Source organism: Massilia sp. METH4 (assembly GCF_037094685.1).
GTDB lineage: Bacteria > Pseudomonadota > Gammaproteobacteria > Burkholderiales > Burkholderiaceae_D > Rugamonas.
In genome coordinates this window covers 566,020-623,690 of record NZ_CP146614.1, presented here as the reverse complement: position 1 = coordinate 623,690, position 57,671 = coordinate 566,020, and the positions used below count along the sequence as shown (strand labels likewise).

38 protein-coding genes (2 of these 38 only partly in view) are annotated in these 57,671 nt (G+C 66.8%); 19 read left to right on the top strand and 19 right to left on the bottom strand.

Features of this window, described 5'->3' with window-relative positions; all coding sequences use genetic code 11:
• Positions 1-665, top strand: the 3' portion of a protein-coding gene (locus tag V6Z91_RS02795; protein WP_338766420.1) for a formate/nitrite transporter family protein. 148 nt of this gene lie to the left of the window's left edge; only the last 665 of its 813 coding nucleotides appear in the window; its start codon lies beyond the left edge, outside the window; the stop codon is at positions 663-665.
• Positions 666-671: 6 nt separating this feature from the next.
• Entirely contained in the window at positions 672-2,405 is a 1,734-nt protein-coding gene (locus V6Z91_RS02790) for a bifunctional protein-serine/threonine kinase/phosphatase (protein ID WP_338766418.1), read from the top strand.
• Positions 2,406-2,424: 19 nt separating this feature from the next.
• On the opposite strand, the gene V6Z91_RS02785 is transcribed toward V6Z91_RS02790, so the two are convergent.
• Both V6Z91_RS02785 and V6Z91_RS02780 read right to left on the bottom strand, forming a co-directional pair.
• On the bottom strand, positions 2,425-2,643 hold the full coding sequence (locus tag V6Z91_RS02785) for a hypothetical protein (RefSeq protein WP_338766415.1): 219 nt from the start codon (positions 2,641-2,643) through the stop codon (positions 2,425-2,427).
• 243 nt (positions 2,644-2,886) lie between these two features.
• Positions 2,887-3,666 carry a transposase gene (locus V6Z91_RS02780; RefSeq protein ID WP_338766412.1) on the bottom strand — a complete coding sequence of 260 codons (780 nt, stop codon included), beginning with the start codon at positions 3,664-3,666 and terminating at the stop codon, positions 2,887-2,889.
• A gap of 335 nt (positions 3,667-4,001) precedes the next feature.
• Here V6Z91_RS02780 and V6Z91_RS02775 point away from each other — a divergent pair, with 335 nt between their 5' ends.
• Positions 4,002-5,015 carry an IS110 family transposase gene (locus tag V6Z91_RS02775; protein ID WP_338761801.1) on the top strand — a complete coding sequence of 338 codons (1,014 nt, stop codon included), beginning with the start codon at positions 4,002-4,004 and terminating at the stop codon, positions 5,013-5,015.
• 24 nt (positions 5,016-5,039) lie between these two features.
• Here the strand turns inward: V6Z91_RS02775 and V6Z91_RS02770 are convergent, their stop codons facing one another.
• Together V6Z91_RS02770 and V6Z91_RS02765 are read right to left on the bottom strand one after the other, a co-directional pair.
• On the bottom strand, positions 5,040-5,858 hold the full coding sequence (locus tag V6Z91_RS02770; RefSeq protein WP_338766410.1) for a TIM barrel protein: 819 nt from the start codon (positions 5,856-5,858) through the stop codon (positions 5,040-5,042).
• Positions 5,855-6,694: a phytanoyl-CoA dioxygenase family protein gene (locus V6Z91_RS02765; RefSeq protein WP_338766408.1), complete on the bottom strand. Its 840-nt coding sequence runs from the start codon at positions 6,692-6,694 to the stop codon at positions 5,855-5,857. Before V6Z91_RS02765 ends, V6Z91_RS02770 begins: the two co-directional genes overlap by 4 nt.
• Positions 6,695-6,800: 106 nt before the next feature.
• Here V6Z91_RS02765 and V6Z91_RS02760 point away from each other — a divergent pair, with 106 nt between their 5' ends.
• Positions 6,801-7,751, top strand: a complete 951-nt coding sequence (locus V6Z91_RS02760; protein ID WP_338766406.1) for a LysR family transcriptional regulator — start codon at positions 6,801-6,803, stop codon at positions 7,749-7,751.
• Here the strand turns inward: V6Z91_RS02760 and V6Z91_RS02755 are convergent.
• A complete protein-coding gene (locus V6Z91_RS02755) occupies positions 7,724-8,749 on the bottom strand; it encodes a hypothetical protein (RefSeq protein WP_338766403.1) in 1,026 nt (341 codons plus the stop codon). The genes V6Z91_RS02760 and V6Z91_RS02755 overlap by 28 nt on opposite strands.
• Positions 8,750-8,902: 153 nt before the next feature.
• Here V6Z91_RS02755 and V6Z91_RS02750 point away from each other — a divergent pair, with 153 nt between their 5' ends.
• The 7 genes from V6Z91_RS02750 to V6Z91_RS02720 all read left to right on the top strand — a co-directional run bounded on the left by V6Z91_RS02750 (position 8,903) and on the right by V6Z91_RS02720 (position 18,406).
• Entirely contained in the window at positions 8,903-9,364 is a 462-nt protein-coding gene (locus tag V6Z91_RS02750; RefSeq protein ID WP_338766400.1) for a hypothetical protein, read from the top strand.
• A 111-nt stretch (positions 9,365-9,475) separates the two neighbouring features.
• Positions 9,476-11,032 carry a hypothetical protein gene (locus V6Z91_RS02745; RefSeq protein ID WP_338766398.1) on the top strand — a complete coding sequence of 519 codons (1,557 nt, stop codon included), beginning with the start codon at positions 9,476-9,478 and terminating at the stop codon, positions 11,030-11,032.
• Positions 11,029-12,510, top strand: a complete 1,482-nt coding sequence (locus tag V6Z91_RS02740; RefSeq protein WP_338766397.1) for a hypothetical protein — start codon at positions 11,029-11,031, stop codon at positions 12,508-12,510. Before V6Z91_RS02745 ends, V6Z91_RS02740 begins: the two co-directional genes overlap by 4 nt.
• A 40-nt stretch (positions 12,511-12,550) precedes the next feature.
• Positions 12,551-13,021 carry a hypothetical protein gene (locus tag V6Z91_RS02735; RefSeq protein WP_338766395.1) on the top strand — a complete coding sequence of 157 codons (471 nt, stop codon included), beginning with the start codon at positions 12,551-12,553 and terminating at the stop codon, positions 13,019-13,021.
• A gap of 3 nt (positions 13,022-13,024) precedes the next feature.
• A complete protein-coding gene (locus tag V6Z91_RS02730) occupies positions 13,025-16,642 on the top strand; it encodes a tubulin-like doman-containing protein (RefSeq protein ID WP_338766393.1) in 3,618 nt (1,205 codons plus the stop codon).
• Between the two features lie 3 nt (positions 16,643-16,645).
• On the top strand, positions 16,646-17,971 hold the full coding sequence (locus V6Z91_RS02725; protein WP_338766391.1) for a hypothetical protein: 1,326 nt from the start codon (positions 16,646-16,648) through the stop codon (positions 17,969-17,971).
• A gap of 54 nt (positions 17,972-18,025) precedes the next feature.
• Entirely contained in the window at positions 18,026-18,406 is a 381-nt protein-coding gene (locus V6Z91_RS02720) for an apolipophorin (protein WP_338766388.1), read from the top strand.
• 16 nt (positions 18,407-18,422) lie between these two features.
• On the opposite strand, the gene V6Z91_RS02715 is transcribed toward V6Z91_RS02720, so the two are convergent.
• Complete coding sequence (locus tag V6Z91_RS02715) at positions 18,423-20,483, bottom strand: tetratricopeptide repeat-containing diguanylate cyclase (protein WP_338766386.1); 2,061 nt, start codon at positions 20,481-20,483, stop codon at positions 18,423-18,425.
• A 346-nt stretch (positions 20,484-20,829) separates the two neighbouring features.
• On the opposite strand from V6Z91_RS02715, the gene V6Z91_RS02710 reads away from it, so the two are divergent.
• Positions 20,830-21,603, top strand: a complete 774-nt coding sequence (locus V6Z91_RS02710) for a PEP-CTERM sorting domain-containing protein (RefSeq protein WP_338766384.1) — start codon at positions 20,830-20,832, stop codon at positions 21,601-21,603.
• A 114-nt stretch (positions 21,604-21,717) separates the two neighbouring features.
• On the opposite strand, the gene V6Z91_RS02705 is transcribed toward V6Z91_RS02710, so the two are convergent.
• The 3 genes from V6Z91_RS02705 to V6Z91_RS02695 all read right to left on the bottom strand — a co-directional run bounded on the left by V6Z91_RS02705 (position 21,718) and on the right by V6Z91_RS02695 (position 26,429).
• On the bottom strand, positions 21,718-23,505 hold the full coding sequence (locus V6Z91_RS02705) for an ABC transporter transmembrane domain-containing protein (RefSeq protein ID WP_338766381.1): 1,788 nt from the start codon (positions 23,503-23,505) through the stop codon (positions 21,718-21,720).
• Between the two features lie 16 nt (positions 23,506-23,521).
• Positions 23,522-25,273, bottom strand: a complete 1,752-nt coding sequence (locus V6Z91_RS02700) for an ATP-binding cassette domain-containing protein (protein WP_338766379.1) — start codon at positions 25,271-25,273, stop codon at positions 23,522-23,524.
• A 139-nt stretch (positions 25,274-25,412) separates the two neighbouring features.
• Complete coding sequence (locus tag V6Z91_RS02695; protein WP_338766377.1) at positions 25,413-26,429, bottom strand: phasin family protein; 1,017 nt, start codon at positions 26,427-26,429, stop codon at positions 25,413-25,415.
• A gap of 190 nt (positions 26,430-26,619) precedes the next feature.
• Here V6Z91_RS02695 and V6Z91_RS02690 point away from each other — a divergent pair, with 190 nt between their 5' ends.
• Together V6Z91_RS02690 and V6Z91_RS02685 are read left to right on the top strand one after the other, a co-directional pair.
• Positions 26,620-27,900: an amidohydrolase family protein gene (locus tag V6Z91_RS02690; protein WP_338766375.1), complete on the top strand. Its 1,281-nt coding sequence runs from the start codon at positions 26,620-26,622 to the stop codon at positions 27,898-27,900.
• On the top strand, positions 27,897-28,421 hold the full coding sequence (locus tag V6Z91_RS02685) for a GNAT family N-acetyltransferase (protein ID WP_338766373.1): 525 nt from the start codon (positions 27,897-27,899) through the stop codon (positions 28,419-28,421). Before V6Z91_RS02690 ends, V6Z91_RS02685 begins: the two co-directional genes overlap by 4 nt.
• On the opposite strand, the gene V6Z91_RS02680 is transcribed toward V6Z91_RS02685, so the two are convergent.
• Together V6Z91_RS02680 and V6Z91_RS02675 are read right to left on the bottom strand one after the other, a co-directional pair.
• Positions 28,388-31,717 carry an alpha/beta hydrolase-fold protein gene (locus V6Z91_RS02680; protein WP_338766370.1) on the bottom strand — a complete coding sequence of 1,110 codons (3,330 nt, stop codon included), beginning with the start codon at positions 31,715-31,717 and terminating at the stop codon, positions 28,388-28,390. The genes V6Z91_RS02685 and V6Z91_RS02680 overlap by 34 nt on opposite strands.
• Positions 31,714-33,612: a glycoside hydrolase family 13 protein gene (locus V6Z91_RS02675; protein WP_338766367.1), complete on the bottom strand. Its 1,899-nt coding sequence runs from the start codon at positions 33,610-33,612 to the stop codon at positions 31,714-31,716. Before V6Z91_RS02675 ends, V6Z91_RS02680 begins: the two co-directional genes overlap by 4 nt.
• Before the next feature lie 476 nt (positions 33,613-34,088).
• Here V6Z91_RS02675 and V6Z91_RS02670 point away from each other — a divergent pair, with 476 nt between their 5' ends.
• The gene (locus V6Z91_RS02670; RefSeq protein WP_338766364.1) at positions 34,089-36,821 is read left to right on the top strand and encodes a TonB-dependent receptor; all 2,733 of its coding nucleotides are present in this window, start codon (positions 34,089-34,091) and stop codon (positions 36,819-36,821) included.
• Between the two features lie 320 nt (positions 36,822-37,141).
• Here the strand turns inward: V6Z91_RS02670 and V6Z91_RS02665 are convergent, their stop codons facing one another.
• From V6Z91_RS02665 to V6Z91_RS02645, 5 genes are all read right to left on the bottom strand, one after another.
• Entirely contained in the window at positions 37,142-37,342 is a 201-nt protein-coding gene (locus V6Z91_RS02665; RefSeq protein WP_338766362.1) for a DUF3079 domain-containing protein, read from the bottom strand.
• A gap of 64 nt (positions 37,343-37,406) precedes the next feature.
• Positions 37,407-39,065 (bottom strand): glycoside hydrolase family 43 protein, encoded by a 1,659-nt coding sequence (locus tag V6Z91_RS02660; protein ID WP_338766360.1) that lies wholly within the window; start codon positions 39,063-39,065, stop codon positions 37,407-37,409.
• Entirely contained in the window at positions 39,062-40,351 is a 1,290-nt protein-coding gene (locus tag V6Z91_RS02655; protein WP_338766357.1) for an MFS transporter, read from the bottom strand. Before V6Z91_RS02655 ends, V6Z91_RS02660 begins: the two co-directional genes overlap by 4 nt.
• A gap of 143 nt (positions 40,352-40,494) precedes the next feature.
• Positions 40,495-42,639, bottom strand: a complete 2,145-nt coding sequence (locus V6Z91_RS02650; RefSeq protein WP_338766354.1) for a TonB-dependent siderophore receptor — start codon at positions 42,637-42,639, stop codon at positions 40,495-40,497.
• Positions 42,640-42,859: 220 nt separating this feature from the next.
• Complete coding sequence (locus V6Z91_RS02645; RefSeq protein ID WP_338766352.1) at positions 42,860-44,713, bottom strand: M2 family metallopeptidase; 1,854 nt, start codon at positions 44,711-44,713, stop codon at positions 42,860-42,862.
• A gap of 113 nt (positions 44,714-44,826) precedes the next feature.
• Between V6Z91_RS02645 and V6Z91_RS02640 the strand changes: the two genes are divergently transcribed.
• From V6Z91_RS02640 to V6Z91_RS02625, 4 genes are all read left to right on the top strand, one after another.
• On the top strand, positions 44,827-47,223 hold the full coding sequence (locus V6Z91_RS02640) for a TIM-barrel domain-containing protein (RefSeq protein ID WP_338766350.1): 2,397 nt from the start codon (positions 44,827-44,829) through the stop codon (positions 47,221-47,223).
• A gap of 336 nt (positions 47,224-47,559) precedes the next feature.
• Positions 47,560-48,885: an MFS transporter gene (locus tag V6Z91_RS02635; protein WP_338766347.1), complete on the top strand. Its 1,326-nt coding sequence runs from the start codon at positions 47,560-47,562 to the stop codon at positions 48,883-48,885.
• 110 nt (positions 48,886-48,995) lie between these two features.
• Entirely contained in the window at positions 48,996-50,627 is a 1,632-nt protein-coding gene (locus V6Z91_RS02630) for an alpha-D-glucose phosphate-specific phosphoglucomutase (RefSeq protein ID WP_338766344.1), read from the top strand.
• Between the two features lie 18 nt (positions 50,628-50,645).
• Positions 50,646-52,322, top strand: coding sequence for an alpha-amylase family glycosyl hydrolase (locus V6Z91_RS02625; RefSeq protein WP_338766341.1), 1,677 nt, complete (start codon positions 50,646-50,648; stop codon positions 52,320-52,322).
• Between the two features lie 156 nt (positions 52,323-52,478).
• On the opposite strand, the gene V6Z91_RS02620 is transcribed toward V6Z91_RS02625, so the two are convergent.
• The 3 genes from V6Z91_RS02620 to V6Z91_RS02610 all read right to left on the bottom strand — a co-directional run.
• On the bottom strand, positions 52,479-55,226 hold the full coding sequence (locus V6Z91_RS02620) for an alpha-1,6-glucosidase domain-containing protein (protein ID WP_338766339.1): 2,748 nt from the start codon (positions 55,224-55,226) through the stop codon (positions 52,479-52,481).
• 73 nt (positions 55,227-55,299) lie between these two features.
• Positions 55,300-57,021 (bottom strand): methyl-accepting chemotaxis protein, encoded by a 1,722-nt coding sequence (locus tag V6Z91_RS02615; protein ID WP_338766336.1) that lies wholly within the window; start codon positions 57,019-57,021, stop codon positions 55,300-55,302.
• Positions 57,022-57,333: 312 nt separating this feature from the next.
• Positions 57,334-57,671 carry the end of a methyl-accepting chemotaxis protein gene (locus tag V6Z91_RS02610; protein ID WP_338766333.1) on the bottom strand. It continues 1,426 nt past the right edge of the window, so 338 of the gene's 1,764 nt are visible here — the last part of the coding sequence; its start codon lies beyond the right edge, outside the window — the gene reads right to left on this strand; it ends in the stop codon at positions 57,334-57,336.

Below are 57,671 nucleotides of genomic sequence, written 5' to 3'. Positions count from 1 at the left end.
CGGTCGCCACCGGCATTCCACTGGTGGGCGCGATGCTGTTCCCGGTGGGCTTCTGCATGCTGTACCTGATGGGCTTCGACCTGCTGACGGGCGTGTTCGTGCTCACGCCGCTGGCCTGGATCGACCGCCGCCCGGGCGTGACCATTCCGCGCATCCTCAAGCACTGGGGCGTGGTCTTCGTCGGCAACTTCCTCGGTGCCTTCACGGTGGCGGTGCTGATGGCCTATATGTTCACGTACGGCTTCAACACCGACGGCGGCAAGATCGCGCAGACCGTGGCGCACATCGGCGAGAACCGTACCACCGGCTACGCCGCCTACGGCGCCGCGGGCATGCTCACGCTGTTCATCCGCGGCATGCTGTGCAACTGGATGGTGTCGATGGGCGTCGTCGGCGCGATGGTCTCCACCACCGTGGGCGGCAAGGTGCTGGCGATGTGGATGCCGATCATGCTGTTCTTCTTCATGGCCTTCGAGCACTCGGTGGTGAACATGTTCCTGTTCCCGTTCGGCATGATGATGGGCGGGAATTTCACGATCATGGATTACCTGATCTGGAACGAGATCCCGACCGTGCTGGGCAACCTCGTGGGCGGCCTGGCGTTCACGGGGCTGACGCTGTACTCGACGCACGTGCGCACGGGCGCCAAGCGTAAATTCAACTGATCGAGCATGGCGGCCCGACTGACGCTGTCCATCGGCCAGCACACGGACCCGGGCCGCAAGAGCATCAACCAGGACTTCCACGGCAACTGCGTGCCGCGCGAGCCGCAGCTGTCCGTGAAAGGCGCCGCGCTGGCGGTGTCCGACGGCATCGGCAGCAGCGACGTGAGCCACATCGCCAGCGAAACGGCGGTGGCGGCCTTCCTCGAGGATTACTACTGCACTTCGGACGCCTGGTCGGTGAAGACCTCGGTGGAGCGCGTGCTGGCGGCCACCAACTCCTGGCTGTATGCGCAGACCCAACAGGGGCAGGGCCGCTACGACAAGGACCGCGGCTATGTGTGCACGCTGTCGGCAATGGTGATCAAGTCGAACACGGCGCACCTGTTCCACGTGGGCGATACGCGCATCTGCCGCGTGCACCCCGACGGTACGCTGGAACCCTTGACCACGGACCACCGCGTTTGGGTATCGCCGGGCCAGAGCTACCTGGCGCGGGCATTGGGCGTCGATGCCCACCTGGAGATCGACTACCGCAAGGTCGGCCTGGCGCCGGGCGACCTGTTCATGCTGGCCAGCGACGGCGTGCATGAACACGTGTCGGGGACCGAGGTGCGCGAAGCGCTGGCGGCCGCCGCCGACTTGAACGAGGCCGCGCGGCTGCTCGTGGACCGCGCCCTCGCCAATGGCAGCGACGACAACCTGACGGTGCAGCTGGTGCGCGTGGAAACGCTGCAGGCGCACGAGGCGGGCGAACTGCTGCAGCAGATGGCGGAGCTGCCCTTTCCTCCGCAATTCGAACCGCGCAGCGAATTCGACGGCTACCGCATCATGCGCGCGCTGCACGGCAGCAGCCGCAGTCACCTCTACCTGGCGCTCGACCTGGCCAGCGGCGAGAGCGTGGCGATCAAGACGCCGTCGATCGACCTGCGCGACGACCCGGCGTACCTGGAACGCTTCCTGATGGAAGAGTGGATCGCGCGGCGCATCGTCAGCCCGCACGTGGTCGAGCCGGTGGTGCACGAGCGCCCGCGCAGCTATGTCTACCTGGTGACCGAATACCTCGAGGGCGTGACCCTGGCCCAGTGGCTGCGCGACCGCGGCAAGCCGGACCTGGACGCCGCGCGGGGCATCGTCGGGCAGGTGGCGAAGGGCTTGCGCGCCTTCCACCGCCTGGAGATGCTGCACCAGGATATCCGCCCCGAGAACGTGATGGTCGACCGTACCGGTACCGCGAAGATCATCGACTTCGGCTCGGCCAGCGTGGCGGGCGTGCGGGAGATGGGGCCGGTGTGCGACAGCGCGTCCGGCGCGCCGGCCGGCGCGGCGCTGTTCGCAGCCCCCGAATACTTCCTCGGCGAGCCGGGCACCGTGCGTTCCGACGTGTTCTCGCTGGGCGTTCTCGCGTACCACATGCTCACGGGGCACCTGCCATACGACGTGCGCATCCCGCAGGCGAAGACCCGCGCCGCCCAGCGCAAGCTGGTCTATACCCCGGCGCGCGAACACGATCCATCGCTGCCGGCGTGGGTCGACGCGGCGCTGGAGAAGGCGGTTTCAATCGACCCGTCCAAGCGCTACGAAGACGTCGACGAATTCGTCTTCGACCTGCACCAGCCGAACCGCGCCTTCCTCGACCGCACGCGGCCACCGCTGATCGAACGCAGTCCCGTGGCATTCTGGAAAGGCGTGTCGCTGCTGTTGCTGGTGGCGCTGGTGGTCGACCTGGCGCTGCGGCGGTAGGTGTGTCGGGAGCGAGCCCTTAGTCCAGCCGCTCGACCGAGTTGTAGCGCGGCGTCGCCTCCTCGTGGAACAGGTCGCCGAGATACTCGGCCAGCTCGTCATCGGCCACGTATGCCGGCACAACGAAATCGGCTGGCCGGCGCTTGCCCTCCGGACCGAGATAGAACACCTGCCGGGCACCCGGGCGGCCAGTGACCGCGACGAGCTTGCCGAAGACCTTGAAGCGGAATTCCTGCATGGATCCTCCCTTGTTGGGGAAGTATAGACCAGCCCTGCGCGCCTGAGGCTGAGCTCGTGTCTCGTGGGGTCAGACCCCAGTGACACGGACTCGACAGCAATTAATGCCGAGTTCGTATCTCGTAGGGTCAGACCCCAGTGACACGGGCTCGACAGCAATTAGTGCCGAGTTCGTGTCTCGTAGGGTCAGACCCCAGTGACACGAGCTCAGCCGGTCCGCTGTGTACAGGAAGCAATGAAGGAGCTAACGATTCGACGAGGCGGCGGCGATGATCCTGCTAACCGTCCTGGTCGATAGATTGAAATGCCGCGCAATCTGATCGCGCGTATATCCGCGGCAAGCCCAGGCTGCCACGACAGCAGCATCGCGGCAAGCATGCTGGCGCTCCAGTTGTTCAAGGAGCGGTATCTCCATGTAGGCAGCATCGATGCTGACATATCGCTTCCCGCCGTAGCGAGAAGGCGGACGTTGTTTGTCGCCGGCATCTACAAATTCACGGTATGCGCGAATACGGTCTTGTCTTGTCGAGCCAGGAAATTGATCGAGGACCCAATCGCTGTTCAGCCACGCTGGCTTTTGCAATTTGCCGCTGGTGTGCAGATGTGTGCTCCAATGCCAATCGTCGGCATGCCTGACCAGGCGGGCGCGGATGGGATTCAAAACAACGTAGCGCAGCAGTTCGAGCAATTGTTCCTGATGGTCGACTAGCTCCGTGAAGAATCGCCCCTGGAAAACATGGCCAGTCAATCCATGACGCCAATTGAACTTCTGGGCGTAGTTGCCTTTCAGGTATTGCATCGCCCTCGAAATATTGGCATCGGGGGTTTCCAGCAAGAAGTGAAAGTGATTCGGCATCAGGCATAAGGCATAGACGACAAGATTGAATCGCGCAGCCGTATCGCCGTACAGCTTCATCATGATCTCGCGATCGCGATCGTCTACGAAGATGGTCGCCCGGCGATTGCCGCGCGACGTCACGTGATAAATCGCACCCGGGAATTGAATACGTTTCTGTCTGCTCATCCGGCTACGCTAGCATCGTGCGCGGCTGCAGCGCTGAGTTCGATCAGCAATAAACGTGCAACTTTCAACTGTCGAGCTCGTGTCTCGTAGGGTCAGACCCCAGTGACACGGCCTCGACAGTTACTAGTGCTGAGCTCGTGTCTCATGGGGTCTCGTATGATGATCCCGTCGGATCTTTGGCAAAATTACCGCTGAAGGAAACGGCCAGGCAGAGTGATGTCGATGGTGTCTAAGGCCAAGAGCCTGTGGGTCAGATTGGCGCCTCTGCCTGTTTTTCATTGTTAAGTCCGGACGGTATCTTAGGCTTCGAGCCTGCATACGAGGGTGGTCAACAAATGAATTTCGTAGGCACGCCAGTAGTAGGAATTGATGTCAGCAAAAGCAAACTGGATATAGCGTTGCTGAAGAATGGGAAGCTCAAGAGCAAAGTGCTTCCGAACAACAGGGACGGTTACGCAGAGCTGATAAAGTGGTTGAAGAATCAGGATGTTACGCTCGATGCGGTCCATATTTGCATGGAATCGACAGGCGTGTACAGCGAGCCTGTTGCCCTGGCATTGAGCGACATGGGCATGAAGGTCAGCGTCGTCAATCCTGCCAGCATCAAAGGATTTGGCCAGAGTCTAATCATCCGAAACAAAAACGACAAAGCTGATGCAGCTCTCATTGCGCGATACTGCGCAGCGATGAGCCCAGCGCTTTGGCAGGCCCCTTCGCACGAGCAGCGGCAATTGAGGGCTTGGAACGAGCATCTGGCATCGTTGAAAGACATTCGACAGCAACAGGCCAATCGTATCGAAGCACTTGAGTTTGCAAACCAGACCGAGGTGGCAGCTCACGCCAAGACGCACTTGGATTGGCTGGACAAACAAATCAAGCAGCTGGAGAACGATATCGATGATCACATCGATCGGCATCCGGATCTCCGGCACGATGCTGAGCTGATTGAGTCGATCCCAGGCCTTGGCCGCGGGACCGCGGCCAAGGTACTTGGTCGTGTGGGGAACCTGCGGCGCTTCGGCAGCGCCAAGGAACTGGCGGCCTACATTGGGGTGACGCCACGCCAGAGGCAATCAGGCAGCTCGGTGAGGGGTAGGACTACCATTACCAGAATGGGCTGTCGCGACCTGCGGGCAGCCCTATACATGCCAGCACTTACAGCGATCAGAAAGAACCCGCTGTTAAGGGAATTTGCAAACCGGCTGCAGTCAACAGGCATGGCTAAGATGGCTGTCATCGCTGCCGTCATGCGTAAGCTCGTGCACCAGATGTACGGCGTCGTCCGCTCAGGAAAGCCATTTGACCCGAATCACATGGGCAAAAGGCTTGCGGGTGAACACGGTATCTGACCCCACGAGACACGAGCTCAGCCGTTAGCGGTACCGCTCCCGCAGCAGCTTGGCCATCGCGACATTCAGCTCCCACGCATCCGCCACGAGCTCCTGGGTGTACGGCATCCGGAACGTGTACGGCGCGGGCCCGAATTCCGGGGTGATGGTCAGCACGGCGTCGCCGGCGGTGCGCCGCATGGTGACGATGCGGTCCCACCAGCCGAGGTGTGCGGCGAGTTCGACGGCGAATTCGGGGGCGCGGAAGTCGGGGACTTGCGGGCCTTGCGCGTGGCCCACGCGGGCGTGGATGTGCCGCACGCGCGGCAGCACGGCGTCGAGCGTCGAAGGCTGGTCTTCCAGCAGCGATTCGCAGGCGGTGCACCAGTGCGACAGGTCGGCCGTCAGGCGCAGGCCCGGCAGCCGCTCCAGGTAGGGCAGCAGCAGCATCGGATGGCCGGAGAAGCGGCTGCGGTGGATTTCGTGGACGATGGGCACGCCATGCTCGCGGGCGATCGCGTCGGCCAGCGCGATCAGTTCCTCGTTCTGCTCGCGGGTATAGTAATCCTTGCCCGTGTGCGAATTGACCAGCAGCGGCCGCGCCGCGCAAGCCCGCGTGAGCAGCGATTGCAGCGCGGTTCGGTGGGCGAAGAATTCACTGTGGAAGACGGTCTGCCATTGCGACACCACCAGGTCCAGCCGCGCATCGCCGATGCGCCGCAGCCAGTCCTCGCGTTCACCGGCATCGTCCGGCAGCGACATCTCGATGCCGTCGAATCCCGCGTCCACGACCCGCGCGATGAATTCGGCGGCCGGTACTTCGTTATTGCCCCACTGCGGGGCGAGGATGCGAATGGCGGTCACAGGAACCCTCGCACCGGGAACGCCTCGTCGCGCTGGATCCAGTTGCGCGGCGAGTAGACCGTGCGCCCGTCCGTCACGTGCAGCGTGTAGGCATGGCGCGACACGGGCGAGCGGTTCGGCGCGCTGTAGTGCGGCAGCAGCCCGTGGAAGCACACCAGCGCGCCGGCCTTGCATTCGAGCGGCACGGCGGTGCTGTCGTCCGGCCATGGCGTGCTGTCCAGCTTTTCGACGCCGATGTCGTCCCCGCTGCGCACGAAGCGCTCGCGCAGCGGCGTGCGGTGGCCGCCCGGCTCCGCCCACAGGCAGCCGTTTTCCAGGGTGGCGTCTTCCAGCGCGAACCAGAACGTGGTCACGCTGATCGGGTCCGTCTCGAAATACGTCGCATCCTGGTGCCAGCGCACTTCGCCGCCGATGCCGGGCTGCTTGAAGATATACATCGATTGCCACACCTGCGGCTGTTCCAGGCCCAGGTCATGCGCCACCTGCTGCAGGCGCGCGTCGGCCGAGAACGCGCGGAACGTGGGATCGAGGTCGTGCATCGCGTGGCCGATCTTGTTGATCGACAGTTCCTTCGCCTGGCGCAGCTGGCCGTCCGGGCCGAACGCCTCTTCCTCGAAGAAGCAGCGGATCGCGTTGTCCGAGCGGAGGAAGTATTCGTCGGCCTTCTTTTCCTGGTCCTTCGTGGTGAAGATGCCGCTGGCCACGGCCGGGTCGAAGGCGTCGACGATGCGCGCGGCGCCGGCGCGCAGCGCGGCGATCTCCTCGAGCGATTTAAAACCTGGAATGACCAGGAACCCGTCCCGTTGGTACTGCTTTTTCTGCGCCGCGCTCAGCATGGCATCCCTCCCGATAAGTAATGGCAGCGATTCTAAAGCGCGCCGGTGTCCACCGATACCCAGACAATGGTTGACACATTGTCGCCGAAATGAAGACAATGCCCGCATGGACCAATTGCGGGCAATGGAAATCTTCGTCGAGGTGGCCCGGCAGCGCAGCTTTTCGGCGGCGGCACGCCGGCTGGGGATGTCGCGCGCCATGGTGTCCAAGCATATCCTGCAACTGGAAGAAAGGCTGAATGCCCGCCTGCTGCACCGCTCCACCCGCGAAGTGAGTCTCACCGATGCGGGCCAGGCCTACCTTGCGCCCTGCGACGCGGCGGTACGGCAGGCGCAGGAAGCGGCGCGCATCGTCACGCAGGCGGGCGACGCGCTCGCCGGCCCGCTTCGCATCCAGGCGCCGTCCAGCTTCGGCGTCACCTGGCTGGCCGACGCGCTTGCGCGCTTCAGCCTGCCGCATCCGCAGCTGCAACCGCTGCTGCACGTGGACGATGCGCTGCTCGACCCGATCGCCCACGGCTTCGACCTCACGATCCGCGTCGGCGGCATCCCGGACAGCCGCGCGCTGGCCATCCGCCCCCTGGCGCCATGCCGCGCCGTGCTGTGCGCCTCCCTCGCTTACCTGGAACGGCACGGCGTGCCGCGAGAGCCCGACGACCTGGCGAGCCACCGCTGCCTGCACTTCTCGCACCTGACCGACGGCACGGCCTGGCATTTCGAGCGGGCCGGCGAGCGCCGCACGGTGCACGTGGATGCCGCCTTCACATCGAACAACGGCCTGGTGCTGCACCAGGCCGCGCTGCAAGGGCTGGGCATCGTCTACAGCACCACCTTCCTCGCATGGCGCGAGCTTCGGGCCGGCACGCTGTTACCGGTGTTGCAGGACTGGCAGCTGCCGCTCAATCACCTGTCGGCGCTGTACCCGGCCAGCGGCCGGCCGTCACCGAAGGTGCGCAAGCTGATCGATTTCCTCGTGGCCGAATACCAGCCCATGCCGCCGTGGGACGCGGCGTTACAGCCGCGCGCCCTTCAAACGGTCCACGCCCCATCCGCGTAGATCCGCTCGCCATCGAGATACACCCCCTCGGTCACGGCGAACACATCGACGTGATAGCGCGCATCCTTGCGCTTGAACTGCGGCTTCTGGTACTGCCCATGCTTGGCACCCAGCGACAGGTGCACGCCGCACATGCGCTCGTAGGTGCCGATATCGTCCACCGTGCGCTCGAAGGTGAAGGCGCGGTTCATGCCGAAGCCCAGCTCGCGCACCCACACGTCGCCCTCGTGGGCGCGGATAATGCCCAGCATCTCGTCGAACGCCGGCGTGCTGTTTTCCGCACCCACGACGCGGCCCTTTTCCACGATCATCGTGATGGGCTCGGCAGGGCGGTTGACGCGGAACGCCGTGTCGCCGAACACGAACACGCGTACGCGGCCATTCACCGCCTCCAGGTCGCGCGCCTCGGTGAACACCTCGCCGATCGGGAACAGCCCGCCCACGTTCTTCATCGCCGAGTAGTCGCCGATATTGAGCTTGGCTTCCTCGAACGGCGACGCATACGCCAGTTCACAACCATCGCCGCTGTCCACCACGCCGCCCCGCGCCCGGTCCAGCCGCGCCTTCAGCGCATGGCCCGTGCCGCGGAAATACGCCGGGTCGTAAGCCAGCGCGTCGATGTAGACGAGGCCCTGTTCCCCCGGCATGCGCGACAGGTGCAGGTGCTCGATCACCTTCAGGCCGCGCTGGAACAGCTCCATGCGGATCCGGTACTCGTTGAGGCGAAAGCTGGTCGTCTGGACCAGCACCACGAGGTCGCGCGGCGCCAGGTCGGCGAACGCGGCCAGCACCGCCTCGGGCGCCACGGCGTCGAAATCGATGAACGTGCCGTCGGGCAGGGCGCGCCGATACGCTTCCGTCAACACCGCGTTCAATTCGCTGCGGCGGTCGAACACCACCAGCGCCCGGTGGGCCGGCCCATGTCCGATCGCGTGGGCCAGCAGGTCGGCCACGTTGCGCGATGCCTGGTCGATGGCGGAAGGTGGAAAAGTCGTCATGATTGCTGGGAGGGTAAGAAAAACACAAAAGTGTTGCGGCAGGCGCATTATAAGTCGCGTGTTGCTTGTGGCCGGTCGGAACCCCAAGGTAGAATCGCCGAACATATATCCGCACGGCAATACCTGTAAGGCCGGCGCAACCACGGAGCAAAGATGAGCATTACGTTTGGCCAGGATCTGCCCCAGGAGCGGCCCGATGCGGATGGCCGCGCGGCACTGTTCGTGCCGAAGCCGGACATCAAGGAAGAAGTGCTGCAGGCACTGCGCCTCGGCGCGGCCGTGGTCGGCTTCGGCAACCATGACCGCAGCGTGACGATCTACTACGAGAGCAACCGCTTCAACGAACCCACGCTCGCCAAATGGGAACAGAAGGCCCGCAAGGCCTATGCGCGCCTCGTGGACGACCTGCCCACCACGTCGAAGATGACGACCAAGCTCGAGTACTTCGAGCAGGTGGGCTATATCAGCGGCAAGGGTATCAGCATCCGCCGCATGGAAAGCCTGAAGCGCTGGCTGGCGCAATCGGACGCCCTGGACACGGCGCCGGAGACCGAAACGGTTACCTGGGCCCTGCCGCCGCCACCGAAAAAATCCACGATCAACAACGACCTGTGACAAAACGCGCCGATCGGCTTCGATCTGGCGCGAATCCGGCTGAAAACGACGCCCCGCTCTCGAGTGGGGCGTTTGTTTTGGGTCGTGTCGGCACGTGCAAATGCGTTATGATTGACGCAACAGATTGCAATCGTGGACGGGGGATCGATGGATGAATGGTGGCGGGCCGGGGACAGCGTATGGCGCGAGGATGAAACGGCGTCCACGCGTTTCGTGCTCGAGGCCGTGCAGGGCGTGCCACGCATCGACTGGGACCTGGCGCGCGGCCGGCTGACCGATGTCGCGCTGCTGCTTGGCGCAGCGCTGCCCACCACCTGCGCGCATGCGGCCATCTTCCCTCCGGAATTCGCCTTTTGCCCGGAGTGCGGCGCCCAGTTGCACCACGCCCGGCCGGCGGGCCACGCCGCATGGTGGGGCCCAACCACGGGCACGTTGCCGCCCGCCGCGGCGCCGCTGCCCCGCCACGTGCCGCACGGCTTGCCGCAAACGGCCCTGCTGCTCGGCGAAGCGCTGGAAGAGCGCGAGCCGGAGCCGGCCGTGGGCCGGCCGGACTGGCGCATGCCGGCACCCCCGAACGCGGTGTGCGTGTTCGCCGCCGCCGATTTCGGCTTCGCGGCGCAGCGCCTCGTGGCGCTGGCCTACACGCGCAACGTGGTGCAGTACTGGGACCCGCCCGGCGCCCGCTGGCATGTGTTCACGGCCGAGGAAGGCGCTGCCGACCTGCATTTCACCGCGTCGGCCTATGCCTGGCTGCCGCCCACGGGGGGCGCCGCGCGCGGCGAGTTCGGCATGGTGCCCACCAACGGCGGCCTGTTCCGCCTGACCCTGAATCCGCTGGCCGAAAGCTGGCGCACCGAACCCGTCTTCCAGGCGCGCCTGGCCGCCAGCCCCGGTGGGGTCGGCCGCCGCATCGCCTGCCCGTTCGTCACGGCGGACGGCGTGCGCCTGTGGACGGCGCTGGCCGATGGCGCCGATCCGGAAGTGCTCGACATTGCATCGGGCGACCCCACCGTGCCGCTGCCGCATGGCGGCTGGTCGCGCCCGTTCAGCTACGACGGCCGCCTGCACTGGCTGCACGATGAAGGCCAGTTGCATTGGCGCCCCGGCCAGCCGCCGCGCTGGTTGCCGTGGCCCTTCCCGTGGGTGCCGCGCCTGCAGTTCGGCGGCCCGGTGCGCAGCCGCGACGGCCGCCTGTGGCTGATCGGGAACGATGGCGCCGGTTACTCGTTCCGGGCGCTGGGCGACGAAATGGGCGCGCCGCAGGTCGAACCCATCGACGGCGCCCGGCTGGGCTTCGGCACGCTGCTGTTCCGCCGCGGCCACCAGGTGAAGGACGATCCCTGGGCGGTCGAGGACGTGGAAGACCAGGCGCGCGGCGACGCGCTCGTGCTGCCCCTGCTCGAGGCGGTGTCGGCCACGCGCGACCAGCCTTCCGGGCTTGTGCTGCGCATGCCCGGATTTACCGGCCGCGCCGAGGCGGCGCTGGCCGGCGAACTCCTGCCGCGCACCTTCGTGGAATGGATCGGCCGCCAGAACGTGATCCTCGACGAGGTCGCGCGCCTGAAGAACCCCGGCGATTGCGTGCCCTTCGTATGGCACGGCAGCCTGTGGCTGCACCACCCCACGTGGAACGAGATCCGCGGCTGGCAGTTGAAGGAGCTCGCGTGACGCGCTGGCGGCAAGCCGGCCTGCTCGTCCTTGCGCTGTCGGCAACGTCCGCGCAGGCCGCTTCGCAGGTCTTCCTCGTGCAGAATTCCGGCTGGATGGAGCCGTTCTACACCGACCCGAAGTCGCCCTATAAGGCGCTGGTGACGGAAGTGGTGCAGGCCGCGATGGCACCAGGCGACGCGCTGGTGCTGGCCGCGTTCAACCAGGCCGTGCCCGGCGCGCCGTCGCCGCGCGCGCTGCTGGCGCAGCAGGGCAAGCCTGACCGCGCCAAGGTGCGCGCCGTGCTGGGCCCGCTCGAGGTGGGCCGCAAGCCCGGCGGCCGCGCGCTGGCGGACACGGACCTGGGCGAAGCCGTCGGCAGCGCCATCGACGGCGCGCTGGGCGGCAAGCCCGGCCTCGTCTGGCTGTTCACGAACAACCGCAACAGCCCGAACAACGACCAGGCCACGGCGCGCCGCAACCGCGAGTTCTACCAGCTGATCCACGAAGGCCAGGCGATCCGCAAGGCGCTGGCCTTTCCCTTGAAGATGCCGGTGCAGGGCGCGCAGTACAGCGCCGGCGGCCTGATGGTCTACGTGTTCGCCGTGCACGAGCAGGGCGAGCGCGAACTCGATACGCTGCTGGCCAGCGGCCGCCTGAAGGGCGTGATCACGGAAATGCCCGCGCGCCTGAAGCCGCTGGACCGGGACACGGTGCGCCTCGTGCCGGCCCGCGTGGAAAACACGCCGGGCGTGCGTTATGCCGTGCTGCCGAACGGGCGGCTGCGCGCCGAGATCGAGGCGGACAAGCCGGCAAGCGGGGATGCCCGCATCACCTGGCGCCTGGAAAACGCCATGTATCCGTACACGATCACGCAGGCCGACATCAGCGCGCAAGCCGCGCTGGCCGGCGAAGTGAAAGCGGTGGGCCTGAAGCCGGAAGCCGTGCGCGGCCTCGCGCCGGGCAAGCCGCAGCCGTTGGCGTCGGCCTTGAGCCTGCCGGTGGCGAACCTGCCCGGCAAGTGGTCGCTGGCCGCGCTGTCGACCGCCGGTTCGGCCCAGGTGATTCCCGGCCGCATTGAAGTGCGCCTCGCCAACCAGCGGCTCGAGCTGTCGCAGGGGTTCCGGCAGCGCATGGCCGAGCTGTTCCCAGGCGACCCGCTGCCGGACATTTTCACGCCGCCGGCACGGATCCAGGGTTCGCGCGCCGTGCTGCCCGTCGAAGTGCGGCTGCATTACGGCGCCGGCCCGCTGCTGGCCGCGATCGGCGGCCTGTTCGCCGTGCTGGCCGGTGCCGGCGCACTGGCCGTGGCGGCCACGCGGGGCAGGAAAGTCATCGTCAGCATCGATGGCGAACAGCGCACGCTGCGCACCAGGGCCGGCGCGAAGACGCCGCTGTACAACAGTGCCGGCGACCAGGTCGCCGAGCTCCATACATCGATGTTCGGACACCAGCTGGCGAATGTGCGCGAAGGCGCCAACGTCCATATTGGCAGATAACTTCGGCAGATAACGTCGGAAGATAAAACAGAGGAAAACCATGCAAGCCACCCAGACCCAGAGCGATCCCGGTTTCCGGATCCCGGACGATAAGTCGCCCGCCGGCGCGGTGCCGCCGAGCCAGCCCGCCGGCGGCGGCCTGTCCACCACGCCGCCCGCCGAAGGCACCACGGGAACCACCGGCATCGAAGTCGCGCCGGAAGGGCAGGCCCCGGTCACCGACACGTCCACGCGCGACATCGCCATCGGCGGCGCCGTGTTCCTGTTCCTGCTGGTCGTGTTCTTCTTCGCCCGCAACGCCTTCGCCAACCACCTGGTGCGCCGGCGCGTGGCGCCGTCGTCGGCCGACACAGCCGGCTGGCTGCTGTTCTTCGGCCTCGCGTTCCTGTCCGCCGCCGTGGTGCTGGGCTTCGTCAATTCCACGAAGTTCCTGAACGTGGCGATCACCGGCACCTTGCTGGTGTTCGGCATCGCGGCGATTGCCGGCGCGCTGTTTACGGGCCGGAGGTAAGCCGTGGACCCGATCGGTAAGAAGACCGAACTCAAGGTCGACCTGCGGCCCACGCTGTTCATCGGCGCCGGCGGCACGGGCATGGAAGTGATGATGCGCATCCGCCGCCGCATCCTGTCGGCCGTGTGGAACCGCCACCACCCGACGCGGGTGGAATCGATCGGCGAATTCCCCGTCGCGCGCTTCCTGCACATCGACCTCGACAGCGGCGCCGTCATCGACGAAGGGAAATCGCAGCGCACCGACCCGTGGTACGAGCTGGTCAAGCTGGGCGACGAGGAACGCCTGGTCGAACCCATCGACCTGCAGCAGTACCACGAATCGGACGACAGCCTGGCCCGTTTTCCGCTGATCGAAAGCTGGATGCCGCTGCGCCCGAAGAAGCTGCGTTCGCTGGGCATCGACCCGTCGCTGGGCGCCGGCCAGATCCGCGCCGTGGCGCGGCTGTACCTGTTCGACAAGTACCCGAAGCTGCGCGGCCGCATCAAGGGGGCGCTGAACTTCCTCGCCTCGAACGCGGGCATCGAGCGAAAGGACAATTACCAAAGGCTGGGCCTGCAGGTCGACACGTCGAAGTTCCGCATCGTCGTCATCGCCTCGAACGCCGGCGGCACCGGTGCCGGCACGGCGCTGGACCTGGGCTGGCTGGCCAAGGCGATCGCCCGGCAGGAAGTGTCGGACAGCCAGGTGGACCTGGTGATGTTCATGCCCACCGGCTACGCACGCGCCAACAAGGAACGCACCGAGGCGAACGCCTATGCCACGCTGATGGAAATGGAAACGGCCATGCGCGACATGAACGCGCAGGTGCGCTGGGCCGACCCGGACAGCCTGGCCGGCCGCGGCGCGCCGTTCGACGACGTGTACTTCGTCGATACGGCGAACCTGGCCAACAAGGCCACGCAGGACGTGAAGGACGTCTACCAGATGGTGGCCGATTCGCTGTTCGAGGATTTCGCCTCGGCCGATTTTGCCAACCGCAAGCGCTCGGTGGCCGTCAACCAGCAGCAGCACAAGCTGGGCCCGTTCAATCCGAAGGTGCCCGAGCAGCGCTTCGGCGACATGCGCCTGTCGTACTCGAAGGTGTATTCCGCCTTCGGCCAGGCCGTGCTCGACACGCAGCAGGGATTGCGCGACGATATCCGCGCCTACGAGCTGGCCGCGCTGATGGTGAAGGCCTTCTTCGGCATCATCGGGAAAGACGGCGCCCCGGCGCGGCGCGCCGGCGACAACGAGCGCGACGTGTTCATGCGCGAGCAGATGTGGCTGGCCGAGCGCCCGTTCGACGAATTCCCCGATTTCAAGAAGGGCACGGTGGAGGTGACGCCGTTCCAGGAATACGCGCTCACCGACCAGCTGTTGATGGACAAGGACCAGCGCTCGCTGCTGGAACGCGTGGAAGCGAAGGTGCAGGCCGAGATCGACCGCATCACCAGCGGCTACATTCTTACGGAGTGGCGCGCCAAGATCGCCGAGCTGCTGCCGCAGCTGGAGCGCGACGCGATCCGCGAGGCCGGCGCCATCGCCGAGACCAGCGAAGACCGCCTGAAGCGGCACACGCAGGAACTCGTGACGCGCCTGAAGGGCCGCGTGCGCGAGCGCCTGTACGCGCTGCTGGACGACCGCCGGCAGGGCGGCCTGGAATTCGTGCTGTCGCTGCTCGAGCAGATCAAGGCCCGCATCGCCCAGCGCGATATCCCGCGCATGGAGCACAACGAGCGCCGCTACCGCGAGATGCGCGATGCGCTGCGCACCCGCCAGGTCGAGGAATCGCTGAACAACCTGGCGCAGGCCGCCAACAAGTGGATCAATGCCGGCGCCCAGGCGCGCGAAGTGATCGTGCACCTGAAACGCGACATCGCCGACTACCTGCGCTTCCACCTGCTCTCCGTCACGGCCGGGCAATCGGCCGAGGTGCTGCGCCAGATGTCGGCCTGGCTGGGCGAGCCGAAGTCCGTGGACGAGCGGGGCCAGGCCGAATGGTCCGGCATCGCCGGCGAGTTCCAGGAAGGGCGGCGCTGCGTGGAAGCGATGCTGGGCACCGTCGACCAGCGGGTGGCGCAGCTGCGCGCCGATGCGCAGCACGACCATGCCACCTACATGAAGCTGGCGAACGACGAACCGCCGCCGCCCGTGAAGCTCAGCGGCGACGTGTCGGCATGGAGCGAGGAAGTGTTGCTGGAATTCGGCGGCTCGGCAAGGCTGTTCCCGCAGCTGAACGACGAGAAGCTGCGTTCGAACCTGTTGCTGAAACTGTTCCGCCGCGCGCAGACGCAGCTGTCGACCGAGGAGGCAGGGGCGGAACCTGTCGACCCGCTGCTGGAACGCCTGCTGGCGCTGTCCGTGCAGGAACGCCAGCGCGTGTTCACCGAGTGGCTCAAGAGTGCCATGCCGTGGGTGAATGCACGCTTCTCGGCCGAGTTCACGCCGGGCGCGGACCAGTTCAAGTGCTTCGTCGGCGTGGGCGACGTGAATGCCTGGAAGCGGCTGGAAGGCGAGATCCGGGCCGCCGCGCCCACCGGCTACTTCCACGGCGACCTGGTGAACATCGTCAATACGGGCGTGAAGGGCAGGGCGGTGTGCTATATCGAGCTGTCCGGCTACCCGATGACGGTGCTGCGCGGCCTGCCCACCTGGCGCACCTCGTACCAGATCGAGAACCCGAAGATCCCCACGCACCTGCACTTCGACGCCACACGGTTCCGCCATCCGATCGCGCCGGGCATGGATGAATTGAACCGGCTGGCCGACGACTATGAATGGTTCCTGCAAGCCGTCGCCATCGGCGTGTTGAAACGCAAGGCCGACCTGGCCGACCGCGAAGCGTCGTTCCAGCCGCGCGGCCAGTACCTGTTCGAGGTGGAGCAGGGCTCCGGCGAATGGCTGCAGGTCGGTAACGAATACGCGATCCGCTCGAACGGCCTGCCGTCGTATTACCGCGAGCAGATCATCGCCACCGTGCAGCAGCGCCTCGCGCGCATGGGGCCGCACCAGTTCCTGCTGCTGGCCGCGCTGATGCGGCATTACCAGCACCGCGTCTACCAGCCGCGCCTGGAAGTCGATGAAACCGGGGCGGAACTGCCGTCGCCGTCGCTGCCGAACATCACGGCCAAGCGGCTGCACGACGAATGGCTGCGCCGGGCACTGGCCGCCGAGCCGGCGCTGGGCGGCGCCCTGGACCGCGCGCTGGAACTGCTGCCGCAGTGGAGCGAGCCGGTGCCGGGATCGGCATCGGACGCCTACCAGTGGGAAGTGCAGCACAGCGTGGACAAGCGCGTGCCGCGCGCCGAATACCTGGCCGGGGACGCTGCCGCCCAGGCGCTGCTGGCCGGCGGCGTGTCGTTTGCCAAGGCGGCGCCGACGGCGTCCGGCACGCCGCCCACGGCGTCCAACGCCTTGTTCAAGGTGTTCGTGAATCGCACGCAGCAGGGGCCGTACACGGTGGCCGAGCTGGCCGAGCGCATCGCCCGCGGCGAGGTCACCGCCGCCACCAAGGCGTGGAACATGCGCTGGGTGCCGCACGTGGACCAGTGGCAGCCGGCGGGAGCGCTGGCGGAACTGGCGCCGCTGTTTGCCCAGGCCATTCCCGACCCCGTGGACGATATCCCGGACCCGGAGTAAAGCGTGGCCGAATACCATTGCATCAACGCGGCTTGCGGTCGCACCTTCCCGCGCGCCGTGCGCTTCTGCCCGTACTGCGGTACCGGGCAGGCGGGCGCGCCACGGAACGCGGCCACGCCTGCCCCCGCTTCTGCACCCGCCCCTGCGCCGGCGCCCGCACCTGCACCGGCGCCTGCACCCAGTCCGGCGCCTGTTCCGCCAGCCCCCGCGGCGGCACCGCCGGCGCCCGTGCCGCCCCGGCCGGCCGTACCCGCGCCGCCGGCGCCCGTGCCGCCATCGGAACGGCCGCCCGCCGCGCCCCCGGCGGCGCGCCCCGGCCCGACCGCGACGCAGGGTTACCGCCAGCCGCAGCCGACCGTGGGCGTGCCCCGCCCGCCGGGCGCGGGCATTCCGGGGGGGCCGTCGCTGCCGCCGGTGCGCAAGCCGGTCGGCAAGGCGACATGGTTCATGGTGGGCCTGTTGCTGGTGGCGATCTGGTTCCTGGCCAAGCCGGGCGACCCGACGAAGAAGCTGGACGACAAGGTCGACGACGCCGTCGCGCTCACGCAAGAGTGCAAGATCGGCGATGCCCGCGCGGCACTGGCCGAGCTGCGCGGCGCCAAGGCCAGCGCCGCGCAGCTGGGCCGCGTGCAAAAGGCGATTGCCGCCACCGCGCCCGCCTGCGAAAAGAAGGCACAGCGCGCCAAGGCCTGGAAGGATGCCCGCGCGGCGCTCGATTCGGCGCTGTCCGGCAATGCACTGGACAAGGCCTCGGCACGCCTGTCGGCCTTCGTCAAGCGCTGGAGCGAGGATGAAGACACCCGCGAGATGCGCGAGCGCATCGATGCGCGCCGGGTGGAAAAGCTGCTCGACGAAGCCGATACGTGCCTGGAGAAAAAGGATCGCGCCTGCGTGGAGGCGAAGCTGGACGCGGCCGAGAAGCTGCGCCGGCCGGAAGCGAAGGCGCGCATCGAGGCGCTGCGCGAGGCACTGTCGCGCATGCTGGAATCCACGCTGCTCGAAGGGCAGGGCAGCACGCAAGGCAGTGCACAAGGCGGCGGGCAGGCCGGCTATCCGCCGCCGCTGTCCGCCACGCCGCCGCGGCTGGCGACCGCCGCGGTGCAAGGCATGGGCGTGGCCAATCCGCCCGAAGTGCGGCGCCTGTACGCGCAAGCCGAGCGCGAGGTCGCCCAGGGCAACTACCGCAGCGCGATGGGCCTGGCCGGGCAGTGCGCCGCGCTCGGCGCGACCGAGTGTTCGGGCCTGCGCGAAAAGGCGGCCCGGCTGGAGCGTGAAATGCACGCCTGCGTGGGCAGCGGCCGCGAATGGGTCGGCGAGCGCTGCGAGTAGGTAAACCGCGCCGGCCGGCGAAGTTTGTTAAGCTGCCGCCCAAAGGAGGACAACATGCAACCCATATTCCGATTGACGACGGTGGCCGGCGCGCTGGCGCTGCTGCTCGCCCTGGCCGGTTGCCACAAGGACGACGACCGCCGCGTGGAAGGCCCGGCCGAGCGCGCCGGGCGCGAGCTCGACCAGGCCACCGAGAAGGCGGCCGAGCACCTGGAAAAGGCCCGCGAGGACTTCCAGGAAGCGGCCAAGGAAACGACGCGCGAGCTGGACGAGGCTGCGGAAAAAGCCAGCGAGCACCTGAGCAAGGCCGGCGATCAGCTGGACAAGGCGGCCGAGGTGGTGGGCGAGAAGCTCGAGCGGGCCGGCGAGAAAGTGCAGGCCAGCGCCGAGGCCGCGCGGCAGGACGAGGACGACGAGAAGGGCAAGGCGAAGTAGCCTGCCGCCAGGTTCACTAGGCCGCCGCCGCTTCCCGGAGCTCCACCGTCTCGCCGGGCACCACGGCAAGATCGACGACGCCCTTGCGCCATGCACCCTCGAGGTCCTGCTCGATGGCTTCCAGCGTCGTCGTGCCCAGCTTGGTGAAGGCCTTCAGGCCATAAGCACGGTTGCGGCCGTGCGACTTGGCCATGTACAGCGCCATGTCGACAAGGTTGACGGCGCGTTCCCACGACAGCGGCGTGCCGCCGGCGGCAAGCGGGAAGGGCGCGAAGCCCACCGACACGTGGACCCGCAAGGTCGTGCCCTGGTACTCCAGCGCCTGTGCGCGGATGCCGCGCAAGATGCGCCGCGCCACGTCTTCCAGGCCGTCGCGCGGCACGGCCGGCAAGAAGGCTAGGAATTCCTCGCCGCCCCAGCGCACGATCATGTCGGTTTCGCGCAGCGTCTCCCGCAGGTTGGCGGCGATCATCTTCAGCACCGCGTCGCCGGCGGCGTGGCCATGCGTGTCGTTGATGTGCTTGAAGTGGTCGACATCGAGCAGGAACAGCGCGCCAACCATGTCGCCGCCCGTGTTCTGGCGCCGCTCCACCTGCGCATGCGTACGCATGAAGTCCTGGAAATGCCGGCGGTTGTACAGGGCGGTCAGCGGATCGAGCGAACTCTGCTGCTTCAATTCCTGGTTCTTCACTTGCAGCAGGGCGTTCGCCTGGCGCACCTTCCGGTATAACAGGCCCACGACCACGGAGGCGAGGGCGAACACGAGCGCCAGCAGCCACCAGATGCGCTGCTGCAGCTTGCGGTTGTCCAGTTCCGCGCTCTTCACGCGGTTTTCCTGCCGCAGCGCCTCGATCTGCCGCCCCTTCTTTTCCGTGTCGTACTTCTGCTGCAGTTCCAGCACCGCCTTCTGGCGCTCCTCGGCGAACATCTCGCTCGACAGCGTGCGTTCGCGGTGGTACGCGTCAATGGCGCCCCGGTAATCGCCGGCGCGCTCCAGCGCCGCGCCGTACTCCAGCAGCACGGCCTGCACTTCCGGCTTGACGCCCGTCTTTTCGTAGGCGGCCAGCCCGGCCTCGAACTGGCGCTTGCCGTCGGCGACGCGGCCCAGGCCCAGGTAGGCCTGGCCCAGGTTGATGCGCGCGGTCGCGGTCCCGCCCGGGCTGTTCACTTCCTCGGCCGCCGCGAGCGCCTGCCGCGCGAAGTCGATGGTGCGCCGGTAATCGTGCTTCTTGAGGTACAGGTCGGAGAGGTTGACGAGCGTATCGGCGATCATCTGCCGGGCACCCAGCCGGCGCTCGACGGCCAGTTCGTCCAGCAGGGCGCGGCCGGCCCGGTCGTACTGCCCCGATTCGATCGCCAGGCCGTATTCGGTGGCCAGCGCGATAGCGAGCCGCCCGGGCGAGCGCATGCGCCGCGCCACGGCCAGCGACTCCTCCTGCACTTCCCAGCCCTTGTCGAACTGCTTCATGTCCGTGTACAGGAAGGCGAGCGCATTGAGGGCGCTGGCCAGCGGCGCATCGTCATCCTTGACGGTGCGTGCCAGGTCGATGGCGGACTGCAGGCGCGCCAGCGCGGCCGGGTAGTTGCCCTGTTCCTGGAACGACTGGCCGGCCGAGATCGTCGCCTGCACGCGCAGCGGCAGGTCGGCCGTGTTGCGCGCCAGGCGTTCCGCCTCGAACGCTGCCTTGTGCGAGCCGGGCAGGTCGTCCAGCGCGAACAGCGCATAGGCGCGCGCCAGCATGCCTTTCGCCACCACCGCGTCGTCGTGCGCCGCGCGGCCCCAGCCCACCAGCTCGTCCGCCATCGCCAGCGCCCGTTCCGGATCGCCGGCGCGGCGGATCGCGCTGCTGTACAGCCACAGGAATTCGGCGCGGCTCGCCAGCGGGGCGGCGCGTGCCTGGGCCTCCAGCCGGGCCAGCCGCGCGGCGGCATCGTCCGGCACGAAACGCACCATTTCCCGCGTGGCGGCCAGCTCCGCATCCAGGTTGGCCTGCGCGAAGGCGAGCACCGGCGCCAGCGCAAGCGCGGCAACCAGGCGGCGAATCGGGCGAGACGAAGAGGGAAGCACAGGGGCCACGGCAGGTCCTTGCCGCGCTGAGGAAGGGTGCGGCTGTGCCCATATTATAGGCTTGTTGCTATAAGGAATTGCGCCGACAAGCGCGATTTTTCGTCCTTGCGCGGCATGCATCAGCATTTCTGCAACAAGCTTGCCCGCATGTCATTGACTCGCGTGCAAGCCCGGTTCCGCGTTCCCCAGCCGGGCAATCGCCCGCCCGTGTGCGAGGTGGCGAGCGGGCGATCGCTCATCTTGCACGCCGATAATTCCGTGGCATATACTCGAAAAAGTTAATATTTTTGCATTTACTTGCATAATATAACCCGGCCCGCAGTCCGTCCCTGCGGATACCACTGAGAGAATCAACATGACCCGTTTCGCGACCTATGCATCAACGATGATCGCCGCCGCATTTCTTGCAGTCCCTGCCGCCCACGCTGCCCAGTCGACGGCGTCCGCAGCCTTCAGTAACGTCCAGTTCAGCGTCGTCGACCTGACTCCGAATGACGGCCATGCGGCAGGCTACGCGTTCAGTCCGCGCACGTCCGAATTTGAAGCGAGAATAACGAATGGCTGGTATTCGGATGGCATGTCGAGTGCTCCTTATTTCCCGGTTCCGGTGAATGTCTCGGCAACCTATCGCGATGATTTCGCGTCCGCGTCCAGCAATGGCCAGCTGGGCAGTCTTGCGGCATCCGTCGACACGTCCAGCCCCTATCGCGGCGAGTACGATGCCGCGTGGGCCAGTGGCCAGCAATTTGTCCATGTGCTCATCAAGGCGCACACTGCTTTTGCAGTGAGCGGGGAAGTGGACGCAGCCGTTTGGGCCAGCGCGTACGATGATCCAAGGCTCGCAGCAAACGCCAGCGTGTTTGCCGGGCTGGGCCGACTGTCGGATGGCCAGTCCCTCTCCAGGGAGCTTTCCCTGGAAACCGGCCTCTCGTCCAGCTACAGCGACACGTTTTCGTTCTATTTGCAGAATAATAACGACTACGATATCGAAACGACGATGTACTTCACGGTCCAGGCAAGTACCAAGGGGTCCGTTTCTCCGATACCGGAACCTGCGACTTATCTGATGATCGGCGCCGGGCTACTGCTCGTGGCCGGCAGTCGCCACATCCACCGCAATAAACGCTGATCCAATCGCACCAGGGCCCGGCATGCCCGCCAGGTCCTGTCGGCCGATCTGCGCCGGGCCAGCCGAGAAAAACACTGGATCGCCGTTCGGGCCCGGCTGAACTCCACCGCGATCTCAGGCGGCCAGCTGCTGCAACAGGTAGAGGCGCTGGTACAGGCCGCCCTCGATCCGCATCAGGTCGTCGTGCGCGCCGGCTTCCTCGATGCGGCCGTGGTTCAGCACCACGATGCGGTCGGCGTCGCGGATCGTTGACAGGCGGTGGGCGATCGCGATGATCGTCACCTGGCCGCGCAATTCGTCCAGCGCCTGCTGCACGATCTGCTCGGTGGCGCTGTCGATGCGCGAGGTGGCTTCGTCCAGCATCAGCACGCGCGGTTCGCCCGCCAGGGCACGGGCGATGGCGATCAATTGCTTCTGGCCGGACGACAGGCGCGAGCCGCCTTCGCCCAGCAGCGTGTCATAGCCGTTCTCGAGCGCCATGATGAAGTCGTGCGCATGGGCGGCGCGCGCCGCCCGTTCGATCCGTGCGAAAGGCAGGTTGCGGCCCATGTCGATGTTCTCGCGCGCCGAGGCAGCCAGCAGGAACGGGTCCTGCGGCACCAGGCCGACGCCGGCGCGGAAGGCGTCGTGGCCGATATCGTCCAGCGGCACGCCATTCATCAGGATGCTGCCGCGCGGCGCCGGGTAGTAGCGCAGCAGCAGCGACAGCAAGGTCGACTTGCCGCTGCCGGTGTGGCCGACGATGCCGTAGAACGCGCCGTGCGGGATGCGCAGGTTCACGTCGTGCAGCACCTTCTGGTTGTCGACATAGGCGAAGTCCAGGTGACAGATATCGATGGCGGGCGTGGCCGGGTCGATCGCTTCATTGGCCGCGCCCGCGCCGGCATCCTTGCCGTGCTCGGGCGCCCCCGGCTCGTCGAGCAGCGTGGCCACGCGCGCCGTGGCCACCACCGACTGCTGCAATTGGGAGAATTGCATGGTGATCTGGATCAGCGGCTCGATCACGCGGGCGATGTAGTTGATGAAGGCATACAGCACGCCCACCTCGGCCACCCCCAGCACGGTGCCCTCGGCGCGCTGGCCGAACAGGAAGATCACGGAGGCGAGCAGCACCACGTTGAGCATGTCCAGCGCCGGGCGCAGCAGCCAGGCATTGGCGCGGATCTCCGCCACGCGCTGCGTGTACTGGTCTTCGTTGGTGCGCGCGAAGCGTTCGGCAAAACGCGCCTGGGCATTGTTCGCCTGCAGCACGCTCATGCCGCCGATCGATTCGGCCACCTGGGCGTTGATCTCGCTGCGCAGCTGGCGCGCCTTGGCCACGGCCGGGGCGGACAGCCGCTGGTACAGCCAAACGATCAGCAGCACGCAGGGCATCAGCGCCACCACCAGCGACATCAGCCGCCAGTCCAGCCATGCCATCGCCAGGATCGTGCCGATCAGGACGATCGTGCTGTCCAGGATCACGAACAGCACCTGGATGTACAGCGCCTTGACGGCTTCGGTATCGTTGGTCACGCGCGACACGAGCTGGCCGGTGATGGCGCGGTCGAAGAAGGCCATCGGCAGGCGCAGCACGTGGCCGTACACGCGTTCGCGCAGCCGCTGCACGGAGCGCATCGCCAGGCCGGACAGGCGTACCAGCTGCAGGTAGCGCAGCCAGCTCGACAGGCAGCCGGTCAGCACCACGCCGGCCAGCAGCAGCGCCATGTTCGGCCAGTCGGCCACGCGCGGCAGCAGGTGCTCGTCGATCAGGCGCTTGCCCAGCAGGGGGCCGATCACTTCCAGGCCGGCGGCCAGCACGAGCCACAGTACCGCCCACCACAGGTGGTGGCCATCCGGGCCGGCCGCATCCTTCAGCAGGCCGACCGCGCGCCGCATCGCCTGCGGGTCGGTCTTTTCCATGCTTTTTTTCTTGTCGTCAGCTTGCATCGAGGCTCGCCTCCAGTTGTTGGTAGCGCCACTGGCTGGCATACCAGCCGTCGTGCGCCAGCAAGCCGTCGTGCGTGCCCTGTTCCACGATGCGGCCGTGGTGCAGCACCACGATCCAGTCCGCATTGACGACGCCCGACAGGCGGTGGCTGGCGATGATGGCGCTGCGCACCGGCCGTTCGCGGCGCAGTTCTTCAAGATGTTCGAGGATGCGCGTCTCGGTGCCCGTGTCGACGGCTGACAGCGCATCGTCCAGCAGCAGCAGGTCGTTGTCCGAAAGCAGGGCGCGGGCGATCGCCACGCGCTGGCGCTGGCCGCCGGAGAGCGTGATGCCGCGCTCGCCCACCTCGGTCTCGTACTTGTGCGGGAACAGCAGGATATCGTCATGGATCGCCGCCAGGTCGGCCGCGTGCTCGATCTCGGCGCGGGTGGCGCCCGGCTTGCCGAGCGCGATGTTCTCGGCGATCGACGCGGAGAACAGGAACGATTCCTGCGGCACCCAGCTGATCGCGCCGCGCAGCGCGCTCAGCTTGTAGTCGTCCAGCGCGTGGCCGTTCCAGCGCACCGCGCCCGATTGCGGCTGCAGCTGGCGCAGCAGCACGCGCAGCAGCGTCGTCTTGCCGGACCCCGTCGGGCCCACCAGTCCCAGCGTCTGCCCGGGGCGCAGGCGCAGCGATACGTCCGACAGTGCCGGCTCGGCGTGGCCAGGGTAGCAAACGGTCAGGTGTTCGACCGTCAGCTCGCCGGCCGGCAGGGTGTCCAGCTTGCCCTGGTCGGCGATCGTCAGCGGCGCATCGAGCATCGGCTGCAGGCGCTGCCAGGCGGCGCGGCCCCGTTCCAGCAGCGACAGCACCCAGCCGGCGGCGAACATGGGCCAGATCAGCTGGCCCAGGTACATCGAGAAACTGGTCAGCGCGCCGATGGTGAGCTGGTTTGTCCACATCAGGTAGCCGCCCACGCCCAGCGTGAGGCCGGTGGCGGCCGCGAGGGTCAGGCCGACCGCCGGTTCATAACCGGCTTCCCAGCGCTGCGCGGTGAGCGCCGCGTCCGAGGCCTTGCCGGCCAGTTCCGAGAAGGTGGCGGCGCTGCGCTTTTCCAGGCCGAGCGTGCGCAGCGTGCGCACGCCGGTCAGCGTTTCCTGCACATGGTCGTTCAGCGCCGAGAAGCGCTTGAGCGAATCGGCCGCCGCCGTGTGGATTTGCGTGGAGATGCGCCAGAACGCATAGGCCATCAGCGGAAAGGGCAGCAGCGCCACCAGGGCCAGCCGCCAGTCCACCCCCAGGGTCATGATGCCGATCACCAGCACGAGCGTGAGCGCGCCGTCGAAGCCGGCCAGCATCGCTTCGCCGGCGGCTTGTTCGATCGAATCGATGTCGTTGGTGGCCAGCGCCATCAGGTCGCCGGTGCGCTGCTGCTGGTAGAACGCCGGTCCCTGCAGGGTCAGGCGCTGGTAGAAGCGGGTGCGCAATTCCACGCCGAGGCGGTAGGCGGCCGAATACAGGCGGATGCGCCATGCAACCCGCAAGGCGTAGTTGGCCACGCCGACCAGCAGCAGCAGGCCCACGCCTTCTAGCAGTTCGGCATGCGGCAGGCGCTGGGCGGCCAGGGCGTCGACCAGCTGGCCGATCTTGCGGGGAATCCAGACGCCGATGACGGCAACGAGGACCAGCATCACGCCGGCGCCCGCATAGGCGCGCCAGTGCGCGCGCACGAAGCTCGTGAGTAGCCTCGATAAGCTCATGACATATCCTTTGATGAGGCCCGCTAGGATACATCAGGCTGGCTGGGAGTGCTGGCCGGGTCCGTGCGGACCCGGCGTTCGTGCCGCGGAGGAAAGAGCAAATCGGGCCGCGCCGTCGCGGATGCTCGGGCCGGCCCGGTTACTTGCGGGACTTGCCGGGGGCCGACTTGGCCGGGCCAGCCGGCTTGTCCGCCTGCGCGGCCACGGGCTGCTCGCCGCTGCTCCTGGACTTCGACCGCGTGCTGCGCTGCGTGTGCGTGCCATGATCCGTATCGAACAGCGGGGCCGAGGAAGCGGTGACGGGGGCCGGCGCCTGCGCTGCCGCTTCGGTGACGCGTTCGACGGCGGCGGCGACGGCATCCGCGGCTGAGGGACTGGCGGAGGCTTCCCTGAGCAGGATGTCGGAGGCATCCTCGACGGCGCGCGCCGAGGCAGCCGCGGCGGTTTCTGCCGCCTGTGCGGCGGCGGAAACGCCAGCCTCGGCCGTGTCTTGCGCGGCCTTGTCCGCCGCTTCCACCGCGTCGTCGATTTCCTCGGTGGTGGCGCGCACGGCCTGCTCCGCGCCGTCCTGGCTGGCGCGTGCCGCCTCGGCAAGCGCGCCTTGCGTGTTGCGAGCGGCTTCGGCGGCGCTGCCCGTCGCCGCTTGCGCCGCATCGCTGGCGGCATGCACGGCATGGGCCGCTGCCTCGGTGGCACCGGAAGTGGCGGCCTGCGCTGCCTCGCCGGCCGCATTCGCCGCGGCGACGGCTGCATTCACGACCGTTTCAGGGACCTGTGCCACGGCCGGCGCGGCCAGCACCAGCGTCTTGCCCGGCACGTCGCGGAAGCGGTCGGTGGCCGTCTGCAAAAAGGCCTGCTGCGTCTTGCTGGCGATCGAGAACAGCTCGCGCTGGTAGGCGAACAGGCCTTCGATCGCGGACAGGGGCCGGGCCAGGTCCAGCACGGCGCGGGTATCCCTCGCTTCGATCAACTGGCGGGCCGCGGCCGTGCCGCGCTCGGCCACATTGCGGGCCGTGTTCAGGTTCAGCGCCACGATCTCGCTGGCGCCATCGACGGTATTCTTCAGCACGCTATTCAGGAAATCGAGCTGGCTTTCAAGCTGCGTTTTGCTCGTTCTGGAAATCTGTTCGGAAATCTGCTCGGTAATCGAAGACATACGCTCTCCTGGGAACAAGGTATGGTGCGTTGCAATAAATGAATTCTAGCGATGAAACAAGGCATTGGAAAGCGCTTTGTGCTTTCTTTATTCGTTGATTTATGCACTGCAACATACGTTACGGTGATGAATATTGCGGCAATGGCGGAGATATCCCTACAATCGGGTATCCCTATTTCCGGAGCTCATCATGGAATTCGTCATCCGCAACGCCACGCTGCCCGACGGCCGCACCGGCATCGACATCGCCGTGCAGAATGGCCGCATCGCCGCGCTGGCCCCGCGGCTCGCCGTGACCGCCGCGCGCGAGATCGATGCAGGGGGCGACCTCGTCACGCCGCCGTTCGTGGACGCGCACTTCCACATGGATGCCACGCTGTCGTACGGCCTGCCGCGCGTGAACGCCAGCGGCACGCTGCTCGAAGGGATCGCGCTGTGGGGCGAACTGAAACCGGACCTGACCCAGGAAGCGCTGGTGGAACGGGCCATGCGCTACTGCGACTGGGCGGTGGCACGCGGCCTGCTGGCGATCCGCACCCACGTCGACGTGTGCGACGACCGCCTGCTGGCGGTGGAAGCGCTGCTCGAAGTGAAGCGCCGCGTCGCGCCTTACCTGGACATGCAGCTGGTGGCCTTCCCGCAGGATGGCCTGCTGCGCAGTCCGACTGCGCTGGCGAACCTGAAGCGGGCCATCGCGATGGGGGTGGACGTGGTGGGCGGCATTCCGCACTTCGAGCGCACGATGGCCGACGGCGCCGAATCGGTGCGCGTGCTGTGCGAGTTCGCCGCCGCGCAGGGCCTGATGGTGGACATGCACTGCGACGAATCGGACGACCCGCTGTCGCGCCACATCGAGACGCTGGCGGCGGAAACGCACCGGCTCGGCCTGCACGGCCGCGTGGCCGGCTCGCACCTCACGTCGATGCACTCGATGGACAACTACTATGTGAGCAAGCTGCTGCCGCTGATCGCCGAAAGCGGCGTGGCGGCAATTGCCAACCCGCTCATCAACATCACGCTGCAGGGCCGGCACGACACGTATCCGAAGCGCCGCGGCATGACGCGCGTGCCGGAACTGATGGCGGCCGGCGTGACGGTGGCGTTCGGCCACGATTGCGTGATGGACCCGTGGTACGGCATGGGCTCCGGCGACATGCTCGAGGTGGCGCACATGGGCCTGCACGTGGCGCAGATGACGAGCCAGCAGGCGATGCGCGCCTGCTTCGCCGCCGTCACGGAAAACCCGGCGAAGATCCTGGGCCTGGAAGGCTACGGCCTGGAACCGGGCTGCCACGCCGACCTGGTGCTGCTGGACGCTGCCGATCCGATCGAGGCGATCCGGCTGCGCGCCGCGCGCCGGCTGGTGATGCGGCGCGGCCGCATCGTGGCCGAGTCGCCGCGCGCCGTGGCCCGGCTCGACCTGCCGGGCCGACCCGGCACGGTCGACTTCCGGCAGCTGGGCTCCCGATGAAGATCCTGGAAACGCGGCGGCTGCTGCTGCGCACGATGCGCGAGGACGACGCCGCGTTCTACCTGGCCCTCGTCAACGACCCGGAGTGGCTGGAGCATATCGGCGACAAGGGCATCCGCACCCTGGACGAGGCCCGCGAAAGCATCGTGGCCGGCCCGATGCGCATGCAGCGCCTGCTCGGCTATTCGCTGTACCTGGTCGAGCGCAAGGCCGACGGCGTGCCGGTGGGGCTGTGCGGCCTGATCCTGCGAGACACGCTGCCCGGCACCGACATCGGCTATGCGCTGGCGGCGCCCTACCGGGGCGCGGGCTATGCGTACGAGGCGGCGGCCGCCGTGGTCGACCATGCCCGCCACCGGCTGGGGCTGCGGCGCCTGTTCGGCATCGTCAACCCCGCCAACGCGGCATCGATCGCCCTGCTGGAAAAGCTCGGCCTGTCCTTCCTGCACGGCACCCGCCTGCCGCCGGAAGAACGGGAGACGCACGTCTACTGCATCGACTTCGCTGTGCCGCGCGACTGAGCAGGGAAGAACCACGTGAGCGCGCGGTGCACGCGGCCGGCCCAGTCGCGCTCGTTATGGAGGCCACCTTCGTCTTCCACGTACAGCAGGTCGCGCCCCTCCCGCCAGCCGTTCCTGATGATCGCCTGCCGGAAGGCGCGCGTGGCTTCCACGCCATCCATGGCGGTGCCCGCGTCGACGTACAGGCGGACCGGCGTCGTCGCCGCGCGCGGTGCCGTCGCGACGAGCGTGCCGCCATTCCACCAGAACGAGCCCGAGACGATGCCGGCCTGGCCGAACACGTCCGGATGGTGCTGGGCCAGGTACAGCGACGCCAAGCCGCCGAACGACGAGCCCATGACGGCGGTATTGGCCTGGTCCGGCAAGGTGCGGTAGCGGCCATCGATATAAGGCTTCACGCTATCGACGACGAAGCGCGCATATTGCGCGACCTTGCCGCCGCCGTACCACGCGTCGCAGCACGGCGTGTACTCGGCGTTGCGTTCCGGCGTGTTGTCGATGCCGACCACGATGATCTCGCGCATGTCGCCCCCCTTCGCCAGCCGGTCCACCACTTCGTCGATGTTCCACTCCACGCTGTAGGCGGTCTTCGGGTCGTACAGGTTCTGGCCGTCGTGCATGTACAGCACCGGGTAGCGCTTGCCCCCGTCGCGGTCATAGCCGGCCGGCAGCCAGATACGCAGCTTGCGCTCGTTGCCCAGCTGCGGCGAGGCGAACTTGTCGACGATTTCCAGCCGGCCTTTGGCCACCGGCGCCGGCGTGGCACCGCTCGTGGCGAGCAGGCGCACGCCATGGATGTCGAAGCGGTTCATCGGCCCGGCCTTGCCGCCCGCGTCGCCGTAGGTGGCGTTCGATTGCAGGCTGCTCATGTTGATGAAGTCCGACAGTTCGATCCGGTGCTGCCCGGCCTTCAGATGGGCGGCCAGCGGCGTCGAGTAGACGGCCTCGCCGGCGGGCGAATGGGGCAGTCGCACCACGCCCTCGGCCACGGCATGGCCGGCCTCGTCGAGCACCTTCATCCACTTCACGCCGCCCGTGATGCCCAGGTTCACCTGGTGCGCGTTGTTGCGGTAGCGGACCTGCACCGCATAGCTGCCGGCCCGCGGGACGGCGAGCGAGACGGCAAACGTGTCCGACGGCGCCCCCCAGTTGCCGATCACGCCGTTCTCCCTCCCCACGTTCGACGCGACGCTTGCGTCGCTTCCCCTCCCTACGCGCGCATCGCCCGCGCTCACCTCGATCGCATCGCCAGTGCAGGCCGGCGCGCTGTGATGGCTGCGGTTGCCGGAGACAGGGAACACGGCTTCCACTGCGTAGCATGCCGCGGCGACCGGTTTCGGGTCGGTCCACGCGGCGCCTTTCAGGTGTGAAGCGACGAGGCGGCCGTCGCGGTAGACGTTGTACACGGCCCCACCGGCCGGCGCGGCGGCGAACGCGAGCCTGCCCTTCGTGGCGGACGCGATGGCCGGTTCCGGCGGCGAGAACACGGCGGGATCATCGGCAAGGGGATCGGCCGCCACGCGGGTGATTGCCTGCCGGCCCGGCACCGCCGGCTCCAGCTGCACGACGATCGTATTGGTATCCGCCAGGTCTTCCCACTTGATCTTCCGGTCCACCGGCTTCCCGTTCAGCAGCACCTGCTGCACGGGGTGCCAGGCGGCCTGCATGTCCGCGGCGAAGGGCTGGGCCGGCGGCAGCACGAGCTGGACGTCGATGGCGTGGTTGCGCAGCTTCAGCCCGGCAAGGGTGGCCGTGCGGCCGTTGCCGAATGCCCCGTAGCGCATCCGGGTCGTGACGAAAGGATCGACGACGATGCCGTCGTTCGACGTGGAGACGCCGAACAAGCCGCCGACCATCGCGCCGGCGAAGCCGCCCACGGACCACAGCTGGCGGCGCGAATTGACGACCGGGCCGGACAGGTCCTCGCCTTGCGCGCCCTTCAGTTCGAGCATCGGCTGGCCGGTCAGCCATTCGAAATTCTCCATGTTCGACGCGTTCACGGCGGCACCGCGCAGCAGTGTTTCGTAGGCCGCGTTGACCGCCTCCACGTTCCTTGCCTGGATCGCCGCCTTCAGCCCGTAGGCGGTGACGAACGGCCAGATCGCGCGGTTGTGGTACACGGCGCGACCCGGCTGCTGCGGCCAGATCACGGGCGCGCCCATCGGCCCGTGCGGATAGCGCGCCACGATGCTGGCGGCCTGCTCGGCATCGGCCACGCCGGTCACGATGGCCAGAGCCTGGCCCAGCCAGTCGAACTTGTGCAGCGGCGCGCCGTCGAAGTGGCCTGCCGTGAGACTGCTGTACATGCCGGCGTCCTTCAGCCAGAGCCGGTCGTTGATCGCATCCTTCAGTTGCACGGCCCAGGCGTCGTAGCGCTGCGCCGTGGCGGGGTCGCCCTGTTCCGCGGCCAGCTGCGCGGCCAGCGTGAGGGCCTTGTAGTGCGCCACGTTGGTGGACAGCGCCTTGGCCGTTGCCATGTGCGCCAGCTGGCCGGGAATCCAGCTCGCGTAGCTTTGCTCGCGCCAGTCGAGGAACGATTCCTCGCCGTTGTACAGGCCAGCGATGGGATCGAAGGCGGCGACGCGGTCGATCTCGATCGTATTGGTCAGCGCCTTCAGCGCCACCGGCGCGAAGGCTGCGCGCTCGGCCGGCGGCAAGGCCTTCAGGGCCTCGTCGGCGCCAAACGCCCACGTCACGCGGTCCGTGCTCACGGGCCAGCTGCCGCCGCTGCCGGTGTCCTGCACGATCTGCAGTCCATCCGCGCTTCCCGGCACGACGGGAGGCTTCGTGACGCCCGGGCGGTAGCCGGAGAGCTTGAATTGCAGCGAATTTCGTACACGCCGCGGGTCAAGCATGCCCAGCCCCAGGCCGGCGGCATAGGACAGGTCGCGCGTCCACACATAGTGCCATTTCTCGCCCGTCTCGAAGCAGTCGCAGGGGATGGGCTCGCCACCGTTGTAACTGTCGTCGCGTATCGCCGACACGGCATCCTGGCGCATTTCCGCCATCGCCATCGCGAACAAGCCGTCGACGGCCACGTTCCCGCTGCGCACGCGCGGCAGGTCCGCCGTCTCCGCGTACGTGACCTGCTGGGGGTCGCCGGCGCGCAGCTTCAGCGTCGTCGAGTGGGTATAGGTGCGCAGCGGGGCGTCATCGTCCGGAGTGGCGATGCGCACCGCTTCCTGCTTGCCCCAGGAGCCGTACGGAAGTGATAGTTCGCTGGCAAAAGCGGCACCGGAGCAGGCTGCGTTGGCGGCGACGAGGGCGATGGCGGTAACGATGGTGTTGCGCTTCATTTCAGCTCCAGGATGATGGCCGTGCGGGGCGGCAGGGTGATGCCGCGTTCGAAAGTATGGGTCTTGCCGGTGACGACGTCGGTACCCGATGCGACGCCGGCGAGCATCTCGCGGAAGCGCTCCGCCTCCAGGGTGACGGGCTTCGGGTTCTTGTTCAGGGCGACCATCACCTTGTTCGCGCCGGTGTGGCGGAAGAACACATAGGTGTCCTGCTGCGGCCCGAAATGCATCGTGCGGCCGTGGTGGATGACGGCGGCGCCCTTGCGCCAGTTCAGCAGCTTCTTCAGGAACGCCTGCGCCTCGCGCTGCTGCGCGGTGAGGCCGGCGCCCGTGAAGGCGTCGACCTTGTCGCCCGGCCAGCCGCCGGGGAAGTCGTGACGGTACGAAGCATCGTCGCGGCCCTGCGTGGTGCTGGTCATCAGGATCTCGGTGCCGTAGTACAGCTGGGGAATGCGCGGAGCCGTCAACACGTAGGCCATCGCCATCTTCCACAGGCCCATATCCTCGTTCAGCACGCTCCACGTGCGGGGCAGGTCGTGGTTGCCCTCGAAGAGCACCAGCTGGTCCGGTCGCGGGTAAAGGTAATCCTGCGCCAGCGTTTCATGGAGATCGGTCAGGCTGAAGGTGCCGTGATTGCTGTCAGTCGCCGTGCTGGCCAGCGCGCGGCGCAGCGCGTCGTTCAGCGGAAAATCCATCAGCGAAGGCAGGTGCGACACGTAACCGTCGTGATTGACCTTGCCGCGCTGCCAGCGCGCCACGACGGGCACGCGCGTGCTCCATTCCTCGCCCACCACGTTCAGGTTCGGGTATTCGGCCATCACGCGGCGCGACCATTCGGCCAGGAAGGCCGTGTTCGAATAGCCGTAGGTGTCGACGCGCAGCCCCGACAGGCCCGCGTATTCGATCCACCAGATGGTGTTCTGGATCAGGTAGTTGGCCACGAAGGGATTGGCCTGGTTCAGGTCCGGCATGCCGCGCGAGAACCAGCCCTCGGTGAAGTTGCGGGCATCCTCGCGGCTGCCGTAAGGATCGTTCGTCGCCACGCGGTGATGCTGTGTCAGCACCGGCTTGCCGCCGTAGCCGATCCAGTCCGGCATCGGCATGTCCTTCATCCACCAGTGGTTGGCGCCGATGTGGTTCAGCACCACGTCCTGGATCACGCCGATGCCCTTGTCGCGGGCACGGGCGACGAAGGCGCGAAAGTCCTCGTTGCTGCCGTAGCGCCTGTCGATCCGGTAGTAGTCCGTGGCCGCGTAGCCGTGGTACGAGTACGCCGGCATGTCGTTTTCCAGCAGCGGGGTGGGCCACATCTGCGTATAGCCCATGGCCGCCACGTAGTCGAGGTGGGCCGCCATGCCGGCCAGGTCGCCGCCATGCCGGCCACCGCCCGCCGCGCGGTTCGCCTTGTCGGCCAGCGCGGGCACGCTGTCGTTGGCCGGGTCGCCGTTGGCGAAGCGGTCGGGCATCACCTGGTAGATCGCGTCGCGGGTATCGAAGCCCTGGCGGTCGCGCGAACCCGGTGCACGCGGCAGCAGCTGGTAGCGGTGCGTGAGCACGGGGGGCGCGCTCCCATTGGCGGCGAACGTGATGTCGAAGCTGCCTGGGCGGACATCGGCCGCCAGCTCAAGGTCGATGAACAGGTAATTCGGATTGGCCACGCGGGTGGTGGCTGCGAGCCGCACGCCCGCGTAATCGAGCCGCGGGTGCAGGTCGGCGATGCGTTCGCCATGCACCATCAATTGTAGTGCGCGATGCTGCATGCCGGCCCACCAGTTGGCCGGTTCCAGATGGTCGATACGATAGGAAGGGGCGGCGCTGGCCGGTGTGCAGGCCGGCACGAGCATGGCGAGCAAGGTGGGTGCGAGCGCTGCGCGCGAAAGCAGGGCGGGGCGCATGAGTCTCCTCTGTCGAAGTAGTGGGACTACAGGCTCTTTGGTGGCCTGCTGGGCGGTGAGGCGTGAGCAGAATACTATGATTGCCGGGTACGTTCAACGTCGGGCTGACCGCACATCCTAGTTTTAATACATGGCACCGCAGCTTCCATTGCTTCTGGATGACGGTTTCGTTAGATCTTTACAGTGGAAACGGTTGTTTCGGGGCATTTTTTGTAGTTCCACTACAGATGCTAAAAGGGCATCCTGTAGCCGCGATACAACGAAATGGCGAAAACGTGCGCATACCGGGCAGGAAAGGGCGTTTTCACGCGTAGTTGAATTGAACTTCAATTGACACTGCATCTAGTTTTAATACAAAATTCTTGCAGGACGTCTAAAAGAGCGGCCGCAATCCTTGGAATCCCGTGTAGTCGCGCTAACTGAGTTGGCCAAATTGTTGACCGCGGGAAAAATCGTATTTAAGTGAGGGGACTTCGATGAAATTCTTCGCGCCTGAGCGCAGCAAGCGCACGGCCCTGCAACTGAGCCCGGTGGCAACCGGCTGCGCACTCTTCGTTGCCGCGCTGGCGACCCCTGCCGCCGCGCAACAACAAACCACGCCATCGGCCGAGGCGCCGATCGCCACGGTGACCGTGACCGGCATCCGCCGCGGCATCGAGGACGCGATCTCCGTCAAGAAGGAAGCGACCTCGATCGTCGAAGCCGTGTCCGCCGAGGACATCGGCAAGCTGCCCGATGTGTCCATCGCCGAATCCATCGCCCGCCTGCCGGGCCTGGCCGCGCAGCGCGTGGCCGGCCGTGCCCAGGTGATCTCGGTGCGCGGCCTCTCGCCGGACTTCTCGACCACGCTGCTGAACGGCCGCGAGCAGGTCTCGACCGGCGACAACCGCTCCGTCGAATTCGACCAGTATCCGTCCGAGCTGCTGTCCGGCGTGACGATCTACAAGACTCCGGACGCCGGCCTGATCGGCCAGGGCCTCTCCGGCACGATCGACCTGCAGACCGTGCGCCCGCTGAACTTCGGCAAGCGCACCGTGGCGATGAACGCCCGCGCCGAGCACAACTCGCTGGGCAGCATGGCCGACACGAAATCGCTGGGCAACCGCTTCTCGATCAGCTACATCGACCAGTTCCTGAACCGCAAGCTGGGCGTGGCGATCGGCTTCGCCCACCTGGAGTCGCCCGTGCTGGCGCAGGAAACCGGCATCTACGAGCCGTGGAAGACCGACGCCCGCACGGGCCTGCCGGCCGGCACCACGGCGACCGACGGCATCAAGGCGCTGTCCCGCACCGGCTACAACCGCCGCGACGGCCTGATGGGCGTGGTCGAATACCGCCCGACCAAGCAGTTCACCAGCACGATCGACTTCTACGCCTCGATCTTCAAGCATGAAGACACGGCGAACCAGTTCGAAGTGAACCTGTCCGGCTGGAACGGCAACCTGGAACCGTCGCCGTTCTATTCGAACCTGGTCAAGGACGGCAATGCGATCAGCAGCGCGATCGCCAACAATGTCTATCCGCTGGTGCGCGGCATGTACACCAAGCGTCGCGACGATATCCGCGCGCTGGGCTGGAACAACGAATGGCGCCTGGAAGGCGTGAAGCTGGTGGCCGACCTGTCGTGGTCGAAGGCCAAGCGTTCCGAGCTGGGCCTGGAAAACAACCTGCAGCTGGGCGCGGTCAACAACCCGCAGTACCTGGACAAGATCAACCTGGACTTCAACAGCGGCGCCTTCCCGACCATGACGCCTGGCCGCGCCGACTACAGCGACGCCGCGAACCTGTACGTGAAGAACACGATCTACGGCTCCGGCTACGGCAAGGTGCCTTATGTGGAAGATGAGCTCAAGAGCGTGAAGCTGGCGGCCAACTTCCAGGCACCGGCGGCGCTGGAGAACTGGCTGTCCGGCTTCGACGTGGGCGTGAACCACAGCGACCGCTCGAAGGACAAGGACCAGCCGGAAGGCAATATCAACCTGGCCGGCAACCCGACCACGATCGATCCTTCGCTGCTGTACGGTTCCGTGGACCTGGGCTTCGCCGGCGTGGGCAACGTGCCGGCCTGGAACGTGCCGGCCGTCGTGGCGCGCTACATGACGTTCAACCCGACCGCGGGCAGCGGCGCCATCCTGATCAAGAACTGGTCGGTGCGCGAGAAGATCTCCACGGCCTACGCCAAGGCGAACATCGAACACGAATTCGGCGACATCTCGCTGCGCGGTAACGTGGGCGTGCAGGTGCAGCACACCAAGCAGTACTCCGATTCGAAGTACTTCAACGGTGCCCTGGCGAGCGACCAGCAGGTGCAGCCGATCCACGACGGCAAGTCCTACAACGACTGGCTGCCGAGCATGAACCTGAACTTCGGCCTGCCGAACGACCAGACCGTGCGCGTGGCCATGGCCAAGCAGATCGCCCGCCCTCGCGTGGACCAGCTGCGCGCGGCAATGGACTTCGGCGTCTCCGACACCACGTTCAAGCCGGGTGCATCGGGCGGCAATGCGCAGCTCGACCCGTGGCGCGCCAAGGCGTTCGACATCTCGTACGAGAAGTACTTCGGCAAAAAGGCCTACGTGGCCGGCGCCTTCTTCTTCAAGAAGCTCGACACGTACATCTTCACGCAGACGAAGACCTACGACTTCTCGGCGTTCGTTCCGGGCACGAAGGCCAACACCGTCTTCGGCGACTACAAGGCACCGTACAACGGCAACGGCGGCGTGATGCGCGGCATCGAACTGTCCGGTTCCCTGCCGCTGAACATGCTGACCCCGGTGCTGGACGGCTTCGGCATCGTGGCTTCCGGTACCTACACGGACAGCAATATCGCGATCCAGGAACCGGACGGCTCGATCGGCCAGAACATCCCGCTGCCGGGCCTGTCCAAGCGCGTGACGAACCTGACCGTGTACTACGAGAAGAACGGCTTCGAGACGCGCCTCAGCCAGCGCAAGCGTTCCGACTTCGTGGGCGAGATCGGCAACTTCGCCGCCGAACGTTCGCTGCGCTACGTGGTGGGCGAGAGCATCCTCGACTTGCAGGTCGGCTACACGTTCCAGAACGGTCCGCTGAAGGATGTGGGCATCGTGCTGCAGGCGAACAACCTGCGCAACGCCGCCTACGAGACGTACAACGGCTCGAAGAACCAGCAACTGGAATACCAGAAGTACGGCCGTACCGTGCTGCTGGGCGTGAACTACAAGTTCTAAGCTGCGGCATCAGCGGATGCGAAAAAGCCCCGGCGCGTGAGCGCCGGGGCTTTTTTTACGTTGGGGTTGATGCCGATGCTGCGTGATGTGTTCCGCGGCGTCGAATCATTGGTGTCGGACACCGGCCTCTGGGTGTCGGACACCGGTTTTCCCTTGACCAGTGGGGCGCTTCGGAGGAAAACCGGTGTCGCACACTTTTTCCCCTCGGGGAAAAAGTGTACGACACCAGCGGTACTATCTGTGCCTCGAAGGGTTGGTGTCGGAGACCGGTGTTCTCCAGAGGGCGAGGACGCTTCATGAGAGAACCGGTGTCGGCGGCGCTAGCCATGCCCCATATTGCGCGGGTGGGTATCGTCGAACGGCAGGATCGGCTCGATCCACTCGTCGCCGAACAGTTCGCACGGGTGCTGCACCCGCTCGGAACCATTGCCGCACGCCAGCGCGTCCACCGGGCAGTACTTGTCGCAACCCCAGCAGACGCGCTCGGGGTGCACGGGCTTGATCGGGAATTTCTTCGCCATCGCTTCGCTCCTCTCGTGAGAGGACCATGCTAAGCAGCGGCGCGGGAAATTCCCATGATGCGGATCACCGTTTCCGGGCCTGGGCACCTTGCTTCGGATCGGCCAGGTAGGCCCGCGCGCGGTACTCGAACCAGTCGAAGTCGGCGTGCAGGCCGGCCCCCGACATATCCTGGCATGCCACGCCCACGAAGGCACCCGTGAAGTTCGGCTGGCCCGGCGCATTGGCTTCGTCCGAGAGGATGCTCGCGTCGAACACCTGCGGCAGCCATTGCCACGCTCCACCCTCGGCGCGCCAGGCGAACATCAGGCGCTCCTCGTCCACTTCCACGCGCAATTCCACCGGCCCCGCCGGCAGCGGCACCGGCAGCGTGAAGGTGTCGGTCTGCACATGGTTCGGCAGGCTGCTCATCACGCGCAGGTGCCGGCCCACCACCTCGTCGTGCGTGATGTACAGGTAGTGGAATTTGGCGGCGTTGTAGTAGCACACGAGGCCCGCCTGCTGCTGGTAATGCTCCGGCTCGAAGTCGACCACGGTAGAAGCGCTGTAGCAGTGCGCATCCTGGCGCCGCGCCACGAGCGCCTGGCGGAACGTGCTGCCGATGCTTTCGCGGCCGAACAGGCGCAGGTGGCCGGGGCGGGCGGCAAGGCTGAACAGCTCTTCCGGGTACGGCGTGCGCAGCCACTGGAACGCGGCCGGCAGCTCCGGCGCGTCGAAGTCCTCGCGGGCGAGCGGCACTTCGAACGGGTGCGCGGGCAAGTCCGGCGCGGCAGGCTGCAATTCCGGCGTGCCTTGCCCGTCGCGGGTGCGCAGCCAGCCATCCTCGCCCCACACCACGGGCTGGATCGCCGTCTCGCGGCCCAGCGTGCAGGTGCCGCGGTTGCGCAGCGGGCGGCCGCACAGGTAGGCCATGTACGTCTGGCCGTCCGGCGTGTCCACGATCGTCGCGTGGCCGGCCCGTTGCAGCGGTGCGTCGGGGCGCAGGCGGGAGCTCAGCATCGTCACGTCCGGATGCAGTTCGTAGGGGCCGCGCAGTTCGCGCGAACGTGCCATCGTCACGCCATGGTTCCAGCCGGTGCCGCCCTCGGCGGTGAGCAGGTAGTACCAGCCGTTGCGCTTGTACAGGTGCGGGGCCTCGGTCAGGCCGTGCGGCGTGCCCTTGAAGATGTTCTCCCGCCGGCCGACGAGCCGGCGTTCCTCGACCGAGTATTCCTGCAGCACGATGCCGTTGAAACGGTTGCCGCCCGGGCGGTGGTCCCACAGCTGGTTCAGCAGGTACTTGCGGCCGTCGTCGTCATGGAACAGCGAGGGATCGAAGCCGCTGCTGTTCAGGTAGACGGGGTCGGACCAGGGGCCGTCGATCGACGGGCTGGTGACGAGGTAGTTGTGGAAGTCGCGCAGCGAGGCGCTGCCGGTGGCACCGCCCGTCGAGGTGCGGCCGTAGCGTTTCACGTCCGTATAGATCAGCCAGAACAGGCCGTCGGCGTACGTCAGGCAGGGCGCCCACACGCCGCACGAATCCGGCGCGCCCAGCATGTTCAGCTGGCTCGCGCGCGCCAGCGGCCGCGTGGCCAGGCGCCAGTGTACCAGGTCGCGCGAATGATGGATCTGCACGCCCGGATACCACTCGAAGGTGGAGGTGGCGATGTAGTAGTCGTCGCCCACCCGTACGATGGACGGGTCGGGATTGAAGCCGGGAAGGATCGGATTCTCGATGTTGCTCATGCTGGCTTGGTGAGGAGGGTTTCAGGGTGGGCGGGTTCCTGTGCCGGCTCGCGCACGAGGGTCCACAGCAGCGCGGCGGCCACCAGGTCCAGCACGGCCAGGCTGACGAAGAACGGCGTGTAGCCCACCGTGGCCATCAACCCGCCGATCAGCAGGGAGAAGATCAACAGGCCCAGGTTGCCGAACGTGCCGCACATGCCGGCCACGGTGGCCACCTCGTTGCGGCGGAACAGGTCCGAGGACATGGTGATGACGGTGACGGACAGCGTCTGGTGCGCGAAGCCGCACAGGCTGAGGAGGGCGATCGCCGTGTACGGGCTTTCGACGAAGCCCACGAAGGCCACTCCCATCATCATCGTGGCGCCCACGGTGAAGGCGCCGCGCCGCGCGTTGATGAGGCGCACGCCGCGCTTTTGCAGCCACAGCACCACGGCCGGCCCGAACAGGCAACCCAGGTCGGCCGCCAGGAAGGGCAGCCAGGCGAACATGGCGATCTGCGCCAGGTCGAAGCCGCGCACCGTGGTGAGATACAGCGGCACCCAGAACGACAGCGTGCCCCAGGCCGGGTCGGCCAGGAAGCGGGGCAAGGCGATGCCCCAGAAATTGCGCATCCTGAGGACGCTGGCGATCGACGGCCGCGTGCCGTCGCCCTGCAGGTGCTTTTCCTGGCCGGCGGCGATGTGCGCCGCCTCGGCCGCGGCGAGCTTGCGATGGCGCGCCGGCGCGTCGTACAGCAGCAGCCAGGCGCACACCCACACGAGGCCCAGCGCGCCGGTGATCACGAAGGCCGATTGCCAGTTGTAGTGCAGGATCGCCCACACGACGAGCGGCGGGGCCAGCATGGAGCCGAACGAGGCGCCGATATTGAAGATGCCGCCTGCCATGCCGCGCTCCTTGGCGGGGAACCATTCGGAGACGGCCTTCATGCCGGCCGGATTGGCCGATCCCTCGGCAAGCCCCAGCAGGCCGCGCAGGAAGGCCAGCGTCTGCCAGTTGGTGGCCATGCCGTGGGCCATGCAGATGAACGACCAGCATGTGGCGAAGATGGCGAAGCCGTATTTCAGCCCGATCACGTCCAGCACGTAGCCGCACAGCGGTTGCAGCATGATCGCGCCCTGGAACGCCGCCGTGATGTACGAGTATTCCTGGGTAGTGATCGACAGGTCCTGGAGCAGCGTGGGCGCCGCCACGGCCAGCGTGCTGCGGGTGAGGTAGTTGATGACCGCGCCCAGCATGACCAGGCCGATCATCCACCAGCGCAATCCCTTGATCTTGGAGGCCAGCATTGTTTGCGCAATCACTTTCCGAAAACGGTAATGGGATCGCTACCATAACATATGGCGAGATCGGAATGGTTGCGCAAACGTGAGCCGCTTCGATCAACTTCGGCTCACGTTACGATCAATGCGTTTCACCTGCGCGATACGCCTCACCACAGGTAGCGCGCCGTCAGCATCAGCGTGCGCCGCTGGCCGTAGAAGCAGTCGCCGCGCGCCAGGCAGGTGGTGATCTGCACCTTGTCCGCCAGGTTGACGGCGTTCAGCGCGAAACGCCATGGCCCGGTTTCATACGCGAGCAGCGCATCGACCAGGGTGACCGACGGGGTTTCCAGCGTATCGGTGCCATCCCAGGAGGTGCCGAGGTAGCGCACGCCGGCGCCGGCCGTGAAGCCGTCCGCGGCGCCGATCGAGAAGCCGCGCGCCAGCCACGCCGATGCGTTGTGCTTCGGGATGCCGGATACCCGCTTGCCCAGGTCCGGCCCATTGCTGCGCGACACGCGGGCGTCCGTGTAGGTGTAGTTGGCGGTCCAGTCCCAGCCGCGCAGGCTGCCGGCCGTTTCGAGCTCCGCGCCACGCACCTTCACCTCGCCCAGTTGCAGGCTGTTCAGCGGGTTCGCCGGATCGGTCGTCTTGCGGTTCTGGTCACGCAGTTCGTACAGCGCCAGCGACGCCGTCACCGCCGCGGCGGGTTGCCATTTCAGCCCTGCTTCCCACTGCTTGCCGCGCTGCGGCTGGAAGGAATTGTTATAAGCGTCCACGCCGCCCAGCGGCAGGAACGACTCGGCATAGCTCACGTACGGGGAGAACCCGCCGTCGCCGAGATAGAGCAGGCCGATGCGCCTGGTGTTTGCCTTGTCGTCCGTGCGGGACGCGGGGCGGCCTTCGATATCGTTCTCGGCATGGTCGCGGCGCCAGCCCAGCACGGCGACCCACCGTTCGTCGAACTTGGCCTGTTCCTGCACATAGAAGCCTTTCTGGTGCAGCAGGCCTGTGGGTTGGTGGGCGAGGGTGGCCGGCGGCGTGAAGGTGCCGTACACGGGATTGTAGACATCGAGCGCCGGCGCCACGCCGCGCCCGGTGGCCTGCCGCGTCTCGGCGCGCTGCACGTCGAAGCCGGCCAGGAAGGTGTGCTGCCAACGGCCGGTGGCGAATTTCGCTTCCAGCTGCGTGTCGAACACCAGCGTGTCGAGGGCATTGGCCTGCTGGATCAGGTCGCGCTCGATCGTGCGGTTGTCGGGATTGAACACGGGGCGCGCCGGGCGGCCGCGCGCCGCGATCGCCGTGAAGCTGGTGTAGGCGCTGCGGTAGTCCACTTCCGACTTGCTCTTGCGGGCATTCTGGCGCAGCACGAGGTTGTCGTTGAAGTGGTGGCTGAACTGCCAGCCGAACGAGGTCTGGTCCGTGTCGTACGCATCCCAGCCCGGCTCGCCCGTGAAGGTGTCGGTCGGGATCTGCCCGTACTGCGACGGCAGCAAGGTGCCCTGCCACGGGAAGAAGCCGATCAGCGAGCCGCTTTCATCCTGCTGGCGCAGCGCGTGCAGCGTCAGCGACGTGCCCGCGGTCGGCGCCCACGTCAGCGACGGCATCAGCACCTTCCGGTCGTCCGGCACGTGGTTCACCTGGGAGCCGCTGTCGCGGCCGATCGCCACCACGCGCAGGCGCCAGCGGCCGGCATCGTCCAGCACTTCGTTCAAGTCCACGTTGACCTGCTTGCGGTCGTGGCTGCCCACCTGCACCTGCGCCTCGTAGCGGCGTTCGGCCAGCGGCTTTTTGGTGACGTAGTTGATCACGCCGCCCACGCTGCCCTGGCCGTACAGTACCGAGGAGGGGCCGCGCAGCACTTCGACCCGGTCGAGCATGAACGGATCGTAGCGGGTGGTGTTGTAGAACCCGAAGTTGTATTGCAGGCCGTCGACCAGCGCGGTCGGCGATCCGCCGCGCGACGTGACGCTGTCGCCGCGGCTGTCGAACGACACGGATACGAGGCCGGCCGTGTAGTTCAGCGTCTGGCGCAAGGTCTGCGCGCCCTGCAATTGCAGGCGCTCGGCCGGGATCACGGAGATCGATTGCGGCGTTTCGATGAGCGGCGTATCGGTCTTGGTCGCCGAGCCGCCGCGGCGCGCCACGAAATCGTCGTCGGCCTTGCTGCCTTCGATCTTCACGACGGCGACCGGGGCCGCGTCGGCTTCCTCGGGCGTGTCGGCATGCGCCGGCGTCCAGGCGCACAGCAGTGCGAGCGTGAGTGGGTGGAACTTGAGAATGCCGGCGCGCGCCGGCCGGGAGAACTGCGCCATAAACCCTTCCTGCAGTGGTGACTGAGTGGTAGCGGGCTGGCGGTGGCTGGCTGCTTGAATAGTTGAGTAGAATGGTCGAGTATACCGTGAGGGGTGCAAAAAGGGCAAGGTGAGTTGGTGCCACTCGCGTTAACCCTGGAGGCGAAACCTGGGGTCAGGCCCGTTGGGTCTGACCCCGGATGCTGAACCTGGGGCCGCGCAATCGGCGCGCCAGCACCGCTCACCCCTTCTGCTGCGTCACCAGGACACGATTCTGCTCGTCCAGCCACGCCTTCAGCGGCGCGAAATACTCGAGCAGGGCGCCGGCGTCGATGCGGTCCTCGCCGCTGATCGCCTTCAGCGCCTCGGGCCACGGGTTGCTGGTGCCCAGTTCGAGCATCGCCTGCAGCTTCTTCCCGGCCTTCTCGTTGCCGTAGATCGAGCACTGGTGGAGCGGGCCCTCGTGGCCGGCCTCGCGGCAGAGCGCGCGGTGGAACTGGAACTGCAGCAGGTTGGCCAGGAAGTAGCGCGCATAGGGCACGTCCGCCGGAACGTGGTACTTGGCGCCCGCATCGAAGCCGCCGGGCGTGGCGGGCACCGGGCGGCGAATGCCCATGAGCTCTTCGCGCAATTGCCACCAGCTGCGGTCGTAGTCCGCCGGCTGGGTCTTGCCGGCGTAGACGTCCCAGCGCCAGCGGTCCACCATATAGGCCCACGGCAGCACCGCCACCTTCGACAGCGCGCGGCGCAGCAGTTCGCCGGTGTCCGCGCGCGGGTCGGGGTCTTCCTTCATCAGGCCGATGCGCTTCAGGTAGCCCGGAGTGACCGACAGCGCGATGGTGTCGCCGATCGCCTCGTGGAAGCCGTCGTTGGCGCCGTTGCGGAACAGCGTCGGCTGGTCCTGGTAGGCGAGGAAGTAGTACACATGGCCAAGCTCGTGGTGGATCACCGTGAAGTCCTCGGCCGTGGGGGTGATGCACATCTTGATGCGCACGTCGTCCTTCGCGTCGATGCTCCAGGCCGAGGCGTGGCACACCACCTCGCGGTCGCGCGGCTTGGCCAGCAGCGAGCGTTCCCAGAACGTGGCCGGCAGTTTCGGCATGCCCAGCGACGTGTAGAAGCGTTCGGCGTACTCCGTCATCTGCCGCGGCGTCGTCTTGCGCTGTTGGAGCGCCTTCGTCAGGTCGAAGGAGCCGGCGCCGGACTTCGGCGCCAGCAGCGGGTAGATGTTGTCCCACGTCTGGCTCCACATATTGCCGAACAGGTGGGCGGGCACCGGGCCGGTCAGGGGCACCACGTCCGGCCCGTAGGCGGCGCGCAGCTTGTAGCGCGTGTAGTCGTGCAGTGCCTCGTACAGCGGCCTGACCTGCAGCCACAGCCGCTCCATCTCGAACGCGAATTCTTCCGGCGGCATGTCGTAGCCGGAGCGCCACAGCGCCCCCGTGTCCGCGTAGCCCATCTCGCGCGCACCCTTGTTCGACAGCTGCACGAAGTCGGCGTAGCGCTGGCGGTAGGCCGGCGACTGCGCATGCCAGCCGGTCCACGCATCGAGCAGCTTCGCCGGATCGCGGCTGTTGGCGAGGATTTTTTCCAGCTCGCCCAGCGCCATGCAGGGGCGGCCATCGGTGGGGCAGTATTTCGCCTTGCCGTAGGCGCCCGTCAGCGCGGCGCGTGCGGCCGCGTATTGCGCGCGCTCCTTCGGGTCGGACAGCATCAAGGTCAGTTGCAGCAGCTTCAGCTTGCGCGCCTCGGTGTTGCTCAGGCCGGGGCCCTTGTATCGGCGCGCGGCCAGCGCCGCCTGGCCTGCCGCATCCAGCTGCAGGTCGCCGAACCAGGCGGCGATTGCCTCGGTATCGTCGGTGATGAAGTTGGCGGCCACCCATTCGGCCCTCGCCTGGTCGGCATTGAGCCTGTCGAACTTCGCTTCCGTCTGCGCCAGGAAGCGCTTGGCCTCGAGCGCGGTGGCCTTGCCCTCGGCCGCCGGCTTCGGCGCCGCCTTGGACGCCGGCTTCGCCCTGGCCTTCCTGTCCGTTTGCGCATGCGCGCTGCCAGCGCCCAGCGCAAGCAGCAGTGCGGCCAGTGCCAGCGGCTTCATGTCCATCGTTCCTCCGATCGCGTGAATGAGGCCATCAATATAGCTCACTTGTTCTTGTGTTTATGTCGCTGCTTTGTCATGCTCCCGGTTCTTTCTCACTCCCCATCGAGACCATGAAAATCACGACGACCGCAGCGTTCGCGCTGACCTTCGCCTGCCCGATCTTCTACTGCCAGGGCGCCATCGCACAGAACGCCGCCCGGCATGTGGAAAGCTGGAGCGAAAAGAATGGCGCGCTGCACATCATCACCAACGACGGGCGCTATGAGATCCGCGCGTATTCGCCATCCATCGTCGAGACCACGTTCACCCCTCGGGGCGAACGGCATGACGCGCGTTCGCATGCGGTGGTGCTGGCGCCGGCCGACATGGCCGCGACAGTGAAGGAAGCGCATGGCCGCATCGAATACGCGACGTCCGGCATCGCCGTCACGATCGAACGCCGCCCGCTGCGCATCGCCTACCGCTACAAAGGCCGGCCCCTGGTGGCGGAAAAGCTGGGCTACACGAAGAAGAACGGCATGGAAGCGCTGGAGTTCGCGCTCGACGCCGACGAGGCCCTGTACGGCGCCGGCGCCCGCGCGGTGGGCATGAACCGCCGCGGCCACCGCTTCCAGCTGTACAACAAGGCACACTATGGCTACGGCAACCGTTCGGAACTGCTGAACTTCACGATTCCCATGGCGCTGTCGTCGAAGAAGTACGCGATCCACTTCGACAATCCGCAGACCGGCTGGCTGGACTTCGACAGCCGCAAGGATGGCACGCTCACGTATGAAACGATCGGCGGCCGCAAGACTTATCAGGTGGTGGCGGGCGATGCCTGGGCCGACGTGATGGCCAGCTACACGAGCCTGACGGGGCGCCAGCCGCTGCCGCCGCGCTGGGCCTTCGGCAATTTCGCCAGCCGCTTCGGCTACCGCGACGAGAAGGAAGTGCGCGGCGTCGTCGACCGGTTCATCGCCGACAAGATCCCGCTCGACGCGGTGGTGCTGGACCTCTACTGGTTCGGCAAGGAAGTGAAGGGCACGATGGGCAACCTGGCGTGGGACAAGGACGGCTTCCCGAATCCGCAAGGCATGCTGCGCGACCTGCAACGCAAGGGCGTGAACACGGTGGTCATCACCGAACCCTTCGTGTTGACCACGTCGCAGCGCTGGCAGGAGGCCGTCGATGCGAAGGCGCTGGCCACGACGAAAGAGGGAGCGCCGTACACGTACGACTTCTTCTTCGGGAACACGGGGCTGGTCGATATCTTCAGCCCGCAGGGCAAGAGCTGGTTCTGGAATATCTATAAAGGCTTGAAGGAACAGGGCGTGGCCGGCTGGTGGGGAGATCTGGGCGAGCCGGAGCTGCACCCGGCAGCCCTGCAGCACGCCACCGGTTCGGCGGACCAGGTACACAATATCTATGGTCATGACTGGGCGCGGCTGATCGCCGAGGGCTACGCGAAGGACTTCCCGAACGAGCGGCCGTTCATCCTGATGCGTGCAGGCTACTCCGGTTCGCAGCGCTTCGGCCTGATTCCCTGGTCCGGCGACGTGTCGCGCAGCTGGGGCGGCCTGCAGTCGCAGATGGAGATTGCCCTGCAGATGGGCATGCAAGGCCTGGCCTACATGCATTCGGACCTGGGCGGCTTCGCCGGCCCCGTGCTGGACGACGAGCTGTACGTGCGCTGGCTGCAGTACGGCGTGTTCCAGCCGGTGTTCCGGCCGCATGCACAGGAAGAGGTGCCGTCCGAACCCGTGTTCCGCGCGCCGCGCGCGAAGGCGCTGGCCGCTGACGCCATCCGGTTGCGCTACGCACTGCTGCCGTACCACTACACGATGGCGTTCGAGAACAGCACTACCGGCATGCCGCTGATGCGGCCCGTGCTGTTCGAAGATACCGAAAACGACGCCGGTTCGCTCGCCTCGACCTACCTGTGGGGCGGCAGCTTCCTGGTCGCGCCGGTGACCGAGCCGGGGGCGAAGCGCAAGGAAGTGTACTTCCCCACCAAGGGCAGCACGTGGTTCGATTTCCATACCGGCGAGCGGCACCGCGGCGGCATCCAGGAAACGGTGGACGTGGTAGCGGAGCGCATTCCCGTCTACGTGCGGGCCGGCGCCTTCGTGCCGATGGCACCCGTCGTCCAGAGCACGCGCGACTACACGGGCCGCAGCATCGACCTGCATTACTGGCACGACGCCGTCGTGACGTCGTCGGCCGGCATGCTGTATGACGACGACGGCGCCACCGCCGACGCTTACGGCAAGGGCAAGTACGAGATCGCACGCTTCACGGCCAATGCACGTGACAGCGCACTCGACATCGGCATCACCACCGAGACGGGCAGCGCCTTCCAGCCGGTAGTGCGCGCTTACACCGTGCACGTGCACGGCCTCGCCAAGCCGAAGCGCGTGCTGCTCGACGGCCGCGAGCTCGTGTTCAGCTGGGACGCCAAGACGCGCATCGCGAAGGCCACGCTGCCCGCCCGCGCCCGCCTGCAGGCAACGCTGCGCATCGAGTAATCACACGCAACAATTTCCCAAACCCGGGGTCAGGGAGGAGTGCGAGCCTGCAGGCTCGCACCGCTATGCCGGCAAGGAGCGATGCTCCTTGAAACCCCGGCCGCGCCCCCGGTTTTGGGAAACACTTCGCAAAGCCGGCGCCAGAAACTCCGCGTGCGTCCATGGTTTCCCCCGGAATATTGCTCGAAAAATGGGGTACGTCCCCATTTTCTTCATGTTGTTTGACTACAAAGTGGCACGTAATCGGCCGTAATCAAGGTGCCAGGGCCATTGACGCGCTGTAGAGGTCATGTTATTTTGCTACAAATACAGTGGCGCATAACATCGGAGACCTGGATGCATTCTTCTTCCACCAAACCCAGGCTGTCTTTCTGGCAGCTCTGGAACATGAGCTTCGGCTTTTTCGGCATCCAATTCGGTTTTGCGCTGCAGAACGCCAATACCAGCCGCATTTTTTCCACGCTGGGCGCCAATCCGGAAGAGCTGCCGCTGCTGTGGCTGGCGGCGCCGATCACGGGCCTGCTGGTGCAACCCATCATCGGCTACCTTTCCGATAATTTCTGGCATCCGAAGTGGGGTCGCCGCCGCCCGTTCTTCTTCGCTGGCGCCGTGTTCGCGTCGCTGGCGCTGTTCCTGATGCCGAACTCGCAGGCGCTGTGGATGGCCGCGCTCGTGCTGTGGATGATGGATGCGGCGATCAACGTGTCGATGGAGCCGTTCCGCGCGTTCGTCGGCGACAAGCTCGATCCTTCGCAGCAGACGGCCGGCTTCGCGATGCAGACCTTCTTCATCGGCTGCGGCGCCGTCGTCGCCTCGCTGCTGCCGACCATCTTCTCCGACTACCTGGGCGTGAGCAATGTGGCCGCCGCGGGCGGCATTCCCGATACCGTGCGCTACGCGTTCTATGCGGGCGGCGCCGTGTACCTGGTGTCCGTGCTGTGGACCGTGTTCGCGGCCGACGAGCTGCCGCCCGAAAACCTGGAGCAGTTCCAGCGCGAGCGCAGCGCCGCGAAGGGCCTGGGACACGCGCTGGCCGAGATCTTCGGCGGCATCGGCCGCATGCCGACGACGATGGTGCAGCTGGCCTTCGTGACGTTCTTCACGTGGATCGGGCTGTTCGCGATGTGGATCTACACCACGTCCGCCGTGGCAGACAACGTGTTCGGCACCACGGACGCGCAATCGGCCGCCTACCAGGCCGCCGGCAACTGGGCCGGCAACATGTTCGCCGTGTACTCGGGGGTGGCGGCGCTGGCCGCCTTCATCCTGCCCGTGTTCGCCCGCGCCACCAGCCGCAAGATCGTGCACATGGTGTGCCTGGTGATCGGCGGCCTGTCGCTGGCCAGCGTATTTCTCATCCACGACCGCGAAACGCTGATGCTGCCGATGATCGGCGTGGGCCTGGCCTGGGCCAGCATCCTGACGATGCCGTATGCGATCCTGGCCGGCGCGCTGCCGCCCAAGCGGATGGGTTTCTACATGGGCGTGTTCAATATCTTCGTCGTGATCCCGCAGATCATGTCGGGCCTCGTGCTCGGCTTCGTCACGAGCCACGTATTCGGCGGGCACACGGCCAGCACGCTGGCGCTGGGCGGCGCCTCGATGGTGCTGGCAGCCGTACTGACCCTGTTCGTGAAGGACACGGCGCGCCCCGCGGAATGAAGAAGTTCGCGCGATAAAAATACGATCAAGCAACGAGCCGCGCGCCGCCGCACCGTAGATCGCGGTAGGCTGGGATGTTAATCTTAAGCTAACACCACAGCGGAGCGAACATGGCAATCCAGACGATCAATACGACGCCCATTCCCGGCCAGCGGCCGGGCACGTCCGGCCTGCGCAAGAAGGTCGGCGTTTTCCGGCAACCCCACTACCTCGAGAACTTCGTGCAGAGCGTGTTCGACACCCTCGGCGACCTGTCCGGCAAGACCCTCGTGCTGGGCGGCGACGGCCGCTTCCACAACCGCGCCGCGATCCGCACGATCCTCAAGATGGCCGCGGCCAACGGCGTGGCGCGCGTGCTGGTGGGGCGGGGCGGCATCCTGTCCACGCCGGCCGTGTCCTGCGTGATCCGCAAGCACGAGGCGATGGGCGGCATCATCCTGTCGGCCAGCCACAACCCGGGCGGGCCGGACGGCGACTTCGGCATCAAGTACAACATCGGCAACGGCGGCCCGGCACCCGAGGCGATCACCGAAGCGATCTATCAACGCACCACGGCGATCACGTCCTACCGCATCAGCGATGCGCCGGACATCGACATCGACCACGGCGGCCGCACCTGGATCGAGCAGATGCAGGTGGAGGTGATCGACCCGGTCGACGATTATGCGCAGCTGATGGAACAGCTGTTCGACTTCGACGCGATCCGCAAGCTGTTCGCCGGCGGGTTCAGGATGTGCTTCGACGCGATGCACGCCGTTTCCGGCCCTTACGCGAAGGCGATCATCGAAGGGCGTCTCGGCGCGCCGGAAGGCACCGTGATCAATGCCGTACCGCGCGAGGACTTCGGCGGCGGGCACCCGGACCCCAACCCGGTCAATGCCGCCGAGCTGATCGAACTGATGGCGCGCGACGACGCACCCGACTTCGGCGCCGCCTCCGATGGCGACGCGGACCGCAACATGATCGTGGGCCGCAAGTTCGACGTGACGCCGTCGGACAGCCTGGCGATCCTCGCGGCCAACGCCCAGGTGGCGCCCGGCTACCGCGGCGGCATTGCCGGCATCGCCCGTTCGATGCCCACCTCGCGTGCGGCCGACCGCGTGGCCGAGGCCCTCGGCATCCCGTGCTACGAAACCCCGACCGGCTGGAAGTACTTCGGCACCTTGCTGGACGCCGGCCTGGCCACGCTGTGCGGCGAGGAGAGCTACGGCACCGGTTCGAACCACGTGCGCGAGAAGGATGGCGTGTGGGCCGTGCTGTTCTGGCTGAACCTGCTGGCCGCGAAGGGCCAGTCCGTGCAGCAGATCGTGGAAGAACACTGGAAGCGCTTTGGCCGCAACTACTATTCGCGCCACGACTACGAAGGCATCGACGCGCACGCGGCCAAGGTGCTGATGGACGACCTGCGCGTGAAGCTGGCGGCCATGAAGGGCGTGGAGATGAACCACTACACGGTCGATTACGCCGACGACTTCGAATACACCGATCCGGTCGACGGTTCCAAGGCCACGCAGCAGGGCGTCCGCATCGTGATGACGGATGGCTCGCGCATTGTCTACCGGCTGTCCGGCACGGGCACCGAGGGTGCCACGCTGCGCGTCTATCTCGAGCGCTACGAGGCCGACCCCGAGCAGCATCACATTCCCACGCAGCAGGCACTGGCGGCACTGATCGCCATTGCCGACAGCGTGGCCAGCATCGCCTACAACACGGGGCGCAGCAATCCATCCGTGATCACTTAACCACAAAGGAAAGGTCGCATGAAACTCACATCCCTGGCATTGTCCCTACTGTTGGCGGCGTCCGGCTCATCGGCGATGGCGGCGCCCGCCACGCCGAAAATGTCGATGCCATTCGTGTGGGAGAACGCGACCGTCTACTTCCTGCTCACCGACCGCTTCGCCAACGGCGACAAGTCCAATGACCTGGCCTATGGCCGCAAGGCCGACGCGGCGCCGCTGCGCGGCTACATGGGCGGCGACCTGAAAGGCCTGACGGCCAAGGTGAAGGAGGGTTACTTCGACAGCCTGGGCGTGAACGCGATCTGGCTGACGCCGCCCGTGGAGCAGATCCATGCCGGCACCGACGAGGGAACCGGCAAATCCTATGGCTTCCATGGCTACTGGGCGCGCGATTTCACGGCCGTCGATGCCAACCTGGGCACGGAGCAGGACTTCCGCGATTTCGTCGATGCAGCCCATGCGCGCGGCATCCGGGTATTGCTGGACGTGGTGATGAACCATACGGGGCCGGTGACGGATGCCGATCCCGTGTGGCCGGCGGACTGGGTACGCACGTCACCCAAGTGCGCGCACAAGGACGCGCCCACCACGATCTCGTGCACGCTGGTGGACAACCTGCCGGACGTGCGCACGGAAAGCGATACCCCGGTGGCGCTGCCGCCCGTCCTCGTGCAGAAATGGAAGAAGGAAGGGCGCTACGAGCGCGAAGTGAAGGAGCTGGACGAGTTCTTCGCCCGCACCGGCTATCCGCGCGCGCCGCGCTACTACCTGATGAAGTGGCACGCCGACTGGATCCGCAAGTTCGGCATCGACGGCTACCGCGGCGACACCGTCAAGCACACCGAGGCCGGTGTGTGGAAGGAGCTGCGTACCGTCACCGAGGCCGCGCACGACGAATGGAAGAAAGCCAATCCCGGCAAGGTGCTGGGCGACGGCAAGTTCTTCACGGTGGCCGAGGTGTACAACTATGCGATCGGCCATGGGCGCGAGTTCGACATGGGCGGCGGCGTCAAGACCGACTTCTACGCCAACGGCTTCGACAGCCTGATCAACTTCAGCCTGCCCGGCGACGGCAAGGGCGACTACGAAAGCATCTTCTCGAAATACGCGGCGCAGCTGGCCGGGCCGCTGAAGGGCAAGTCGGTGCTGAACTATGTCGACTCGCACGACGACGGTAACCCGTTCGACGCCGCGCGCGTGAAACCGTTCGAATCCGCGAACAAGCTGCTGCTGGCACCGGGCGCCGCGCAGGTCTACTACGGCGACGAGACGGCGCGCCGGCTCGACATTGCAGACGCGGTGGGGGACGCCAAGCTGCGTTCGTTCATGAACTGGGACGAGCTGCAAGCCAATGCCGCGCGCGACGGCTACCGCATCGCCGACGTGCGCGCGCACTGGGCCAAGCTGGGCCAGTTCCGGCGCGGCCACGTGTCGATCGGCGCCGGCGCGCACGCCAGGCTGGCCGATGCGCCTTACACGTTCTCGCGCACGTTCACCGGCGGTGGCCTGTCCGACAAGGTGGTGGTGGCGCTCGACGTACCGGTCGGCAAGCCGGTCGCGATCCAGGTCGGCGGCATCTTCGCCAACGGCACCAAGGTCCGCGACGCCTACGCCGGCACCACCTACACCGTCACCAACGGCACCGTGCGCACGCGCGGCAAGTTCAGCACGGTCCTCCTCGAAGCCGCGCGGTAAAAAAAAGGGTTCTGCTGTTGTAAAAAATCGGGGACAGTCCCCGATCTTTTACAACACTTTGGAGGTGGGGACAGCCCCCGAATTTTTACAACAGTACCTGTGGCGTTCAACCAACAGGGACAGTCCCCGGATTTTTATAGCGCTTTTTCGTGGCGTTTATTCCACAAACACGACGGCGGTGCGGGCCGGGATGGTGAAGCGGCCGGTCGAGGCGTCGTAACGGGCGTCGAGGGCGCGTGGGTCGGCGGCGCTGGAGGACGTGTGCACGGGGTGCGGGTGCCAATTGCGGCCGGCTTCCTGGGGCACGGCGATCGATCGCGGCACCTTGTCGACGTTGATCAGGTACAGCACGGCCTCGAAGCCCGCACCGTCGTAGCCGGCGCCGTCGAGACGGCCGGCGATCACGGTCGGGACCTGCGCCGGGCCCGTATTGTAGAAGCGCAGGCGCGCCTTGACGTCGTCGGCGCTGCGCAGCCGGAAGAGCGTGCTGCTGGCGCGGATGTTCAGCAGGTCGCGGAACGCGTCGCGCGTGAAGGCGATGTCGCGCGGCGCCGGCTTGAACGCCGGGTTGGCCAGCAGCGGCTGGAACAGCGCGTAATCCTTGCCGTTGTCGGCCGCCGGCGGCAGGCCCGTGCCGAAGTAGTTGTCGCGGTAAGTCCAGTCCAGCCGGTTGAACCAGTCGCCGGATTCGAAGCTGTTGCGGTCCAGGGACTTCGAGCGCAGGATGTCGAAACCGGCGTGGAAGTAGGCCACGCCCTGGCTGAAGGCATTGATGGCGGCGGCCAGCACCTGCACGCGCGCGCGCTCGGCGGTCGACGTCGATGCCGGCAGCCGCAGCACGTTCAGGTCGTACAGGGTCTGGTTGTCGTGGTTCTCCACGTAGTTCACGACTTCGCCCGGCTCGCTCGCATAGCCGGCGGGCTGGCCGCTGTAATCGATATGCTGCAGCTCGCGCACCTCTCCCGTGTAGGTCTGCAACGGATACGTGCGCAACGTTCCGGCCAGGCCCACTTTCACCAAGTCCGCCGCCTTCAGCAGTTCGGTGCGGTCGCGCGGCGCGTTGCGCGCATTTTCTTCATTGGGATCGTAAACCAGGCCATTCACAAAGCCCTGCCGCGTGAACATGTCGCGCCCCGAATCGCCCGCGCCACCGCCACGCACGGCATCGCGCCCGCGATCGCTGAACGTGCCGATGCCGCTGCCGTTCAACGACAGCTGCGAAGCCTGCACGAAGCGCTTGCCGTCGGCGACTTCGCCGAAGTTCCAGCCTTCGCCGATCAGGTTCACGTGCCGGCCCGTCGCGGCGTTCACGCGGCGCTGCAGAGCCTCCATCACGGCGCGCGGCTGGTGGCCCATCAGGTCGAAGCGGAACGAGTCGATGTGGTAGTGCCGCGTCCACAGCTCGCTCGAATCGATCATCAGCTTGCCCATCATGCGGTGTTCCGTCGCCGTGTTCTCGCAGCACGTCGAACGCTCGATCGCGCCCTTCGCATCGAGCCGGTGGTAGTAGCCGGGCACCACGCGGTCCAGCACCGATTTCTCGTCCTGGCCGGCCGTGTAGGTGTGGTTATAGACGACGTCCATGCCCACTCGCAGGCCGGCGCGGTGCAGCGCCTGCACCATCTGCCGGAACTCGACGATGCGTCGCGACCCATCGGCAGGGTTGGTGCTGTAGCTGCCTTCCGGCGCGCTGTAGTGGTACGGGTCGTAACCCCAGTTGTAGCAGTCCGTGAGCTTGCTGGCGCCGATCAGCTTCTGTTGCGCGTCGCTGTCCGGCGCGCCGGCCGGCGCCGGTGTCGCGCAGCCCTGCTCGGGAATGCTGCCGATGTCATACACGGGCAGCAGGTGCACGTCCGTCAGCCCGGCCTGCGACAGCGCGCGCAGGTGCTTCATGCCGTCCGATTCCGTTTCCAGGAAGGCGGTGTACTTGCCGCGGTTCGCCGGGCTCACGGTGGCATCGCCGATCGAGAAGTCGCGCACGTGCAATTCGTAGATCGACATGTCCGGCTGGGCCTTCACTTTCGCGGGCCGCACGTCGTCGTCCCAACCGGCCGGCTTCAGGCGCGGCGCGGCCAGGTCGGCGATGTAACTGCGCCGGGAATCCGTGGTGAGGCTGACCGAATAGGGGTCGGTGACGAGGTTGCGCACGATGCCCGCGCTTGGCGCCAGCACGTCGACCGCGTAGCGGTAATACTTGCCATCGAGGTTGCCGCGCAGCTTGGCGGACCAGATGCCCGTCTTCGCATCGAAGCGCATCGGCGTGGCTGCGCGCGACGGGCCGCTGTCGCCATCGTAGGTGCAGACCGATACCTGCCGCGCCGTCGGCGCCCACAGCTTGAACGTGGTGCCGTCCGCGCCCGGAGCCGCACCCAGCCGGCTTTCCGCTTCGGCCGCCGCGTACAGGTCGTCCAGCGCGCCGGCCACCTGCACGCGCGTGGCGTCGAGGACGGTGCCGTCGGGTGCTTCACTCACCAGCAGCAGCTGGCCGCGGTGCAGGGCGGCGATACGCCCTTCGTCCACCGCGCGCAGCGCGAACACCGGGCCATTGCCGAGATGGCGCAGCCGCTCGGGCACGGCAGCCTGCGATGCGTCGAGCCGCAAGAAGCCATCGGCGCCGGCGACCTTGCCGCCGGCGGGCGCGGTCAGCGCCGCGTTCCGCGAGTGATACAGGCGGATGCGCGCGTCGGCGCGGGCTCCCGGCCACAGCAGCGTGCGCCGGTCCAGCCACGCGGCCCGCGCGTCGAACGTGGCGGCGGCGGGGGAGAGGATCGCCTGGAAGGCATCGCCATCGCACAGCGCGGCGGCGGATGTGGCGGCGTGCGCCGCGCCCGAGGTGGCGAATGATGTTGCGACCGATGCCGCAACGGCGAGGCGCAGCGCGCGGCTGCGGTGTGGATTGTCCATGCGTCCCCCTGTTTCGATGGGGACGTATGGTAAAGGAAGGTTGCGACTACAGCCATGCTGTAGTCGCACGGGATCAGAACTCTTCCCAGTCCACGGTGTCACCGTTGGCCACCTTGCGCGGTGCGGCGCGCCGCGGCGTGGCGGCTTTTGCCGGCGCGGCGGGCAGCGGGGCAGGCGCGGCTGGCGCAAGCGCCTTCGGCACGGCCAGCCGCGGCGCGGCCGCGGGGGCGGTGGCCTGCGCGATCGTGAACGTGTTCACCAGAGCGGCCAGCGTGGCCGCCTGTTCGCGCATCGCCTCGGAGGCGGCGCTGGCCTGCTCCACCAGCGCGGCATTTTGCTGCGTCACTTCGTCCATCGACGCCAGCGCCTTGTTCACCTGGTCGATGCCGCAGCTCTGTTCGCGGCTGGCGGCGGAGATCTCGGTCATGATGTCCGTCACGCGCTGCACGCTGCCGACGATCTCCTGCATGGTGGCGCCGGCCCGGCCGACCAGCTGGGTGCCGACGCCCACCTTTTCGACGGAGTCGTCGATCAGCTCCTTGATTTCCTTGGCGGCCGCCGCCGCACGGTGCGCAAGGTTGCGTACTTCGCCCGCGACCACGGCGAAGCCGCGGCCCTGTTCGCCCGCGCGGGCCGCTTCCACGGCGGCGTTCAAGGCAAGGATATTGGTCTGGAAGGCGATGCCGTCGATCACGGCGATGATGTCCACGATCTTCTTCGCGGCGGCGTCGATCGCGTCCATCGTGTCCACCACCTTTGCCACCACGGCGCCGCCCTGCACGGCCACCTCGGATGCGCTGGCCGCCATGGCGCTGGCCTGTTGCGCGTTCTCGGCGTTCTGCCGCACGGTCGACGTCAATTCCTCCATCGACGAGGCGGTTTCCTCGAGCGCGCCGGCCTGCTGCTCGGTGCGGGCGGACAGGTCGAGATTGCCGTCCGAAACCTCGCTTGCCGCGGTGGCGATGGTGTCGGTGCCGGCGCGCACCTCGGTGACGATGGCGGCCAGCTTGTCGCGCATGTCGCGCATGGCCAGCATCATGCTGCCGGTGTCGCCCGCCTTCACCGGCACGTCCACGGTCAAATCGCCGTCGGCGATGCGCGCGGCGATGACTGCCGCCGTCTCCGGCTCGCCACCCAGCTGGCGCAGCAGCGAACGGGTGACGAAGGTGGCCGCGCCGATGCCGGCGAGGAAGGCGACCACGCCCAGCGCCAGCATCAGATTCACCGCCGTCTGGTAGGTTTCCTTGGCTTGCCGCGCATTGGCGACGTTCAGCTTTTCCTCCAGCGTGATGAGGTCGTTCATCGCATTCACCCACACGCGCTGCACCGGCCGCACCCGGTACATCAGTGCATAGCCGGCCTCGGCGCCTTCCATGGCCAACGCCAGGTCTTCGGCCTGCTTCATCAGCGGCACGGCGACGCGTTCCTGCTCCTGGATCGTTGCCAGCAGCGCCTTCTCTTCCGCCGTGGCACCGGCATCCCGGAACGACGCGGCGAGCCTGGCGACGGTCCCGCCATAGCGCGTCTCCTGCTGGCGGATGCGTTCCACTTCGGGGCGCATCGTCTTGTCCTCGACGAGCAGGGCGAGATTGCGCAGCGCGATCATGCGTTCGTTCACGCTGCTGCGCAGCGCGGTGACGTGGGAAATCTGCACGTTCTTGATGTCCGTGATGTTCTCGATGCGCGCCTGCATCTCGCCCATCTGCACCACACCCGTGCCGACGATCATCGACAGCAGTAACAGGACCAAACCATAACCGGCGGCCAGCCGGGTACCGACTTTCATGTTCTTCATTTGCTCTTCCATTCGTCGTCGCCCGGTGCGCGCAGCGGGCGCTCTGCGTTGTGGTGGCAGCCGGAGACATCCGGCAAGCATGATGAGAAATGCTGTTCGGAAATTATAGGGAGCAATTTCCCTGGCGAAAGTAGGTGTTGCACGCATACCGCGCCATGCATAACGGGCGGGTTCGTCGTTGTGCTCGCTCAAGGAGAGCGCTGTTCAGCGACGGCGCGAAGAGGCGGGGAGGAGGTAGGCGATGCGTTGCTGAACGCATGAAAAAACGCGCGACGGCAGCCAGGCTGCCGTCGCGCGTTCATGGGGAGGGGATCAGAACTCTTCCCAGTCCGAATCGGAACCGACGGTGACGTTGGTCTTGCGGGCCGGTGCCTTGGCCACGGCGGGCTTCTTGTCCGCGGCCGGCAGCGCGGCGCGGCTGGTGCCCTTCGCGACAGCCGCCACCGCGGCCTTGGCCACGGCCTTCGGGGCGCTGGCCTTCGGGGCAGCGGCCACCGCCGACCCGGCGCCCTGGGCCAGCGTGAACGTGCCCACCAGCTCGGCCAGCCTGCGGGCCTGTTCCTGCATCGCCTCGGAGGCGGCGCTGGCTTCTTCCACCAGCGCGGCGTTCTGCTGCGTCACCTCGTCCATTTGCGTGATCGCCACGTTCA

Excerpts from the sequence above, each read along its gene's own strand:
- V6Z91_RS02710 (WP_338766384.1), top strand. The coding sequence starts at position 20,830 with ATGACCCGTTTCGCGACCTATGCATCAACGATGATCGCCGCCGCATTT.
- V6Z91_RS02695 (WP_338766377.1), bottom strand. The coding sequence starts at position 26,429 with ATGTCTTCGATTACCGAGCAGATTTCCGAACAGATTTCCAGAACGAGC.
- V6Z91_RS02655 (WP_338766357.1), bottom strand. The coding sequence starts at position 40,351 with ATGCTGGCCTCCAAGATCAAGGGATTGCGCTGGTGGATGATCGGCCTG.
- V6Z91_RS02640 (WP_338766350.1), top strand. The coding sequence starts at position 44,827 with ATGAAAATCACGACGACCGCAGCGTTCGCGCTGACCTTCGCCTGCCCG.
- V6Z91_RS02760 (WP_338766406.1), top strand. The coding sequence starts at position 6,801 with ATGGACCAATTGCGGGCAATGGAAATCTTCGTCGAGGTGGCCCGGCAG.
- V6Z91_RS02790 (WP_338766418.1), top strand. The coding sequence starts at position 672 with ATGGCGGCCCGACTGACGCTGTCCATCGGCCAGCACACGGACCCGGGC.
- V6Z91_RS02690 (WP_338766375.1), top strand. The coding sequence starts at position 26,620 with ATGGAATTCGTCATCCGCAACGCCACGCTGCCCGACGGCCGCACCGGC.
- V6Z91_RS02785 (WP_338766415.1), bottom strand. The coding sequence starts at position 2,643 with ATGCAGGAATTCCGCTTCAAGGTCTTCGGCAAGCTCGTCGCGGTCACT.
- V6Z91_RS02660 (WP_338766360.1), bottom strand. The coding sequence starts at position 39,065 with ATGAGCAACATCGAGAATCCGATCCTTCCCGGCTTCAATCCCGACCCG.
- V6Z91_RS02765 (WP_338766408.1), bottom strand. The coding sequence starts at position 6,694 with ATGCTGAGCGCGGCGCAGAAAAAGCAGTACCAACGGGACGGGTTCCTG.
- V6Z91_RS02750 (WP_338766400.1), top strand. The coding sequence starts at position 8,903 with ATGAGCATTACGTTTGGCCAGGATCTGCCCCAGGAGCGGCCCGATGCG.
- V6Z91_RS02680 (WP_338766370.1), bottom strand. The coding sequence starts at position 31,717 with ATGAAGCGCAACACCATCGTTACCGCCATCGCCCTCGTCGCCGCCAAC.
- V6Z91_RS02650 (WP_338766354.1), bottom strand. The coding sequence starts at position 42,639 with ATGGCGCAGTTCTCCCGGCCGGCGCGCGCCGGCATTCTCAAGTTCCAC.
- V6Z91_RS02630 (WP_338766344.1), top strand. The coding sequence starts at position 48,996 with ATGGCAATCCAGACGATCAATACGACGCCCATTCCCGGCCAGCGGCCG.
- V6Z91_RS02645 (WP_338766352.1), bottom strand. The coding sequence starts at position 44,713 with ATGAAGCCGCTGGCACTGGCCGCACTGCTGCTTGCGCTGGGCGCTGGC.
- V6Z91_RS02720 (WP_338766388.1), top strand. The coding sequence starts at position 18,026 with ATGCAACCCATATTCCGATTGACGACGGTGGCCGGCGCGCTGGCGCTG.
- V6Z91_RS02775 (WP_338761801.1), top strand. The coding sequence starts at position 4,002 with ATGAATTTCGTAGGCACGCCAGTAGTAGGAATTGATGTCAGCAAAAGC.
- V6Z91_RS02700 (WP_338766379.1), bottom strand. The coding sequence starts at position 25,273 with ATGAGCTTATCGAGGCTACTCACGAGCTTCGTGCGCGCGCACTGGCGC.
- V6Z91_RS02615 (WP_338766336.1), bottom strand. The coding sequence starts at position 57,021 with ATGAAGAACATGAAAGTCGGTACCCGGCTGGCCGCCGGTTATGGTTTG.
- V6Z91_RS02685 (WP_338766373.1), top strand. The coding sequence starts at position 27,897 with ATGAAGATCCTGGAAACGCGGCGGCTGCTGCTGCGCACGATGCGCGAG.
- V6Z91_RS02705 (WP_338766381.1), bottom strand. The coding sequence starts at position 23,505 with ATGGAAAAGACCGACCCGCAGGCGATGCGGCGCGCGGTCGGCCTGCTG.
- V6Z91_RS02620 (WP_338766339.1), bottom strand. The coding sequence starts at position 55,226 with ATGGACAATCCACACCGCAGCCGCGCGCTGCGCCTCGCCGTTGCGGCA.
- V6Z91_RS02635 (WP_338766347.1), top strand. The coding sequence starts at position 47,560 with ATGCATTCTTCTTCCACCAAACCCAGGCTGTCTTTCTGGCAGCTCTGG.
- V6Z91_RS02755 (WP_338766403.1), bottom strand. The coding sequence starts at position 8,749 with ATGACGACTTTTCCACCTTCCGCCATCGACCAGGCATCGCGCAACGTG.
- V6Z91_RS02780 (WP_338766412.1), bottom strand. The coding sequence starts at position 3,666 with ATGAGCAGACAGAAACGTATTCAATTCCCGGGTGCGATTTATCACGTG.
- V6Z91_RS02665 (WP_338766362.1), bottom strand. The coding sequence starts at position 37,342 with ATGGCGAAGAAATTCCCGATCAAGCCCGTGCACCCCGAGCGCGTCTGC.
- V6Z91_RS02675 (WP_338766367.1), bottom strand. The coding sequence starts at position 33,612 with ATGCGCCCCGCCCTGCTTTCGCGCGCAGCGCTCGCACCCACCTTGCTC.
- V6Z91_RS02735 (WP_338766395.1), top strand. The coding sequence starts at position 12,551 with ATGCAAGCCACCCAGACCCAGAGCGATCCCGGTTTCCGGATCCCGGAC.
- V6Z91_RS02670 (WP_338766364.1), top strand. The coding sequence starts at position 34,089 with ATGAAATTCTTCGCGCCTGAGCGCAGCAAGCGCACGGCCCTGCAACTG.
- V6Z91_RS02625 (WP_338766341.1), top strand. The coding sequence starts at position 50,646 with ATGAAACTCACATCCCTGGCATTGTCCCTACTGTTGGCGGCGTCCGGC.